This window comes from Paenibacillus lentimorbus NRRL B-30488 (genome assembly GCF_000411595.1).
Classification (GTDB): domain Bacteria; phylum Bacillota; class Bacilli; order Bacillales; family Bacillaceae; genus Bacillus; species Bacillus velezensis.
Genome location: NZ_ANAT01000033.1, coordinates 1 through 57,671 on the forward strand (window position 1 = coordinate 1; position 57,671 = coordinate 57,671).

The window sequence follows — 57,671 nt, forward strand, 5'->3', positions numbered from 1 at the left end:
CCTTCTAACAGTTCTAAGGCGCCATCGTTATAGGTGGAAAGGTTCTCTGTTTCATATAAATCCGGATGAATCATGAGCTTGATATCACTATGTTCCACGATATATTTTATTCTTTCCTCAGGATGTTCCGGATTAACAGGAATATAAGCATGGCCGGCTTTTAAAATAGCTACCATATTTACAATGGTCTCAATTCGTCTCTCTGCCCAAACGCCAATATAAGAATTGAGCGCATAGTTTTGTTCTGCTAAATAGCGAGCGACCTGATTGGATTTTCTCGCCAACTCGCCATAGGTCAGTGTATCCTGTCCTAATTTGACTGCAATAGCATCGGGAGTCTTCTGGCATTGCCGGTCTATTAATCTTTGCAGTAAATCTCCTTCATAATCTCCTTGTGTATGATTGTAATCAAGCAGTAGTTCAGACTGTGTTACAGGCAGCGGCATAGATGAAAGATTATTTTCTATAACTTGCTGTAATCGAAGTTGATACGTTTCAAACATGGCACTGATCATGTCTTCATCAAACAAATCTTTTGCATAATCCCAAGTCATAATTAATTGTCCGTCTCTTTCCGTGACTTGGAAATCTAAAAATACTTGAGGGGTCTGGCTTATTCCGTATTTAATTTTCCCTAATTTCGTCAACGTATCTGCAAATTCCGATTTATCGAATAACATACTAGTAAATACAATTGGCATAATCGCTTTACTAGTCATTTCTCTCTTACTTGCAATATTTCGTATAACATCAACACCACTATAAAAACGATGGTCTACTGCTTCAAATAATATATCTTGAACCATAGATGCTTTCTCCCAAAAAGCACGATGAACAGATAAATCAATATCTAACAATAAAACTGATGTAAAATCTCCAATCAACTTCATTACGTCTGGATGAAAGGACTGTCGATTAAATAATGTTAAATTAAGTGCCATTCTGGATTGATTGCTCCATTTGCACAAAACTTCCGCATAAATTGTACATAAGAATACAGATGGTGTTACACCGTACTGAGTTGCCAGGCCCTTCACAATATTCCATTGATCTGTTGTCAGACTTTTCTCCATTCGCTGAAATATTGGTTTCTCTATGAATTCTGGCTCACAAACTAATGGTAGCTGAGGTGCATAGGGAAAATCCTCTATTTTGGCTTGCCAATAGTCTTGAGCTTTTTGATAGGCGGAAGATTCACGAAAGCTCTCCAATGCCCTTACATAATCTGAGAATTGGAATGTTAAAGGTTTAATCTCCATATTCGGTTTCTCATAATAATCCATTATCTCTTGTATTAAAATTAATAAACTGCCTCCATCAGCAATTAATAAGTCAATATCCAGGAAGAGATAATTTTTCTTCTCACCAAGAATAAATGCAGTCAACTCAAATAATGGCCAATGATCTTGTTGGAAAACAAAATGTGACCTGCTATTTCTTTTTTCCAATATACGTTTTTGTTGATCCTCTAAAGACAAGTCTTGTAAATCTTCAATACAAATCTCATAAGAAGAATTAGAACGCCGAACTTTTTGCATTCCTGTATCATCAAAAATAGTACGCAGCATAAGCTGACGCTCTAAAACATGATTCAATGCATCGTTTAAACGTTTAATATCTAATTCTGTTTCAAACTCATAATAGGCATGTGTGGAGACATTACCCATTTCCATAATATTTTGTCTTCCAACTAAATAGGCTCCTTGTATTTCTGTTACCTGGAACGGCTCATACCACATGTCTTTATTCCCTGTTAATTCGGATGCATTGACATCCTCTGCCTTTAGTTGTTCCTCAACCATCTTAATTATTTGTTCCAGGCTAGACATTTTGAAAAGGCTTACAATAGGGATTTCGACTTGAAATCGTTGATTTATTTCATCCTGGAAACGAATCAACGTTAACGAACTAACTCCCATCCGAGAAATCGTATCGTCTACTTTCAAAGAAGGGATAGAGAATACTTCTTTTGCAATTTCAACGATTTGATTTTCAATCTCCGTTTTGTTCCATGCTGACTTCTTTGCAGATTCCTTGATACTCTGATAAGAATATGGAGCTATTGCGATAACTTCATCAAACTCATGATTCTCAAATCGCTCTATTAAAAGAAAACGTTGCACCTTTCCACTTGTTGTTTTCGGTATCGTTTTTATTGGAATTACATAATCTGCAGCTATTCCAACCCGTTCTAATACCATATCCTGCACTTGATGGGCAAGTGGCAAAAATGCCTTGGCACCTTTTCGATTATGTACAAATACTATAATTTCATCCCTGATCGATGACGGATTGCGAACACCACACACAACGACTTGAGACAACTCTGGGATCGCCAATGTTAACATATTTTCTATATCGCTAGCATAATAATTCTGACCATTTACAAACAGAATATCCTTCTTTCTGCCCATTACAATGAGTTCTCCATTGCGTAAAAGTCCTAAATCTCCTGTACAGAAGAAGCCCTGTTCATTAAAAGGGGAACTATCATGATTCATATATCCCTCAAATACATTTTTCCCCTTGATCACTATATTGCCTATGTAATTTTCCCCTAAGATGTGGTCTTCATCATCTACAATCAATATTTCTAATTCATATAATGGTTCTCCTACTATGGCAAACTCTGCTGCATTTGGCTCCTTCGTTTCTATATACTCCACTTCTTGACCAATACGAGCTTTATGACGGTTAATACATATACTTCTATTATGTCCTTCTTCAGGAATAGTAACAGCCAGACTAGCTTCTGCCATACCATAGACTTGATGGATCGTATTTTCACGCAAGCCAGAAGACGAGAATTTTTCATAAAATCGTCTAATGGTATCCATTGATATTGGTTCTGCACCACACATTATGTTTCGCACACTAGATAAATCAATATTTTCTAAATGTGAATCCTTTACAGTCTTTATCATCCAGTCTAATCCAAAATTCGGACTTACAAGCACCGTTGCTTTTAATTGCGCACATTTTTGAAGATATAGCCAAGATTTCTTTAAAAATGTACCCGAATTTAGAAGGGAATGAGATATACCCGCAAATATCGGAGTTAAATGATAACCGATCAAGCCCATATCATGTGTCAATGGTAACCAACTAGCCATGACATCATTTGTGTCTAGTTTCAAACGATCTACTATCTGTGCCAAATTATAAACTAGATTTTCATGTGTTAATTTTACTCCTTTAGGGTTACCTGTGCTGCCAGACGAATATTGTATATACGCTAAGTCCTGACAATCTACTGTAACGCATTGCCCCTCTTCCATATTACATGCTAAGGTTTCATACTCTAAGTATTTCAAATTATTGGCTTCATAACTTTCTCTAAACGTATTTAAATTTCTTTCATCAGTAATTATCCACGCATTCGGCAACTGCTCACTTACTTTCACTAACTTCTTGAAAGCTTCAGTGTCAGGCGATGCAATTAGCGGTACAGACAGAGGAACGGGGATCATGCCTCCTAAAATACAACCCCAAAACAACCTTATAAAGAATAAATTATTGTTTGTCTGAAAGATAATATAAGAGCCCTTCTGAAATCCCTGCTTTTGTAGTGCCCCTAAGATGGATTTGGCATTAAAATAAAGACTTTCATAAGACTCAAACAATTCAGAGCCATCGGATTGAGTAAAGTAAACTCCCCTTGATTTCTCGTTAGCATAAATTCCAAGTAATTGATCTAGTGTTATATTAACTCCATCCTCTAATACTGATTTTGTATAGGGTTTCATATTGCACCTCTTAAAAAGTTATTGTTTTTATGCTGCGATATTATCTTTGTTACAAACGTCTTGATCTTGCCTCTTTAATATTAAAATTTATGTTGAGAATTATTTATGTATATTGGCTTCTATAATTCTATTATATTATATTTAAGGATTATATCAACAAAATTCTTAAAAATTTTTCCAGCTCAAAGGGCGTGGTTTAAACCCACCGCCCTTAGCCTGGATAGTAATAATCAGAATCACTTAAAAAAACACTCAATAATGCCCCCGTTGTCAAGACACGATTTTTTGAGGAAAAAGTTATGTCCTTCTTATCATGTCATGTAGCATTTCAGGATGCGATCTGTTCTCAATATATCATTTTTTACATTTTCCAATTTAATAGCGTGCAGAAAGGCAAACAGCCTCTGCACGCTTGTGTATAAATCTTAAATCTCAACTTATATCTTATATCATACAGCAGTCATTTTCTTGATCATCCAGACGGTGCCACATCAAATGCTCTCATCGGTTTCCCTTGATAGTCAACGAAAACAAATTCACTATCGATACGAACTTGTCGATTAATGAGATTATAAATATCTTCTGCTGTTTCTTTTGGATGTGTCGGGTCTATCATTCCTCCCATATCCGTCCTTACCCACCCTGGATGGACGGAAAGGACTTGAATGCCTTCATTCTTTAATGCTACATGGAGCTTCTCGGACAACATATTTAAGGCAGCTTTCGACAACCCATAAGGATAATCACCACTATATGCATTTGTTAGACTACCACCTTCTGACGAGATGTTGATAATGGATTGATTCTCACCCTTTTTCAGCAAAGGTAGAAAATGTTTAATCACACGGGCTGGTCCTAACGTGTTGACATCAAATGCTAGTTTGATAGCCTCTATATCAAGATCCTCAATAGACGTACCCCTTCCATTAAGAATGGCAGCATTATTGATAATCACATCAAGACTTTCACCTACATTACGAGCTGCTTCACGAACAGATTCCTCGTCTGTGACATCTAAATGAAGAATTTCTAACTGGTTGCTATTTTTCTCTTTTAATTTGGTTAATTGAGTCCTTTTTTGTTCATTCGCATCTCTGACTCCAGCAACAATCGGTACCCTTTTTCTAATCCATCTTCGACAAATCCAAGCCCTAAGCCCCTATTTGCCCCAGTAATTAATATATCCACCATAATCCTCCCAGATTTTTTTAATAGTTATTTTACGGATGCATGTGATAGCAATAGGTAAGACTTTGATGTAATCGCCATCTTTTCCCCTGCTCCACACCCAACGTGCGACTTTCACCGCATTGGGCGTTCCATCTTATTCTTTTATGCTAAAGGTTTAAATAATTACTTTTTTTAATATTTTTCTTTTTTTATTTCTTCGATCAAATTAAAATTCGGTTTCCCAAAAGGATTAATTGCATATGGTCGATGAGATATACTTATTAGCTGATATGCCAAAAACAAATCATTTTCCTCTAAACAGTCTCTCCCTTGCCTCACTGCATGTACTGTCGCTTCTTCTAATATTTTCTTAACATAAAAAGGAATCCCTTTAGAAGCGTAATATAATTTCTCAGATAAATTAGGATTAGCTAAATATGATTTGCACACAAACGGAAGTTGATGATCCAGGTTATTTAAAAATGCTCTAAATACTATTTGTTCTTCTTTACTTTCATACTCAAATGATTTCAAATCTAATCTTGTGCAAAAGCGCCGATCTAACTGTGCATTATGCTGGAAAATTTTCTGTGACTCTGGCATGCCACAAATTAAAACAGGAACTCCTACATCATCAGTAAAAGCTTAAATTTATTTTAATGGGAGGATTAGAATGGGAGGATTAGAAAAACGTACTATTACTAATAAAGGGATAGTGATTAAAAATGAATACTATACTAGCGCGGATCTTATGAATTATTAAAAAAATGAACAAAACTAATACAATCCTCTTCTACCTTTACATGATCTAACAATTTCAGTTCAAATCCACAGTTACATTTTTTAATGTTTTTCTTATCGGAGATATCTTCTTGTTACATCTTGGGCATTCATTAACCAAATACAAATTATGTATGGGACAAATAACATTAACTGTATAGTTCCAAATTTTCTTCTGATAAAAATTCTCATTAAAACAAGCTGGGCAAATTTTATCAGCATATAATTAATACCTAACTTAAAGCCCGTCCTTATAAATCCAAGATTAGTGGTATCCATAATTTTATCATTTTCATACTCCATAATTCTCTTTCAGTAATACCAGTAATGTTGCTCAGTAACTCTAAACTTATCTTACCCGCATCACCTCTAACAATTTTCTTTTTTTTATCTGAGCCATAGTATATATCCAACTAGAATTTTCATAACCATTATAATCAGTTATTCTTAATATATATCCTGCTAAAGATTCATCTTCTAAAGGTTTTGGAGTTAGCAATAACCTTTCCAATAAGCCATACCTCTCCTTCATTTATTTTTTTATTATTTCAAAATAAAACAGCTAAGAAAATATAATTTTCTTAGCTGTTTTACTTTCTAGCTGATTTTGAAATCTAGTTTAGGAGTTCTTGAAACTATTCCGAATAATTATGAAAAATCACATTATAATGCTGTCATTTCTTCGTGCTCGTGTTCATCCTGCACGAATAAAATACCTAATTCATGATGTTCGCCTTCATAGGACGCGCGCTGATCAAACCGGATCTCACCGTTCAGGCCGATGATCTCCATTTTTACAAATGCGCGGTTTTTTTGAAGTGCTTCATAAAAATCCGATACATGCTTCACGGGGATGCCGTTTACTTTCGTAATAATCTCACCGATCTTCAGCTCAAGATCGTCCGCGGGTGTATTCGGAATGATGCCGAGCACCATTAAGCCCTGATCCCGCTTAGAGAAATAAAACGGAGCCGCGTTATCGTTCAGCCGCTGTCTCAATGATAAAAACAGGCGTCCGAGCACCGCAATACAAGCGGCAGCTCCGGCAAGCGGAGTCCACCAAAGGGCAGCTGCCCCGAATGCGGTCACGATAACCCCGAGAATCATGACACGTTTCGCCGTTATCCTTATGCTGACTTCCGGAAGTGACCCCTGCACACGCTGTCCGAAGCCGGCGATATAAGGAATCCAGATCAAATGGAAAGAGCCGCCCGGCACGGTAAAGACAGGCCACCAAGAAAGGTGGGACTCAAGCCCGCTGCCCGGCACCAATAAGAAAAGCGGAAGCAGCCATGCGCGATTCGCCAATTGTCGGCCGATGGGCAGGCCTCTGCTGCTGACGACAAGCGCCGGAGATGTTTTCAGATGCGCTGAACGGCAGGCAGCCGCTCCCTCCGTGATAATCAAAAGGCCCATAAACACGGCCGCCGACGCCCAATTCACACCGAATGCCTGCGGAAACCGATCCGCAAACGGCACTGTGTGGGTATACTGAAGGATAAACGCAATGAACATGCCGGCGCTGACAATATAAGCTGAGGACAGCCAATTCATACGGAACGTCAGCGAAGCCAAAGCCGTCACGGCCGCGATTATGCCGAGAAGACCGAATGGAATCGAAATTCCCAGTCCAAAAAATAATATGGAGAGAAGAATACCCGGTATAAGTCCTTTTATGTATGTAAAGATAAGCTCGTCATACATATCCGCGATTTTTGTATGAAACGTATGGCGTTCACGTTTGATCCGCAAATATCCGCATGCGAGACTTATGATGATAAAAAACCAGAACATCGGGTGCAAAAAAAACAGACCGATACTTTTCAGAAGTTCAATTCCCCATTGAACAGACACTGCTTTCACCGCCTCAAGCCAAACATTTTAATTCTATTCTACCAAATAATCATTGGCTTGAATATCTCAAACGTCTATCTCTCTTCCGTCATCCACAGCGTTACATTTGAGAGAGAGAAATCTTTCAGATAGTGGTCAACCTCCACCTCGATCACGCCGCTGATCAGAAGCATGGACCGCTTAATATCCGTCAGATTGATTCCTAAACGTTTATGGTTTTTCATTAAGTAAGTGAAATAATGCTTCGCACACTCTTCATTGATTTCGTGAACGCATTCAACATTTGTGTAATTGACCAGGTATCTGCTGAACAGCATAAGAAGACTTAGTGCTTTTGTTGATGAAAATGTGACGTCTTTTGTTCTGTCTTTTAGTTGTTCCACTAATTCATAATATTTTTTTTCACGCACAATACTTGCCCTCTTCAATTGTGAACCCCCATTTTTTTATCCAGATAAGCACGGGTGATTACAGCTGCCGTGCTGAAGCGCCGCAAACACTTCTGCTTTCGATACTGAAATGCAGCTGCCAAACTAAAACTGTTCTCTATTAGAACCTTCTTTTATTGTAAGAACTAAAACTGACTGAGGCAACTTTCAAAAGTTTCATTTTGAATACATATTAACTCGGCATAAAGTCTCTCTTCTCTATAAATATCGGGTAATGTTTGTCCTTTATAAATGTTTAAATGTGAAAATTTTTTTAATATCTTGTCAAAACCGTCATAATTATATGCCTTTTGGTTCATTTTTTACGAATGACAAAAGAAACAGGAGACGCAAAAAAACGCCTCCTTTTCATTTATTTTACAAATAATGATTTTAACGCCATTTGCAGCTGCAAATCATTTTTTTCGTCAGATTTCTTCTCATTCATCAGCTGATTCATTTTTTCCGCTGTCTTTTTATCAATGACTGCTGTTTTATCAAGCTTGTACCGGTCTTGAAACGCCAGAACGGCTTTTTTCATTGTTTTGCTGAAATAGCCGTCCGCTCTGCCCGGGTCGAAGCCTAGGCCTTTCAGCAGGATTTGGGCGTGTTTGACATCCGCGCTGTTCATATCAGGCTGAAGCGGCTGTTTCAGCTGAAGCGGTCCCGCCGCAAAATAATCCGGCTGGCTCACGGCGATTGTCGGAGCAATGCCTTTTTTGTGAATCCAATTGCCTTTCGGTGTCAGCCATTTGTAAAGCGTCAATTTAATGTTGCTCCCGTCTCCCATAGGCACAGCCTGCTGAACCGTTCCTTTACCGAAAGAAGTGTCACCGACAACGTCATAATGTCCCGCTTCTTTTAACGCGCCCGCAAGAATTTCTGAAGCGGAGGCGCTTCCTTTATCCGTGATGATATTGACGGGATACGGCTTCTTATGTTTTAAGGTTGAGAAATATTGTTTTTTATCGCCGTTACGCTCCGCAATTTGGATATACGGCATGTCTTTTGTGATGAAATGCTTTAAAATTTGTTCGACGCTTTGAAGGTAGCCGCCGGGATTCCCCCTTACATCAAGGACGAGACCGTCAATCCCTTGTTTTTCAAGCTTTTTCAGCGCCGCGGCGAAGTCCTCGGCGGTATGCTCGGAAAATGTCGATATGCCGATGTAGCCGACATGATGACCGCCTGATTCTTTGCGGGAAGCAAATACGGTTTCAAGCGGGATTTCCGCTCTTTTAATCCGGAATGACAGCTGTTTTTCAGTACCCGGACGCTGTATTTTAATAGAAACCTTCGATCCTTTTTTTCCTCTGATTTTCAGCACGGCTTCGTTTAAATCTTTCCCGTTCATTGACACGCCGTTTATACTGATGATTTCATCATTCGGCTTGAGGCCCGCTTTTTCTGCCGGAGATTGCTTAAACGGTGATACGATAATGATTTTATTGTCTTTCATACCGACTTCAGCGCCGATCCCTTCGAAAGAAGAATCAAGAGAATCAGAAAACTGCTTAGCGGTCTGCTTGTCCATATAAACGGAATAAGGGTCGTTTAATGTAGACAGCATCCCCTGAATCGCTCCTTCAAGAAGCTTTTCTTTATCTACATTTTCCACGTATTCGTTCGAGATCAGCTCATATGCTTTTTCGATTTTTTCCATTGCCCGGGTTCTTTCTGCGTCTGATGAATTCGGCTGTGCCGCCCCGGCAATATGGGCTCCGCCGCACATCATGCTTAGGGCCGCTATCACTGCGATCATTTTCTGCTTCATCGTTTACCTCCTCTTAGTCCTTTTACGAAAACCTGGAGATAGTATGTGTAAATTGCAAAGAATTCATGTAACGGCAACAAAAAAATGAAAATGCGAGATTGTTTCATATATATGGGTGACGTATAATATTTTGTATGCAATTCATTATATATACAGGAGAATGCGATATGAAAATAAAATTATCGATTTTATCCGCGGCGGTTCTGGCCGCAGGCATTACCGCCTTTGTCTGGCCAAAAACAGAGGCCAATGAGAAAACGCAGACGGACGCCTTGTATGTTTCTCCCGCAGGCAGCGACCAAAATGAAGGAACGAAAGAAAAGCCGTTCCGCACATTAAAACATGCGGCTGAAAAGGCAGAGGCCGGAACAACCGTATTGATTCGGGAAGGGACATATGATGAAACGTTTGAAGTAAAGCACAGCGGCACGGCCGAAAAGCCGATTACATTTCGGAACTATCAGAATGAGCATGTCGCCATCAGCGGCAAATCTGCGCCAAAAAGCGATTCTGAAACTCCGTTAATTCAAATCCGCAATAAACAGTACATTACCATTCACGGCATTACGCTTGAGAATCTCTCCGTATCATCAGAAGATGCGACGGCCATGGGGATCTGCGTCACCGGATCAAGCAGTCATATCAACATTGACGGCAACCATATCCGGAACATTAAAACCACGGCTGATGAAGGAAACGCACACGGCATCGCATTTTACGGCACAGGCGCCATGAAGGATGTCAGCATCACAAATAATACGGTTGAAAAACTGACGCTCGGCGCAAGCGAAGCGGTCGTGCTGAACGGAAATGTTGACGGATTTAAGATTGCCGGCAATACCATCCGGGACAATAACAATATCGGGATTGACGTGATCGGATACGAAGGAACATCCAAGCAAAACGACTATGCGCGAAACGGCATCATTGAAAACAATACGGTGAGCCATAACTCTTCTTACGGAAATCCCGCTTACGGAGATGAATATTCAGCGGGCGGTATTTACGTTGACGGAGCAGAACATGTGGACATTAAGAAAAACACCGTTTACAACAATGACCTTGGGATTGAAGCCACCTCTGAGCATAAAGGGAAATACGCACGAGATATCCGGATTACGGATAACAAGGTGTACGGCAATGCTTACACCGGTATTTCAATCGGAGGCTATGACACGAAACGCGGCGGCACCATCAATTCGGTGATCGCTCACAACATCATGTACCGAAATGACACGAAGGACCTTGACGGCGGCCAGCTGCTCCTGCAGTACGGCACAAAAGGGAACACGATCGAAAAAAACATCATGACGGCAAGCGATTCACGGATTTTTATCGCAAATGATTTTACGAAAAACGAAGAAAATACCGTTAATCATAACGTCTATCACAAAGAAGAGGGAAAAGACGGTATCTGGAATTGGAAGAACAGAGAATATGATTCATTCACAGCGTACCGAAAAGGAACGGCAAACGATTCGGATTCCATTTATGCGGACCCGATGTACCGTGACGAATCGTCTTATGACTTTACATTAAAGCCCGGATCACCGGCCCTGCCCGTCATTCAGTAACGAGACCATTAAAAAAAGCCAGTCTGTATCAGACTGGCTTTTTTATTTATACACGAAGGAATTTCCGGATGGAAGTCAGACTTCCCCATACTCCGATCACCGCGCCGATCAGAATGAGCACAAGTGATACTTGAAACACAAACGGACTGTACGGCAGAAGTGAAACAAATGATCCCTGAACTTTCGGGGCCACCCAAGCGACCATCGACTGGTACGTACTCAGCACGAGAGCGATCGGTATGACAGAACCGAATACCCCCAGCAGCAGCCCTTCCAGGAAGAACGGCCAGCGGATAAACCAGTTTGTCGCGCCGACAAGCTTCATGATTTCAATCTCTTTTCTTCTGGCGAAAATCGTGATTTTAATCGTATTCGAAATTAAGAACATCGCCGTGAACAGAAGGCCGATGATTAACGCAATCCCGATGTTGCGTGACACCCCGACGATCTTAAACAGACGGCTGACTTCTTCTTTCCCGTATGTCACTTTATACACATGATCAAGCTTCTCAATTTTTTTCGCGACTTTCGGCGTATCATGCGGATCTGTCGTTTTGACGATAAACGCGTTGTTCAGCGGGTTTTCCTGATCTTGCATTTTCATGGCCTTTCCGCTGTCGCCGAAGCTTTTGACCAATTGATCAAGCTCTTTATCTTTAGATGAAAACTCTACGCTTTGGATACCCGAGATGTCTTTAATCTCATTCTGCAGCGTATCCTGCGTTTTCTTATTTGACGTCAGATCGATTAATACTTTAATTTCCACTTCTTTTTCAGCATTTTTAGCCATGTTGTTTAAGTTCAGCATAATGACTAAAAACACGCCGACCAAAATCAATGTAACGGTAACGGCACTGATGGATGCAAATGTCATCCACGTGTTTCTTCCGAGAGACTTAAAACTCTCACGCAAATGGCGCCCGAGAATTTTAATCATAAGAACCATACTCCCCTCTTGACTCATCACGCACAATAATTCCGTCTTCGATCGCGATGACCCGTTTCTTCATGGTGTTTACTATTTCTTTATTGTGTGTCGCCATCACGACGGTCGTTCCGCGGTTATTAATCTCTTCCAGTGTCTTCATCACTTCCCATGATGTTACCGGATCAAGGTTGCCCGTCGGTTCGTCAGCTATCACGACGTCAGGATTGTTGACGATGGATCTTGCGATGGAAACACGCTGCTGTTCTCCTCCGGAAAGCTGGTCGGGAAACTGCCGCGCTTTATGCTTCAGCTGCACAAGATCGAGCACTTCGAGCACGCGTTTTTTAATGACTGACTGCTGCTCTCCGATAACCTCAAGCGCAAACGCTACGTTTTCAAATACCGTCAATTTCGGAAGGAGTTTGAAATCTTGGAAAACAACACCTATTTTACGCCGCACGAAAGGAATCTCTTTTTCTTTCACAGCCGCGAGATCTTTATGATTAATCAATATTTGCCCTTTTGTCGGTTTTTCTTCTCTGTAAATCATTTTAATAAAAGTAGATTTACCGGCTCCGCTCGGTCCTACGACATATACAAATTCTCCGGGATGAATCATGACTGACAGCCCGTTAATCGCTTTTACACCGTTCGGATAGGATTTATATACTTCTTTCATCTCTATCATGAAATCACCTAATCTTTTATTTATGTCTTGCAGCCATAGAGTTCGCAAACGTACAGCGGTTTATGGCCGATTCGTCAGGAAACAGATGAAAAATCTGAAAGTTCCTTTTCCTCAGTACACTTCATTATACGTCAAATTTAGACATATTACTATTACAGTTTCTTTTCATTCCCAGACCGAGAAAAAACCTTGCCCCTATAACAGGCAAGGTTTTTCTGTTATTTTTTCTGTGACAGCCATTTTGCGATCTTCGCGGCTTCCTCATCATTTACAAGATGGCTCGGCATATTGCCGCGTCCGTTTTTAATGATGCTTTCAATTTTAGCTTCATCATACTTCCCGCCGACTTCCTGTAAATTCGGACCTCCGCCGCCTTCTAAGTCTTTACCGTGACAGCCGATACAGCTTTGCTGATAAAGTTCTTCACCCGCTGACGCAGATGCTTTTGATCCGCCTGAGCTGTCAGAGCTTTCTTTTTTCGATTCATTGGATCCGCCGCATGCCGCCAGCAGGACGGACATGGTCAGAACCAGCGCCAGCAGCGCCCATTTTGATTTCATATGTAAGATGCACCCCTTCGCTATTATAACCTCGTTTACGCGCGTTTGAAACCCTCGCCGAGCACCTCGCTTGCGTCTGCGACAATGACAAAGGCTGACTCATCAATTTGTTTGACGATTTGTTTCAGTTTTGTGAATTCGGTCTGGCCGACGACACACATTAAGATCGGCCGGTCATGTTCCGTATACCCGCCGACTGCGGAAATTTTCGTCACACCCCTGTCGATTTCTTTAAACACAGCTGATCTGACTGCTTCTTCATGCTGCGTAATGATTAAAGCCATTTTGGAGCGGTTGAACCCGACCTGCACGACATCAATCGTTTTGCTTGAAATAAATACCCCGAGCATCGCATACAGTCCCTGCTCCACTCCGAAAACGAGCATCGCGCTCAGCACAATTAATCCGTCCATGATGGCAAGGCACGTTCCCAGCGACAGCCCCGTGTATTTGTGAATGATCTGCGCCGCCAGAGCCGTTCCCCCCGTGGAGCCTTTGCCGAGATACACGATGCCGATTCCAGTTCCGATCCCGACGCCTCCGAAAATCGCCGCCAGCAGTTCATGGGTCGTCGCGGCAGGCAGATCTCTTGTTAAAAAGACGGCAAGCGGCAGAACGATGGAACCGACCAGTGTCTTCATTCCGAACTTCCCGCCGAGAATGATCACTCCGGCGATAAACAAAGGGATGTTAATAATCCACTGCACATAAGCCGGTTCAAAACCAAACGTTTCTAAAATGGTGCTGATCCCGCTTACTCCCCCCGCTGCTATACGGTTCGGCAGCAAAAATACGTTAAACACGACCCCTGTAATCGCCGCGCCGATCATGATATATATGTAATCTTTGATCAGACGGAGCGGCTTATTGTGATTCACATCCATGCAAAATCCTCCGTTCTCCGATTTTCTCTCGATAGCATTTTAAGTCTTCCCGGCTTAGAAGTAAATAACAGCCAAATACCGTATTAATTTGCTAAAGCGCTGTTGTGAAAAATGGAAAAAGAGAACGGATAAAAAAACACACCTTGCCAAAGGCAGGTGTGTTCCCGGATTACGACAGTTTAGAACGTAAATAGGCGTCAATGAAGATATCGATATCTCCGTCCATAACCGCCTGCACGTTCCCCATTTCCGTATTGGTACGGTGGTCTTTCACCATGGAGTACGGATGGAAGACGTACGAGCGGATTTGGCTGCCCCAGCCGATTTCTTTCTGTTCGCCGCGGATTTCGTCAAGCTCTGCCTGCTGTTCTTCAATTCTGCGCTGATACAGCTTCGCTTTGAGCATTTTCATCGCCCGGTCGCGGTTTTTGATTTGTGAGCGTTCCGTCTGGCACGTGACGACTACATTTGTCGGCAGGTGGGTGATCCGAACGGCTGAATCAGTCGTATTGACGTGCTGTCCGCCGGCACCGCTCGCCCGGTACGTATCAACTTTAATATCTTCGGTACGAATATCAATGTCGATTTCTTCATTGAATTCAGGCATGACTTCACAAGACACGAATGACGTGTGACGGCGGCCTGATGAATCAAATGGAGAAATCCGCACGAGACGGTGTACGCCTTTTTCCGCTTTTAAATAGCCGTATGCATTGTGACCTTTAATAAGCAGTGTGACAGACTTAATTCCTGCTTCATCTCCCGGGAGATAATCAAGCGTTTCAACTTTGAAGCCGCGTCTTTCCGCCCAGCGGGTATACATTCTGAGCAGCATGGAACCCCAGTCCTGAGATTCCGTACCGCCGGCGCCCGGGTGTAGTTCTAAAATCGCATTATTTTTGTCATATGGTTCACTGAGCAGCAGCTGAAGCTCAAATTCATTCAATTCCTTCGTTAATGACTTCAGCTCTTTCTCAAGCTCTTGTTGAAGGTCCTGGTCAGGTTCTTCTTTTAAAAGATCATGTGTCATTTGCAGCTCTTCGTGAGACTCGCTCAGCTGATGGTAGGAGTTCACGTATTCTTTCAGACCGTTCGCTTCGTTGATGACGGTTTGGGCCTTCTGCTGGTCATTCCAGAATTCCGGTTCCGCCATCTTTTCATCTAATTCTGCAATGCGGGCTTCCTTTGATTCGAGGTCAAAGAGACCCCCTGAAGTCCGCTAAACGAGAAGCCATATTTTCGAGCTCTGCCCTGATTTCTGATAATTCCATTCCATTCACCTCATTAAAAGATCCGGGGCGCCATAAGACGCAGACCCGGTCATGTTCGCTTCATACAGTCGAGACTATTCTGTCCGGCCGCAGCAATTTTTATATTTTTTCCGCTTCCGCAATGGCAAGGCGCGTTGCGTCCGATATCTACGACTTTTCGCACCGGCGCTTTTTTCGCTTGTTTGGCCTCATCGCCGTCCTGCGGCTGATGAGCCGTCGTTTGGCCCTGAACAACTTCTTCGCGTTCCAGATTGCTTTCAATCTCGGCCTTCATGACGAATTTCGCAACTTCGTCCTCAATGGACTCAATCATGTGCTCAAACATTGCGAAGCCTTCCATTTGATATTCACGCAGCGGATTTGTCTGCGCATAAGCGCGAAGGTGAATTCCTTGACGCAGCTGATCCATCGCATCAATATGATCCATCCATTTTGAATCAACGGCACGCAATACGATGACTTTTTCAAATTCACGCATCTGCTCCGTACCGAAATTCTCTTCTTTTTCATTATATTTCGTCATGATGCGGTCCATGATCATCTCATGCATTTCGTCCGGTTCTTTTCCGAAGATATCGCTCTTTTCAAGCGCGCCTTCATCAAGATACGTTGTATTCACCAGCTCCACGAGGCCGTCAAGATTCCATTCTTCCGGAAGCTCCTCTTTCGGCGTATAAGCGGCAATCGCACGCTCCAGAGAAGACTTGATCATGCCTTCCACAATGTCACGCAGGTTTTCAGAGTCAATGACTTCAAAACGCTGCTTGTAAATGACTTCGCGCTGCTGACGGAGCACGTCGTCATATTGAAGAAGCTGCTTACGTGAATCGAAGTTGTTTCCTTCGACACGTTTTTGAGATGATTCCACGGCGCGTGACACCATTTTGCTCTGAATCGGCGTGGAGTCATCCATACCGAACCGGTCAAGCATCGCCATCGTCCGTTCAGCTCCGAAACGGCGCATCAATTCATCTTCCATTGAAAGATAAAATTGTGTGATGCCCGGGTCTCCCTGACGTCCTGAACGTCCGCGGAGCTGATTGTCAATCCGGCGGGATTCGTGGCGTTCCGTACCGACGACTGCAAGGCCGCCAAGCTCTTTTACGCCTTCCCCGAGTTTAATGTCGGTTCCGCGTCCCGCCATGTTGGTCGCAATCGTGACAGCGCCTTTTTGTCCCGCTTCTTCAATAATCTGAGCTTCACGCTCATGGTTTTTGGCATTCAGCACCTGATGCGGAATCCCTTTGTTTTTCAGAAGTTTAGAAATCAATTCAGACGTTTCAACGGCAACCGTACCGACAAGAACCGGCTGTCCGGTCATGTAGCGCTGGGCGACATCCTCCGCCACCGCCTTGAATTTCCCTTCCATTGAGCGGTAGATCAAGTCCGGACGGTCGTCACGGATGACCGGCTGGTTGGTCGGGATGGATACAACCTGCATGTTATAAATATTGCGGAATTCTTCCTCTTCCGTTTTTGCGGTACCGGTCATACCGGCCAGCTTTTCGTACATACGGAAATAGTTTTGGAACGTAATCGTCGCCAATGTCATGCTTTCATTTTGAATTTCCAGGCCCTCTTTCGCCTCAATCGCCTGGTGAAGACCTTCGCTGTAGCGGCGTCCTTTCATCAGACGGCCGGTGAAGGAATCAACGATGACGACCTGGCCGTCCTCAACAACATAATCCACGTCTTTCTGCATCGCCGCATGGGCTTTTAAAGCCTGGTTGATATGGTGGTTCAAGGCCACGTTTTTGACATCAAACAGGTTGTCGATGCCGAACGTTTTTTCAGCCTTCGTCATTCCTTCTTCCGTCAGCTGAACGCCCTTCGTTTTGACGTCATACGTATAATCCTGATCTTTCTTGAGCGTGCGGACAAACGCATTTGCCTGCACGTACAGTTTTGTGGACTTCTGAGCTTGTCCGGAAATAATCAATGGCGTTCTCGCTTCATCGACTAAAATTGAATCGACTTCATCAATAACGGCAAAATGAAGCGGGCGCTGCACCATTTGTTCTTTATAGAGCACCATGTTGTCACGCAAATAATCAAAGCCGAGTTCATTGTTCGTTGAATACGTGATATCGGCTGCGTAAGCTTCGCGTTTTTCGTCTTTTGACATCGAATTCAGGTTCAGGCCGACTGTAAGCCCGAGAAACGCAAAGATTTCTCCCATTTGCTGGGCATCACGGCTCGCCAGATATTCGTTGACCGTTACGACGTGAACGCCTTTTCCCGTCAAGGCATTTAAATACACGGGAAGCGTAGACGTCAGCGTTTTCCCTTCCCCTGTTTTCATTTCGGAAATGTTCCCCTCATGAAGGGCGATGCCCCCCATGAGCTGCACTTTAAACGGGAACATGCCGGTTACGCGGCGGGAAGCTTCACGAACGACGGCAAACGCTTCGACAAGAAGGTCATCCGTCGTTTCTCCTTTTTCAAGCCGCTCTTTAAATTCTGCTGTTTTATTTTTAAGCGCCTCGTCAGAGAGATTTTCATAATCTCCTCTTACGGCATCAATGTCATTTGCTATTTTTTCGTATTTGTTCAGCGCACGTTTGGTCGGATCAAACATTTTATTTAAAATCCCAAGCATCTATAACGCTCCTCTATGTTCACATGCAGATTTTGCATGGAATAAATGATAATTTTCTGTCCATGTATACCTCTCATTATCATAACATACCTTTTGCTATTTCCAAAGAATTTGCAGATAAAGATAGAGAAAAACCTTCCGCGCGTTCACGGAAGGCTGGATGGGTTTATTCAGTCGGTTCAATTAATCCGTATTTGCCGTCATTTCTGCGGTAAACGACATTTGTGAGATTCGTCTCCGCGTTGGTGAATACGAAGAAATTATGTCCGAGCATATTCATTTGGAGAATCGCTTCTTCATTATCCATCGGTTTTAAATTAAAACGCTTTTGACGGACAATTTCCGGGCTGTCATCTTCAATTTCGTCCTGAACCGCTACGCCCGTATCAGCAGCGCTGCCGTTCTCGAAATAATGTTTCGGAAGACCCTGCTCGCGGAATTTTCGGTTGACTTTTGTTTTATGCTTTCGGATTTGACGTTCCAGCTTGTTTGTTGCGAGATCAATTGCATTGTACATATCCTCGTTATGCACTTCAGAACGAAGCGCCAGATCAGTCATCGGAATGGTGACTTCAACTTTGGATTCCTTATCGTTATAGAATTTTAAGTTGACGTTCACATCGGCATTGACGCTCTGCTCGAAATATCGTTCCAGCTTGCCGATTTTTCTCTCCACATGATCCTTTAACGCAGGTGTAACCTCAATGTTTTCTCCTCTGATATTGTAGTTCATCAAAGAACGCCTCCCTTTATCTAAGGATATGTAACTATTTCTCTTTTACCCCTTCTGATCCCTGCTGAAACGTTAAAATAATGTGTAAATTCGGTGAACGATGACGAATGGTGTCGGTTTTATCCGGCAGCGTCCGGCAGGATTATAAGTATATGCAAAGGACGCAGGCAAAAGACCTGCCGCTTGCAGCAGGTCTAGTGAAGAACATACGGTTTGATACAGTCGTGCGTCTGCTCCATCCATAGCTTATAATGCGGCAGAAAGATGGTTTTTAAAAACTCCTGAAAAGGGGCGGACGGGAAATCATAATCATTTAACATGCTGAAATCCTGAAAGATCTCGTCAAATGAGCGGATCGCCGTCTCCACGCATCGGCACTCAATGATAGACAGCAGAAGCGCATGAGAGGAATCGAGATGAAAAAAAGCCTGAATCAAATCGTTGTAAATCCGCTCGCCCTCCGTCTTAAAAAAATCATCCTGCGTGTCCAACAGGTAGCAAAGCCCCTCATCAATCGTAAAAAGAAGCTGGTAATAGGCTGACACCAAATGGTAATCGTTCAAACTTCTCAAAACACTCACCTATTTGCGTTTGTCGTAATAACGGCCGTCACTTGTCGTTTGCTGATACGGATTGAAATACGTATTATGGTAGATTCGTTTTTTCTTAAGCGTTTTTATTTCATTTCGGATGCCATCCTGAATCCGTTTCACTTCGCCGGTAATCAGACGGTCCATCGCGGCCACCTGCTGAAGCAGCGTTTTTTCTTCTTCGGAAAAAGGCGGCTTTATGCCCGCAAGCATCTCCTCCCTTTTCTCCGTAAATGCCGTAACGCTGCTGATGAGACCGTCGCTTTCCGGGGCGTCCTTCAGTGCGGCGTACATGTTCTTCGTTTCGTTATACAAAGCAAAGACATTGCTGTTCATCAGGCAAGGCCGCCCGCGCCATGGCTGTTTTTCCGTTCACTCTGCATGGCCTGCTTCCACGTGTCGCGAAATTCAGTAACGAGCTTTTCCGCTTCATCTAAAAACTCTCCGTTATTCTGCACGTTCGCATCGATCAGCCGGCGGCGGATGTAATCATAGATTGATGACATCTGCTCAGAAATCTCAATCTCCCGGTTTAACGTGATGCTGAGCTCTTGAATGATGTTTTGCGCCTTTACGATATTTTCATTTTTGGCTTCAAGGTTGTTTTGCTTCATCGCCTGCCTTGCCAGCTTAATGAATCGCAGGCAACCGTTATAAAGCATAAGGGTCAGCTCTTCCGGAGCGGCTGTAAAGACGGATGTCTGCTGATAAGCAGCAAAAGGATTATTTATTGCCATTTTTATAAAACCTCCAAGGTTATGATGTTGAAGATCCTAACATTGACGTGAGATATGAAGATTGGCTGTTCAATTTCTCCAATGCCGTATCCAGTGCGCTGAATTTTTTATAATATCTCGTCTCGATGTCATCCAGCTTCGTTTTCATACTGGAAATATTTGTTTCTATTTCATCCAGGCTTTTTCCAATGGCAAAGCTGGTTGATACCGAGCTTTCCGTACCCGCCTGTTTTGAAATTTGAATCTGCATTTTATTTAATGTGTCTTTTAATCTCCGGGCAATCCCCTGTTCCTCCGGGTTTTTGGTTTTCGCTGTATCAGGGCTGTCTGCATTAAACAGTTTAGCCACAAGAGCAGGATTCTCGGTAATTTTCTGTTTCAGTTTCGCTTCGTCTTTAATGACAAGCTTTCCTTGATCCGTATAACTATCAGACGTCTCAATTCCGAAATCGGCAAGCTGATATTTTTTCCCGTCAATCGTAACGGTTGAGTACAGATCAAGCCGCATCTCCGCCAAACCGTTCTGCAGCGTGCTGTCACTCCGTAATAAACCGCTTTTAGCTTTTGCCTCCCACTGCTCAATCTGCTTATCGGTCATCGCTTCTCTTTGTTCATCGGTTAGCGGCTTATAATCACGGTATTTTGATTCTGTCACCTTCTCGTTTGCGCTTTTAATTAACGTATTGTATTTATCAACGAAATCTTTAATGTTGTTAAAAATGCCGTCCGTATCCGTCGTGCTGTTAATCGTAACCGTTTTATTGCTGTCCGTCACGCTGTTCAGCGTGTATTTGATGCCGTTGATCGTAAAGTTATTGGACGTTTTTGTCATTTCAAGCCCGTTGAACGTAAACTTCGCGTTTTTCCCTTCGGCATTGGCCGTCAGTTCATTTGTTGCATCATCAACGGCAAAACCGAGCTGATCTTTCAGAAAGCTTTTGGTCGCGTCATCACCTGCTGAAAGGGTAAACCCTTCCCCCGTTTTATTGGAAGTGAACGCAATCGTGTCCACATAATCCGAGCCGTTAGAGATTTTCTCTTTTAAAGCCGTCACTCCGAGACCCGAGCTGTTCAGTTTGGTGACCACATCATCAATCGTATCGGTTGCGGCGATCGTGACGTTTACCTCAGTCGGCTTCGTTTCACCCGGATTTGTGACATTGAATTTCAATGTTTGGCTTTGACCCGAAGTGAAATTGATGGCCCCTGAGGATTTATAAGTCGTCGGCGTAGCCAGCTGCTGTACAGACATGCTCGTTGAAATATTCTGCTCAGCACTGACGGCCACCGCGCTGACACTGGAATCCGAACTTGTTACTGTTTTTTATTCCAGTTTGTGGACATCAGCATATTATTAAATGTAGTAGAATACATGTCGGCAATCTGGGTATTCATTTCCCGATAAGCATCTCGCTTCCATTCAAGCGTCTGCTTTTGCTGGTTTAATTTATTAAGCGGCTGCTTTTCGGCATCCATCATTTTTTTCACCAGAGAATCTACATCAAGACCGGAATTAAGGCCTGTGATTCTTGTGACCATATGTACCCTCTCCTTTTCGGCGTTTAGTCGTAGACGGCTCTATGACAACAGTGAGTTTCCGACTGTTTATCATATCACAGCTCCATAAATGTATGATCTTATTCTTATATCGGTCATATTAAAAGGTTTTCAATAATTTAACTGCAAAATATAATGTTTCATTTTGTCAATAGGGTTCTTTGGCTTGCTGAAGGAGGAGTTAGCTGAAGAAATAAAAAAGACCCTGGAGAACCAGGATCTTTCCGTCATTAACCTTTAAGCAATTGAAGAACTTGCTGAGGCTGTTGGTTAGCTTGCGCAAGCATAGCTTGAGAAGCCTGAGTAAGGATGTTGTTTTTCGTGTACTCCATCATCTCAGAAGCCATGTCTACGTCACGGATACGTGATTCAGCAGAAGTCAGGTTCTCAGAAGAAGTACCAAGGTTGTTGATTGTGTGCTCTAAACGGTTTTGAACCGCACCAAGTTTAGCGCGCTCGCTAGATACTGTGTCGATAGCTGTTTTGATTGTTGTAAGAGCTGAAGACGCAGCTTTAGCTGAAGAAGAGATGTCGATACCTTTTGTTACTTTAGAATCTGCAGCTAATTTTTCAGATGCAATAACTTTACCGCCAGCATCGTAATAACCAGCCGGTTTGTTTGTAGCATCGTCTGCATCCGCCCAAGTAGCAGTGCTTCCGTCAGTTGCTGTAAGTGTATTTTGATCTCCAGATACAGTATAAGTCGTACCAACTTTCAGGCTTTCAGAGTCCATTTTATTGATAGACAGGCTCATTGTTTGGCCTTCGTTAGCTCCGATTTGGAACGTCAGGTTTTGCGCAGTTCCGTCAAGAAGTTTCTTCGTGTTGAACTCAGTGTCAGTAGAGATTCTTGTTACTTCAGACGCTAATTGGTCCATCTCTTTTTGAAGCTCAGAACGGTCAGAATCTGTGTTTGTATCGTTCGCCGCTTGTGTAGCAAGCTCGCTCATACGCTGAAGAATGCTGTGAGTTTCGTTCAATGCACCCTCAGATGTTTGGATAAGAGAGATTCCGTCTTGAGCGTTTTTAGACGCCATGTCTAAACCGCGGATTTGAGAACGCATTTTTTCAGAGATCGCAAGGCCCGCAGCGTCATCACCAGCGCGGTTGATGCGAAGACCTGAAGATAATTTTTCCATGTTTTTTGCAGCAGAGTTTGAACCTGCATTCAGCTGACGGCTAGTGTTAAGAGCCGCGATATTGTGGTTGATTCTCATTTTGTATTTCCTCCCTGAATTGTTTTTCGCACGTCCTTGTGCATTTGCGCAGCGTCATTTCCGAAGAAAATTTTTCCTCTCATTGGCTACAATATATATATCGGATGGCCGCTTCTATTGTTTATATTGAAAATAAAAAAATCCTCACTTTTTTTGTGAGGATAAGTTAAGTAATAAATCAGTATTAAAAGATACGGCTCTGTTGTTCTCTTCCAGGATCGACAAGTAGATTTCTTTCCGGTGAATATCTACGTGCTGAGGCGCTTCAATTCCCAGCTTCACTTGTTCTCCTTCGATAGCGATCACCTTTATTTCAATATCCGGCCCGATCTGAATGGACTCATTCACTTTTCTTGAGAGAACTAGCATGATCCTCCTCCTATCAGATGTTTTGTTTCATAGGAAGCATCATGTAAAATGATTTGTTTCGCCTTCATTTCCTTTTTATTGACGATAATCGGCGCTTTTAAATTGGCGGTCGTGTTTTCAAAAGGCTCTTCCAGCGTTAAAATCGCCATCACTTCGACGTCCTCTATATCTTCAATGTGCAAAAGCTCAAGCGTCGCTTGGTCAATGTCAAATTCGTACCCTTTAAAGAAAATAAACGGACTGGCAACAATAAAGGCGATGTGCTCCTGTTTCACAGACTGCAGCGCCAAAAACGGTGAATCTTCCGACAAAGGAAGAACAACAAATTGAGTCTCTTCATTAAATCCCGGCAGGCCGTTTTCAAATGAGATAATCTGCCCTTCATCTATTCTGATTTCTCCGTGATATTTTGTTTTAATTATCATGCTTCACAATCCTTTACCACTTTCATCTTTTATTCTGCGTTGCCATCATCAACCGAAATCGTCACCTTAGGGTCTTGCATCATATCAATCTGAACTTTCCCCGGCGTATAATTCCATACAGGTTTATTGACGGCTGCTTCAATTGAAGGTTTGCGGGCTTCAATATCAATCGTAAGCTTTGAAGGAATGCAGTCAATGTCGACGAGAAACTGCGCAGGCAGAAAGTCGCTGAATTCGCCGAATGGATCGGGCGGCCTGACATCTGCTGCCTGCCGGGCCATCACATTGCCCGTTTTCTTTTCGATAGCCGCCATTTCCTTCCCTTCCCTGACTGTTTTTGCGATAAACTCGCTGCAGGCTTCAGCACCTTTTTGAGCGGCTTCAGCGTTCAGCTTTTCAAATGATTTGAGATTCAAGTTCTCCCACGCCCTCGTCTGATCAATCGTCAGTTTGGCCGGCGTGCTTTCAATGTTCAGCTCTGCCGGCGGCTGCTCGATTTCCAGGTCAGCGGGCGGCTGTTCCATCTCGATTTCTTCCTTTTGAAAGGTTATACCGATTTTAGCAGGCACACTGTCAATAATCAATCTCGGCATCTGCACAGAGATCCCTCCTGTTTATAGTATTTTAGTAAAAAAGCGATCTCCCTGTTGTGAGTCGCTTTTTTTATATATTGAAGACGATAGTTATATTATTTCAGGAAGTCGATCAGTGACGGCTGAATGATATTCGCATTCACTGACAGCGCTGCTCTATGAACCGTCTGTTGAGATAAATAATCAACAATTACATCTTCCATTTCTACATCCTCATTATCCGACAATACTTTTTCAGCGGTTGCCGCTTGTGATTCCAATCTTGTCTGAATGAGTTCCAACCGGTTTGTGCGTGCCCCGATATTGGATTTTTCAGCATTCATTTTGTCAGTAAAACCGTCGATATCTGACAGAATTTGATTTGAATCTGCTTCGGACAGCGTGCCTTTGCTTAAAGAAGCTTCTAAGGAGTTGAGAAATTCAAATACATTATCTCCATTTTGTGCGACGCCACCGAAAGCTGAGTTTGGATCAGAATTCACTTTCAGCACTGCTCCGTTTGAGATGTTGATGTTAACATCCGAAGCACCGGTATAATTCTCATAGTTGTACGTATATGTGCCGTCGGCATTTTCAGTGATCGGCGGGACGTCTGAATTTGTTCCGTTAAACAGATAACGTCCGTTTACCTGAGTATTCGCGACAGAAACGAGCTGCTTTTTCAGCTGGCCGATTTCTGTACCGATTGCTTTCAATTCTGTTTCACCGTTCGAATCACTTTTCGCCTGAACCATCAAATCCCGGATTTTCCCCATAATATCCGTTTCCGAGTTTACGCTTGATTCCGAGTTTTCCAGCCATGTAAAACCTTGCGAAACATTCCGCTGATACTGGTTTACCTGCGCAAGCTGAGTACGGTACTGCATTCCCTTCATTGCGACGACCGGATCATCAGAAGCTTTCGTGATTTTTTTCCCCGTAGACACTTGCTGCTGAAGCCGATCGAGCTTGTCATAACTTGAGCCGATAAATCGAAGAGAATTTTTTGCGATCATCCCTTGAGTTACTCTCATTTACTTATCTCCTATCTTCCTCCGGTGCCCATACCGTTAATAATTTTATCGAATATTTCATCCTGCATCGTTATGATCCGCGCAGCCGCATTATAAGCGTGCTGAAACTGAATCATATTTGTCATTTCTTCATCTAAAGACACTGCACTGACTGATTGTCTCCGTTCATCGGCTGAAAGGGTGTTGCTTTCAGAGTTGTTCATAAGATTGGCCGCTTTTTGTGAATTAACGCCCAGCTTTCCGATAAGGGATTCATAAAAATCATTAATTGTAGTGGTTTCACCGTTAATAGTCAGCTTGCTGTTCTGTACGGCTGCTAGATTTGTCGCGTTTGTGCCGTCACTTTTTTCTCCGTTTAACGACGCTGCGATATTATCAGTAGACGCAAGGATTTTGTCACTGACTTTTATTTTCGCTGCCGCACCTTTTGCCGGCACCGCTTCACCGCCGCTGAAATCAAAAAATGCTGCACCCTGTTCGCCTGTGTAGGTCTTCCCTTTTTCATGAACTGCATTAAACGCGTCAGCAAAGGATAGCGCCATATTGTCAAGAGCCGTCAGCATTTCAGGATAAAGACCTTTTTCTTCTCCGTTTGACATATAGCCGTATGATTCAATAAGACCTAAAAGTGAGCCTTTTCCGGTAAATGCATCCGCATTGACCGTACTGCTGCCGACTGACACACTCGACACGAGTCCGCTGTCCTTGTCGTAGTTGATTTTCATTTCTGAAACTGTTTTTGTGTTACCGTCGAGCAGCGTACCGAGAGAATTGTTGTTTCCATTCAGCAATTCGACGTTAACCGTGCCCTCAGCAGTCGCCAAGGCATGTCCGCCCGACTTATTATATGAAACTTTTATATTTGCCATAGAAGATAATTGATCAATCAATCTGTCTCTTTGGTCATACAAATCATTAGGGAGCATACCGCTCGGCTCAACTGCCGCTATTTGATTGTTAAGGTCATTCAGCTGATTGAGAATGGAATTGACCTGATCCGCTGTGTTATCCAGGTTCTTTTTAATATCACCCTGAATGTTAGTCAAAGAGGTAGATATATAGTTAAAACTTTCGGCAAGAGATTTCCCCTGCTCCTGCAAAACTGAGCGCGCTCCCGTATTTTCCGGATTCGTCGCCAGATCCTGAAGGGCATTCCAAAACGAACTGAGCGATCCGTTTAATCCGTTATTGTCAAGCTCTTTCATGACGCCTTCCATTTGCGACAATGAATTGGAACGGGCTGTATAGTACCCTAATTTTGTATTTTCAGTTCTGTACTGATAGTCTAAAAAACTGTCTCTGACGCGCTCAACTGAACCGGCTTTTACTCCTGTTCCGATTTGGCCGGCCGTCAGATCACTGTTTTTTGATACTGCGGGATAAGGACTCGTCGATTGTAATGTGACGCGCTGCCTCGTATATCCTTCTGTATTTGCATTTGCAACGTTATTTGAAACTGTGCTCAATGCAGTCTGCTGCGCACTCAATGCACGCCTTGCTGTTTCGAGCCCCATAAAAGTCGATGGCATTGAAAATCCTCCGTTCTAAGCTTTTGAATCGAATAATGTCAAACGGCTGACAGGTTTGCGCGCCGCTTGCGGCTCTTTATAATTCATATTCTCTTTTTCACCCGGCATGATCATATCGAATGCCCCGGAGATGAATTGTAAAGCCTGAATCGTGAGCTGTTTGTTCATCTCATTCACTTCTTTCAGACGGTCAAGAAGCGCAGACAAAGAGTGAAATAACCCTTCAAGCTCCTGTTTTTCACTGCCTGAAGTTCTGGAGATGCATGCAGCAATTGTATTGTCCTCACCGCGGCTGAGAAACTGAGAAGTTAACCTGATTCGTTCTTCCTCAGTCTGCCCGATTGCCTGAATATACTTTTGCTCTTTAGTCAATATGTTGGAGAGCTCTTTTGTTTTACCTGCTTTCAGCGCTTCCGTTTTCTCCTCAGACAGCGTGAGCAGATGTTCATGCAGTGCGCAAAGTCGCTTCAGTTGATCAATAATTGGCTTTGCTGACATTGGCTTTCTCCTTTTTATTGCTTTTTATAAAAATTCACTATGTTTTCAGCGATGCTGTTTGAATCTATTTTATATGTTCCGCTCTCTATATCCGCTTTAAGCTGAGCGATTTTTTCCTGACGAGTTTTAGTGACCGCATCTGACGCATTTTGAAGCTCTTTTGCATGAGAAGAAATTTCCACTTTGTCCTTCGGCTTTACAGCCTCTTTTTGTACGGCTTGCTTTTCGTAATTTTTTGGTATGGATTAACGGATTGTGTTCCGTACTGATTGATTTTCATAGGATTCCTCTCGCTTTCTGTTCGCAGTCTAATTCTTTTATCGACTGCGTTATCAGTTAGTTTAGGGAATCAGGTGTTTTTGGTATTATAGGCATAGTATGTGTCTTTTGTACTGTTTTTTCTTTGAATTCAGCGGCTGTTTTTTGGTTCATATGGTCTAATTGTGACTCAATATCTGTCTGACAGGACTTGCAGAATTTCCCCGTCCTGATCGGATTTCCGCACCTTTCGCAAGGATATGCCAAATTTGGAAGCTGGCTGATCTGAATCCTTTTTTGTTTGATAAACTTGAGGATCAGCTCTTCATCCACACCTGTTTCCTCAGTGATCTGCTGCATCGTCGACTGTCTGTTGATCTGCTTTCTCAAAAATTTATAGACGGTTTCAAATGCTTTTTCTTCTTCTTTAATACATGCCTGGCACACGGTCTGCAGGTTCGTTTTAAAAAATAAAGCATTGCATTTTGGACAATTCGCCAATTCACCCATCGTATTAACTCCTATTCCTTCTTTAATCTGCCTTATATTTCTATCAATTATATCGGCAGAAAAAAAGAATGATTTAGCTCCTGATTAAAGTAAAAGAGGAGACCGATGACGCTTTACCCGCTGTCAGCAGGACTTCGGCGGCTTGGTGAAGTGTGGCGCCCGTCGTATAAATATCATCTATTAAGATGACGTTCATACCTTCGGCGGAGTTTTCGGCTGCTGAAAACTTTTTTTCTGCGGACAGCCTTTCTGTTTTGCTCTTTTTGGATTGTTTTTCATTGTTCAGTCGGATGAGGGGGAAAATGACGGGCATTCCGAGCAGAGAGGCCAGCAGCTCGGATTGATTGAATCCGCGTTCCGCCAGCCGTTCGCCGCTCAGCGGAATAGGGATGAGAGTATGTGTATTTGATGGATATGCCGCTTTAAAGCCGGCAGCAAAGTCACGTTCAAATGCTTGAATGATTTTCGCATCACCCCTGAATTTAAACCGGGCCAATGAGTCCTTCATCGCATCATTATACAAATATACCGAACGGTTTTGCCGCAGCAAAAAGCGCTTTTCCGTTTTTGATTTCCGGGCCGCACAATCAGCGCATTTTTCATTTGACTCCTGAGGCCTCCCGCATATACTGCATACGGGGCCTTCAATTTTTTCGAATCGGCTGCTGCATATGGTGCATACCTCTTGCTCGGGCGCCAGAGAAAACAAAGATCTCCAAGTCAATGAACTTGAAATTGGTGAGTCACACAATAAACAATTCAGAGATATTACGCTCCTTCCCGAGTTTCACAGAACTCGCTTGGATTAACCGAAACAATCGCGGCTGATTCAGCCAGAATGACAAGCAGCGCCGTATTTTTCTGTTTATCAACTATCTCCGCTTTTGCATAAGCAACTTTCTTTTTATCTGTAACATATGCCGGCTCAGCCCGGTTTAATGAAAGTGCCAGTACATCATTTTTGCATACCCGGCATGTGCATTTCATATGAAGCTGAGGCATATGGCGGTCGAGAAGTTCCTTTAATATGATTTCTTTAGAATTGACAAGCATGCTGACAGCTCCTCATAGGAAAGTATGAGTATACTGTATCACGTTTTCTGAAATTAACTAGTCCAACAATTTACTTTTTTGTGCCAATTTGTTCATATGTTCTATATGTTTTTTTGCTTTTTTCATTCCGTTTGTCATTCCGAAATGAAACATGACGACATCACCGCTGAAATGTTTATAATGCCTTCCCGTTCTGCCCGCGATCTGTACGAGCGCGCTCTCAGTAAAGATAGGTGCTTCTGCGCCGAGGACACATGTCTGAACTTTGGGCACGGTAACCCCTCTTTCTAAAATCGTAGTCGTTACCAGCAGGTCAAGCAGGCCGTCTCTGAACCGTTTCACTTTATCCTTTCTGAATGTGTCTTCCGCATGCACGCCCTCTGCCCTTACGTTTAATTTCTGAAAATAATCCGTTGTCTTTTTCAATACGTGTACAGACGGAACGAATAAGAAAACCGGCAGCTGTGATTGAAGTTTTTGGCGGACCCAATCCGTTACAGAGCGCGGCAGTTTTCCTTTCTGAAGCTTCTTCTTCCAATTGCCGCACCACAAAAAACGCGGCTCCGGGAGAGGTTTCCGATGATATCTGGCCGGTATGCGAACGCTTTTCAGCAAACCGGCTTCAGCATTCTTTTTTAATGTGTCTGAAGGAGTTGCCGTTACATAAACAAGGGCGCTGTTTTTCTTCCTCGCTTTATCAACAGCGAACCTTAATGTCTCATCGGCTGAAAAAGGAAACGCATCTACTTCATCTATTATCATGACATCAAAAATGTCTCGGTAGCGCATCAGCTGATGAGCGGTTGAAATCATCAGCGGAGTCAAGCGGCCTTTGTCCTCGCTGCTGCCGTACAAAGCAGAAACGTCGACTTTCTCAAATGCTTTTTTCAGTCTCGGCAGCAGTTCAAGTACGACATCTGTACGCGGAGTCGCGACACAGACGCGCAAACCGTGATTCAGGGCAAACTCGATACCAGGAAACAGCATCTCTGTTTTCCCCGATCCGCAAACCGCCCATACTAACAGCTCTTGTCTCTCTTTTATCGCATCTGTAAGCGCGGCGGCGGCCTGCTTCTGTCCGTCTGTCAGTGTTCCTTCCCAAGAAAGCTTTACAGGCTCCCAGCTGTTTTCAGGGGCTTGATTCCAAAAATATAATGATGTCAGTTCATCAGCCCTTCCCATCATGACACAGGCACGGCAATAGGTAATCTGCCTCTTGGCAGAGGGCGCCCAAAATGCCGCAAAGCAGGCTTGATCAGACTGACCGCATCGTTGGCAGACGTAACGGTTTTTCCGGCGGATGATTGACGGCTCGGCCGTTATATACTCTTTTTCTATAAAACGATTGATGCGCTGATCTGAAAACGGTATCTCAGATCTCAATAAATGCCGGCCGTAAAAGAAATCCCGCACCTCTGAAAATTCTGAAGCACCTTCGGACATCTCCCTGCCTCCTTTCTGCTCAAAGTATGCCTGCCGGAAATTTTTTTGTCGAATCACGAAAATTTAATAATAAAAAATCTCCGCCCTTGAAAACGGAGATTTTCACTTAGTTTTTAAAACACCAGCCGATTCCGATGGCGCCTTCGCCCAGATGGGTTCCGATCACGGCACCGAAATAGCTGTTATAGAATTCGACATGAGGATATTTACCGCTTAACTCCTGTATAATATCCGCCGCTTCTTCTTCCCTGTTTGCATGGATGACAGCGGCCCGCATCGGGATTCCTTTACTTGCATCCTCCCCAAACAGCTCAAAAATTCTCGAAATCGCTTTTTTGCGTGTCCGAATCTTCTCAAAAGGAACAATTACCTTATTGTCAAAATGAAGAATAGGCTTTACCTTTAACAGACCGCCGATAAAAGCCTGAGCACTGCTTAGACGCCCGCCCCGCTGGAGGTGTGATAAATCGTCCACCATAAAATACGCACGGACTGTTTTTTTCATTTCTTCCAGCTCTTTTATAATCTCTTCCGGTGAGTCAACACCGTCTTTAATGAGCTGTGCTGCCTTTAATGCATAAAAACCTTGCGCCAAACAGCTGATCTCTGAATCAAAGGGATAAACTTTAATATGATCAACCATAGTGTTTGCCGAGGCGGCGCTGTTATAAGTTCCGCTGATTCCGCTGGACAAATGTATGCTTATGACTGCGTCATATGTTTTGCCCAGTTCTTCGTACAATGCGATTAATTCACCGAAAGAAGGCTGGGACGTAGTCGGCAGCTCATCATGATTTTTTACTTCTTTATAAAAACTTCTCCAGTCGAGTTCTGTTTCTTCGCGAAATGTTTTTTCACCGAAAACCACTTGAAGAGGGATCATATGAATATGATGTTCTTCTCTCATCTCTTTCGGAATATATGCTGTACTGTCTGTTACAACTGCAATCTTCATCACTTTACCTGCCTTATTAAGTACTTAATAAGTATTTTAATAGATATGAAGCTGTAAAAAAAGACTTGCCTATTATGGCAAGTCTTCTCATACATGACTAACGCATCTCTACCCAGCCGTTTTTAATGGCTACGACAACGGCTTGTGTCCGGTCATTAACGTTCATTTTCTGCAAAATATTACTCACGTGATTTTTCACTGTTTTCTCACTGATAAACAATGATTCACCAATTCCGCGGTTGCTTTTTCCGTCTGCAAGCATTTGCAGCACTTCACATTCCCGTCTCGTTAATATATGTAATGGTCTCCGGATTTCCGGGTAAACCTCATGCTGAGGATGAGCAGAAACTCCGCTTGTCGCAAGACGGCGGAATTCGTTGACAAGATTGTGGGTTACTTTCGGGTGAAGGTAAGAACCGCCCTCGGCTACCACTTTCACTGCTTCGATTAAAGTATCTGCGTCCATCTCTTTCAGGAGATAGCCTCTTGCACCTGTTTTTAAAGCATGAGTCACATAGTTTTCATCATCATGGATGGAGAGGATAATCACCTTAGATTCAGGGTACAGCTCAACAAGCTGTTTAGTAGCCTCTACTCCATTTACATTCGGCATATTGATGTCCATTATGACAACATCGGGATGATAATGCTCGACGATTCGAGCCGCCTCATCTCCATCGTCACCTTCTGCTACCACTTCAAAGGTAGGTTCAAAATCCAATATTCTTTTTACACCCTCACGGAATAGTTGATGGTCGTCGATAATAACAATATTTACTTTAGTCACACGCTACGCCTCCTTATCCTATTGTTCTATATACGCCGCTGTTCGGTCAATATGTCTTTTGGCTCTATTTAACAAATTATAGGCCGAGAGATAACGGAACCTTAATCATGATAAATGTCCCAAGACCTATTTTAGAGTCTATCGTTATCGTTCCTTCAAGCAGATCTACTCTTTCTTTCATTCCCAGCAAGCCGAATGACTTGTTTTTCTTTTGTTTAGCATCCTTAATATCAAAGCCTTTTCCGTTGTCCTTAATGATAAGAACGACAAAATCAGCGGTTACTTCCACTTTTACTGTTATTTCCTCTGATTCTGAATGCTTGAGTGCATTTGTGACGGCTTCCTGAGCGAGACGGAAAAGCGCCACTTCAAATTGCGGGGCAAGCCTTTTGTTCTCCGTGTCTCCGATACACTGAAAATGTATTTTCACCTTTCCGTTGTATTCTTCAGTTGTATAAAGATATTTTCTCAGTGTCGGAATCAGCCCGAGATCGTCCAATGCCATCGGTCTTAAATCATATATAATCCTTCTGACTTCGTAAAGGGCATTCCGCACATTCTGCCGAAGATTTCTGATTTCCTGAAATCCGTCCTCCGTGCCGCGGTCGCGGAAGATCCGTTCAATTAATTCCGATCTCATCATGACATTTGCCAGCATCTGCGCGGGACCGTCATGAATTTCTCTGGAAACTCTTTTTCTTTCTTCCTCTTGGGCTTCGATGATTCTTAAGCCGAAATCTTGTTTAGCCTGCGCATCGGCAAGAAGAAGCCCTACTTGGCGAAGGTCTTGATTCAGGTAATTCAGAACGACGGTTATTTGGCTGACCAATGATTCTGACCGTTCAATGATTTCCTGAAGCCCCAAAAGCCGGCGTTCTAAATCATCTCTGCGCTCCCGCAGCTGCTTTTCACGCTGCTGGATCATCGTCAGTTCCACTTGAAGTTTGTGCGCCTTTTCATAGGCGTTGCGAATTTCTTCTTCGCTGAACTTATGGAAATTTCTGCTTACTTCAGACAAGCGGTTTCGTGCGTGCCGCGTATGAACTTCAAGTTTGTCGCCCAGCTCAATGACTTCGTACACCTGCTGTTTGATCTGTTTGAGTTCTTCAACCAGCTGCTCATATTGCTGGCGCGACTGCTCTCCGATTTGAAAAACCTCGTCCTTGCTCCCGTCCACGGTTTTCAGCATTTTCATAAGTATAGAATCCAAAACTTTGGAGTCCATCTTCGATTTGTTCATCTGTCTCCCTCCGTAACGGTGTTGTTATGTATTTTTATTATAAATGTAATTGAACTGCAATTTATGTCGAATTATAATGAAAGAATGCGTATATTCTAGAAAAAACATTTTTATATAGTATCTTACTCTTTCATGATACCAAAATATGCGCAAAAATTCTAAAGTCTGTTCGAATTTGTAGAAACAAGTCTTTTAATGCTTGTCAGGAGGGTCCAGCAATCATGCTGCACAGCTATTTAACTGTTAAAGAAGCGGGTGAACATGAGATTGTGATTGAAAAATCACGTTTTATCTGTCACCTGAGCCGTGCTGCTTCTGAAGAGGAAGCGCAGGAATTTATACAAAAGATAAAAAAACAGCACTGGAATGCGACTCATAACTGCTCAGCTTATCTGATCGGCGAAACCGACCATATACAAAAGGCCAATGATGACGGAGAACCAAGCGGCACAGCCGGCGTCCCCATGCTGGAAGTGCTGAAAAAACGCGGTCTGAAAGATACCTGCGCGGTGGTTACCCGGTATTTCGGCGGAATAAAGCTCGGTGCAGGCGGATTGATTCGTGCATATGGGAAGTCAGTGTCTGAAGGCTTAAATCATATAGGAGTTACGGAGCGGAAGCTGATGCGGATTATGCATACATCAGCGGATTATACGTGGCTCGGCAAGATAGAGAACGAACTGAGAGAATCAGTTTTTTACTGAAAGATATCCATTATGCGGATCATGTCGAATTTGAAACGTACGTTGAAGAAAAAGACAAAGAAGCGTTTCTAAAATGGATGACAGAACTGACGAACGGCAAGAGTAAGAATACAGAGGGAGAACTGACGTATTTAGAAACAGACGTCAGCCCTAAAGGAGACTAATGTAATGGCTGAACGTGTAAGAGTGCGTGTTCGAAAGAAAAAGAAAAGCAAACGAAAGATCATATTCAAACGGATTTTGCTGCTGCTTACCCTCGTTTTGTTAGTCGCTGCCGGATTTGGCGGATACAAAGTATACAAAACGATTAATGCGGCAGATAATGCATATGATGCCCTTTCCCGCGGAGACAAATCAAAATTGCGGGATAAAGTCATCAATATGAAGAAAAAACCGTTCTCCATTTTGTTTATGGGGATCGAAAATTATGCCACCAGCGGAAAAGGCGGACGATCAGATTCTCTTATTGTCGTTACCCTTGATCCGAGAAATAAAACAATGAAAATGCTGAGTATTCCGCGTGATACGCGGGTGACGCTTGCCGGTGACACAACCGGTAACAAAACAAAAATCAATGCGGCTTTTGCTAAGGGCGGAGCGGATGAAACCGTCTCAACCGTCGAAGACTTATTAGGCATACCGATTGATAAGTATGTCACTGTCGACTTCAATGGCTTTAAGGATGTTATTGATGAGGTAGGCGGGGTCGATGTAAAAGTGCCGTTTGACTTCGACGAGATGAGTGACGTCAGTAAAAAGAAACGGATCTATTTCAAGAAAGGAAACATGCATTTGAACGGTGAGCAGGCTTTGGCTTACGCGCGGATGAGAAAGCAGGATAAGCGCGGAGACTTCGGCCGGAATGACCGCCAAAAGCAAATCTTAAACGCACTGATCGACCAAATGTCAAGAGCTGGAAATATTGCTAAAATCGATAAAATCGCTGAAACAGCGAGCAATAACGTCCAAACGAATATCCGAATCACTGAAGGACTCGCTCTTCAGCAGATTTACAGCGGCTTTACCAGCAAAAAGATTGATACACTGACCATAACAGGATCAGATTTATATTTAGGCGGAACCGCAACTACGCGCGGAACATATTATTTCCAGCCGGATCCAGCCAATCTCGAAAAAGTACGGCAGGAATTGCAGAAGCACCTGGATTACCCGTCCGGAAGCAGCACGGCGTCCGATCCCGCTTCTGACAGCACCGGAACGGACAGTACGACTGATTCGACTTCCGGCAGCACAGGAACAAGCGGCACAACCGATTCAACCAACGGTACTGCAGGTGCAAACGGTACAGACAGCACACAGTCCGGCGGCACAACAGGCTATTAAGAGTAAACCCGATCCTTTGAGCAGGATCGGGTTTTTCTATATAATAAGAGAATAGCAAAAAAGCAGACCATTCGCATGATCTGCTCTTTTTAATTTTCTTTACCAATCTTTTGTAAAACTTGGTAAATGGTTTAAATTGTTCATTTACTAACCCTGTGACCTCTGCTATGATTTGCATAAATACAATCAATACAAAAATAATAAACAGCGAAAGCCATATGGTCGCACTTTTCAGCAGGATGGCACTGACGCTGAAAATAAAGCCGATTAAATAAATGATAATGACAGCCGTGCGGTGTGACAGCCCGAAGGCCATCAGCCGGTGGTGTATATGTGACTTATCAGGCGCTGAGATCGGCTGTTTGTTTAAAATCCGCCTGATGACGGCGAATGTCGTATCAAAAATCGGCACGCCCAAAATGATGATCGGAATGATGATACTGAATAAAGTAACACTTTTATAAAGACCTAATAATGAGAGTACTGAGATGACGTATCCGAGAAAGAGCGATCCGGTATCTCCCATAAATATCTTTGCCGGGTGAAAATTATAAAATAAAAATCCGAGTGTGCTTCCTATCACGACAAGTGAAAGTGACAGAATAAGGATTTTCCCTCCGGACAACGCCATAACGGCGATAGTGGAGAGTCCGATGACCGACAGGCCGGCAGCGAGTCCGTCCAAACCGTCAATCAGGTTCATCGCATTCGTAATACCGACGATCCATAACACTGTCAGCGGGTAAGCGACCCATCCCAATTCTAAACGTTCCGTTAAAAACGGTACGGAGAAAAAGTCCATTTTCAGTCCCGTGCTCACAATCATAATGGCCACGGCCAGCTGGACGAAAAACTTTACCTTTGCGCTTAATTGGTATTTATCATCAAGAATTCCTAAAATAACAATAATAAACGCACCCACCGTAATGGCGGTCATTTTCGTTTCATTATATATGCCGGCCGCGAGCACACCCGCCGCTACGCCGATAAAGATGGCCAAGCCGCCCATACGGGGCATTATTTTATCATGTACTTTTCGGTTGCTGGGCTGGTCAACTGCACCTATTTTGATCGCAATTTTTTTTACGATAGGAGTTAGGATTAAAACCGTTAGCAGAGAGACAAAAAACGCAACAACTATGCGAAACATGCGTTCGTCAAGCATAAAGAAGTCTCCTTTGGAATTATATGAAGTCTTTTCTGATATTGAACCGTTCCTTCCATTATAATTCTTACTAGTTATTATAACAAGCATCATCAAAAAGAAACACGCAAATCAAAAAATGCGCTTTCCCTTTTAATGGGATTGCGCATTTTTCAATATACCCGTGCATTCAAGCATTCGGCCGAATAAAACATTCCAATCCCGTCCCCGGGCCAATTCACGGCGCAAAGCCTCATATGATCCGCTGCGGTCCGCTGCCAGAAGCGCGTCGCAGGCCGCGATGAAATCTGCGGGGTCGCTCCCTTCAACATATTCATAAACGTGAGGCCTTTTGATTTTTGACGTAGAAGAAAGGTTGCAGCCGACAACCGGTTTCCCGGCGGCTAAAAATTCAAAAAGCTTAAGCGGAAATACCGCGTCATTATAAGGTGAATTTTTATACGGCATGATGCCGATGTCGACAAGCTGCATATAGGACGGCACTTCAATCGGCGCGGCAGGTCCCGTCCAGATGACATTCGGGCGTTCCAGAAGCGACTCGAAATCCGGATCGTCCTGAGCCGTGTTCGGGCCTACCAATAAAATCGTCCAGTCAGGCCGCACATCTGCCGTTTCCGCCATAAGCGCGAAATCGAGCTTCGGTTTGATTCCGCCGATAAAACCGAGAACCGTTCCGTTTCTTCCCCGTAAAATGTCTTCATCCGGCTGTTTATTTTCTCGTGAAAACAGGTCATATTCCACTCCGTTTTCAATGGTGAACACTTTCTGGTGCGGGTTCTCCAGCTTTTTTCCGACCTCCCGGTGCAGACAGTCAGATGTGCAGGTGATGGAATCGGCACGCTGAATGATTCTCATTTCAGCCTGTTTAATGATGTTTCTTCTTACATTTGACAGCACACTAGCACGGCCGCTGATCGGAGCGGCCCACAGATCACTGCAATCGTAAATCACTTCATCCCAAGGAAACAGATCTGCCAGAAGCGGAAAACCGGGGAAGGTGTACCATAAGCAGCAGCGGGCCCCTTCTCCTTCTTCCTTCAGCATGTGCAACAATGGTGAAAGTTTATGCCTGTAACACATGTCTGTATACCTGCCGAAACGGAATGCTTTTTGCTGCATGAGATCCTTTACAGTGAACTGCCGGATTCCCTCGGCGATCCCGGCCATCTGACCATCATTGGCTCGCGGGGACGGGCATACCCAAATGACGCTTTTCGTTTCTTTTTGCCGGGCGAGAAATTCAGCCAGCCGGTGCCGTCTGTATCTCAGCCGGTCATGCTCCCATTCCGCCGCTCCGACGATTACGTGAATAATCGGTTCCACCTTCATCACCCAGCTCCTCTGACGCCTACAGTCTTTTCAAGACCGCGTTTTTCGCATATTGCATAAAACACCACGAAGCCTTGATAAAATGCAGGCGCTCAATTTCTCTATAAACAAACCACGTTTTTTTTGCGGCTTTCCACTTGTTGCTTGAAATCGAATTCTGCACAAGCCTGTATTCTGAAAGGCACTCATTCAGGCCGTAAGCCGTAAATCCCCTTTTCAGCAGGGAAAGCCATGTCGCTAAATCCTGCCGTGTTCTGATATCAGGCATTTGAATCTGCCCCGTCTGCTCTCTGTCAATCATAACCGTTAAACATCCGATAATCGTGTTTTTTAAAGCTTCATCATATGACAGGCTTTCAGGGGCTTGAATCGTTTTGTCCGTCGGCGTTCCGTCCTGCTCCATGACGCTGTAGCCCGTAAATGAAAAAGCGCAGGACCGCTCTGCCATAAACGCAAGCTGTTTTTGAAGCTTTTCCTTTTTCCATCTGTCATCGCTGTCCAGAAATGCGACATAACGGCCCTTGGCATGTTTAAGGGCTGTATTTCTGGCAGCCGCGGCTCCCCCGTTTTTATCTAAATAAACGACGCGGATCCGCTCATCTTTTTGTTCATATTGCCGTAAAATATCTCTCGTTCCGTCCGTTGAACAATCATCCGCGATAATCATTTCCCAATGCCGGTGGCTTTGATGTAAAACGGACTGAATCGTGTCTTCGATATATTCACTTGCGTTATAAGACGGTGTAATGACAGATACGAAAGGTTTCCAGTTTGTCATGGTCACATCTCCATCGCAGATTTTTACAAGGACTCTCTAAAAAACTCCGGAATGACAATGAACATAAAGGCAACTGCAATGCCGATTAAAACGCCCAGAACCGCTTTCTTTTTCGGCGGCATGCCTTGTCCCGCCGTTTCATTCATCGGCTCTGAATTGATGACGCCGGCCGCTTTCAGGTTCAGCTGCGTATTTTTCAATTCGTATAAAAATCGTTCCTTATCCACTTTGGCGTCCGCGCTGACGGTTTCTCCTTCAAGCGCAGCAATACTCTGCCGCACTACTTTTGCCCGTTTTTCAAACAGGTCCTGATCATTCTTCAGAAAAGTTGTTATGACGGCTTGAAACACCGATTCGGTCTCCTGTTTGTTTTGGCCGCTGTAGCTGACCGTGATCAATGAATCTGATTGTGTTTCGACAGTCAGTTTACTTTTCACGGCCGCTCTTTCTTCGTCTGTTTTATCAGGCAGAGCCTGCTTTAAAAAGGCATCGCTCGTCAAAAGGAGCGGGATTTCTTTTGTATTGTTATAAAGCGGATGATCATAATTTCCCGCGGCGATCGCGGCTTCTGATGTAAAACTGCTGTTTCCGCTTATTTTTGACGGCAATACATATCCCGCCGTTCCTAACACAACGGGCAGCGCAATGATCCAAATGATATTTTTTTTGATACGCCGGGTTATTCTTGTCAACATATCCTTCATCTCGCATCTCCCTGTTTTTCATAGTACGCCGTGACGGCAGACTCCTTTTGTAAACGCCTCAATATATTGACCGCCGCGATCACGAGCGAGAGAAATACCCAGTGGAAAAATAAATTTGATACGGAGCTTGGGCTGATGCTGCTTACCAAAAAACCGGCCATTGCCGTGATAAGTCCTTCTGTGATCAGTCTTGACTGATTTTCCGATTTTCTTTCATGACATTTATAAAGTGTCCAAAAAAGGAACAAATAGACTGTCAGGTAACCGAGCATCGTAAGCACGCCGAAGTTCGCCATAATCTCGACGAGCCAGTTGTGCACCTCAACTACGCCGCCCGTATCATAAACGGGCTCCGCTTTTAAATAGTAAGAGACATTTCCGGCACCCACTCCGAACCCCCAGGAATCAATCACATAGTGAAAGGCGTTCTTTAAAAGATTCGCCCTGGCGAGGTTGGAAGGAAGCGGCTGCTGTCCCGGCATCGCCTGCGGAGCTGAAAACAGATTCAAGACGGCATTGGTGATACGGCCCGCAAATAAAACCGCAAACAGCGCAGCACCCGCTCCCGCAGCGTACAGCGCGAATTTTTTCAACACGGAAGGCAGCAGGATGAAGACGTATACAGCCGCCCCCGCGCATATGCCCAGCAGACTCGCGCGCGAACCGGTCAAAATGATTAAATACAAAGCGCAGATCGCAAAGAGCAGGCTGACGGCCTTCACATAGCCGTTTTTCATATTTTTCACCGCCGCCGCATACAGAAAGAAACTGATGCACAAAAACGTCGCGAAATCATTTTGATTAAAGAAAACGGACGTCGGATAATGCTGTTTGTACTGCGGGCCGTTATAAAGCGTGGAGCTCGGCAGATGGTTGTGTGTAAAATGGTTGTAAAAGCCGATCGCCATCACAAAAATGGTCATCCCAAGCCATATGCCGTAAAAAACCATCAGCTGATCAAAGCGCTGAATGAACATGACAATAAGATAAATCAAAAACATGCCCATTCCCATTAAAGCTAAATATTTAATCCCGTACGTCACGGATTTTGCCCACAATAACGATAGGAGACCGTATGTAAACCATAAGGCGAAAAACATCAGAACCCCTTTTACATTCACCCGATTCCATCTGTCAATATGATGACGGTTTGTCAGGGTGCCGGCGATGTGAAGGGCGCCCGCTCCGATTAATAACAGCCGGTATATAAATAAGCTGAAAAATCCGAGATGAACCGCAAAGAAGGCCTGGTTTAAAAATGTACACGCGATCAGTATATAAATGAGCCCCATAAACATCTGACCGTTTGTTGTAAAGGCGGATAGCAAAGCAAGTCCGGCAATGCCGATCATGGCGGCAAGCAGCAGCACGGTGATTTTTCCGAAGCCGGCATCCGCCCTGACCGCCCCCAGCATGATGCATCCTCCTGTAATGACAGCGGCAAGCAGCACAAGAACATGTGCCGCTGAACGTTTGATACTCACATGGCAAACCCCTTTCCAAAACCGGCAGCCGAGCCGGACTGCCGAGAGCCTGAAAACAAATCTTTTTCTATCTTGCCAGTTCTTTTATTTGCCGATCGGCATGAACCGCCGGACGTCCGACGGAATGATAAGTGAATCCTGAAACCCTCATATACTCCAACGGAAACATATTTCTGCCGTCAATGATGACCGGCTGTTTGAGCAGCTGCTTCACTCTCTGAAGATCCATCTCCTTGACTTCCGGCCAATCTGTTGTAATCAGGCATGCGTCCGCGTTTTTGATGGCACTGTACATCTCTGTGTGATATTCAATGCCGCCTTCTCCTAATATCGCTGACGCTTCGGGAATCGCGATCGGATCATACGCTTTCACGTGAGCGCCCTGCTCTTTAAGACTTGTGATGATATCAAGAGCCGGGGCGGAGCGGACGTCATTTGTATGCGGTTTAAAGGCCAGCCCCAGTACGGCCACGGTTTTCCCTTTTAAGGGACCGATGGCGCGGTTCAATTTTTCCGTAATACGGACCCGCTGCTTCTGATTGGTTTCAATGACGGCTTCCATCATTTCAAACGGATAGCCGGCGGCGTTTGCGATATGCAATAAAGCCGTTGTATCCTTCGGAAAGCAGGATCCGCCGAATCCGATGCCCGCCTGCAGAAATTTATTCCCGATCCGGCTGTCAAGGCCGACGCCTTCTGACACGTGAGAAATGTCCGCCCCGACACGTTCGCAAATATTGGCGATATCGTTAATAAAAGATATTTTGGCGGCTAAAAAAGCATTTGCGGCATACTTAATCATTTCCGCGCTTTCAAGATTGGTCTTTACGATCTTCGTACGGAACGGCTTATGAAGCTCTTCAATGACCGAAGCGGCATGTTCGCTTGTGGCGCCGATAACCGTCCGCTCCATCTGCATCGTATCCCGCACCGCCGAACCTTCGCGGAGGAATTCAGGATTTGACGCGACATCAAACGGATATGTTCCCTTTGACGCTTCGCTGACGATTTGGTAAACGAGCTTTCCCGTCCCGACCGGAACAGTGCTTTTGGTGACAATGATTTTGTATCCGTTCAGCTGTTCTCCGATTGTTTGCGCCGCTGCCTTAATGTAGGTCAGATCGGCTTCACCCGTCTTTGACATCGGCGTACCGACGGCGATATAGATGATATCAGCGGCTTTCACAGCCGGCTCAATATCGGCCGTAAAGGATAACCGCCCGGCACTGACATTTTTTTCGGCTAATTCCTCAAGCCCCGGTTCATATATCGGGATGACTCCGTTTTGCAAGCTTCTGATTTTCGCTTCATTGATGTCACAGCAAGTCACATGATGGCCGATTTCCGCAAAACAAGTTCCAGATACAAGACCTACATACCCTGTTCCTAATACAGCGATTTTTTTCACAGCTTCATCCCTCTTTCGAAAGGTTCTCCTCTTGCCCGGCCCGGTTCATGACGGACCGGTATTTCTCTTTCAGCGTTTTCGCGTTTTGGCTTGCGTCAAAATACGTGCGGACGGTTTGATAAAGTTCCTCGGCTGTTTGCGGCGTCCAAGCCTCTCCTTCGTCATATTGCAGAATGGATTCTGCCAGCGTGTCAGGCGAACCCGGCTTGATCAGCAAACCTCTATATTTCCCAAATAAAGAAGCCAATCCTCCGACATCGGTACAGATCACCGGCACCTTCAGAGCGAGCGCCTCAATGACCACAGTCGGCATGCCTTCGCTGTAGGACGGCAGCGCCATTATATCCGAGGCCAGCAGATAGTCCTGTACCTTGTCGTTCGGCACTTGCCCCGTGACGATATGAGCGGCTTCACGCAATGAAGATGCGGCTGGACCGTCACCGACAAAGACAGCTTCATATCTTTCATCCAATGACTGAACGGCTTTTGATAAGTCGAAAACACCTTTCTCTTTGACAAGCCTGCCGATGAACACGATCAGTTTTCTATCCGGAGGAAGGCCGAGCCGTTTTCTGACGGCTTCTTTCGTCTCGTTCCTTTTTCGGAAGGCGTCAAGCGTGATGCCGATCGGAAGCACGCTGCACTCCGCTTCGATGAGCTTTTTCATTTGTCCCCGCAGACTGCCGCTCACAGCGTAAATATCGGCTGCTTCCCGCACCGCAAATGTAAATGCGCGATGAGCGCTTTTGCTGTAATGCGGATAGACATTGACATCACTGCCATGCAAGGTCAGCACATACGGGATGCCTAAAGCCTTTGACACAATGGCCGCCGCTCCGCCTGACGGCATGGCGAAATGCGCGTGAATCAGATCGGGCTTCAGGCCATGATTTTTAATTTCGGAAAGAACCGATGACGCCATTCTTTTATGCGGCTGCGCCCATTTCAGCTGTCCGGGAACCGCCTGATAAAACGGCCGGTGGACGGACACGCCTCTCCGCCATTCATGCGCCGGCCTTATATCCTTTTGCCGATACGTCTTTTTCAGCACCCGGAATGGCGCGGCGAGTTTTGGCTGCGGACAAATGACAGTCATCTCCGCGCCAAGCTTTCTCAGTTCTTGAGCCTGCGTCTCATGAAAAACACCTTCTCCCGGCTTCTCACTGCTCGGATATACACTTGTCATCCACAATACCTTCATAGCAAACGTCCTTTTCTTAATTTACTTTTCATATGCGGATAAGCTTTTCCTAACAGGAATAAATAACACAACGCGCCGCAGGCTACGGAGATCGCCAGCCGCAGCTTGACATCAAGGCTGATCCGCTCCGTTCCGAAGCTGGCTGTAAAGGCGATGACACCCATTGCCGCCGTAAGCAGAAATGGTTTGGCCACGGCTTTGAAGTAAGCCGACAGCCGCAGCTTAATGACATATGCCAGCAGCCAGCGCCCGATCAGGAAATTCAGGATGCTGATGAAAGCGTACGTCCAGGCTACCGTCAAGAGATTTCCGGACAGCACGGCGGCGTACAAAGATGCACCGTACAGCAGCATCACCCCGGCGTCCCAATAAAATGCCAGATCGGCCCGCCCTTTTGCCAGCAGCACTGATCCGTTCGGATTCATCAGAACCCTTAAAATCCCGACGATGGCGAGAACGTTTAAAACCGGGACAGCCGCCAGCCATTTTTCTCCGAAAACCGAAGCCACGAATGCATCCGATACTGAAACCAAACCGAGCAAGAGCGGAAAGGATATCAGCGCGAGTATTTTGGTCATATTGAGAAACCCTTCTCTGATCACGCTGTTTTCATGCTTGTTTTTCGCAAAGACGGGAAACGCGACTCTCGTAATGATCGGATTAATTTTTAATACCGGAAGCGTGACAATCTGGTAAGCCAGATTGTAAATGCCGAGCGCCTCGGCGCCGATAAAACTGCCGATCAGAATCATATCAATATTCGCCCCGAGCCGGTTCACAAGCCGGGAAGACAGCTGAAAGGCTCCGAAAGAAAAGAAGCCTTTCATTCCCTTCAGATCAAAAACGAACGCCGGTCTCCATGTTTTTCTGCAGGACACCCAGTACAGAATGCCTTTTGACGATTGCAGCAGCACCTGGGAAATCACATACGCGAGAATCGGGTCCGTATAAAAAACCGCAGCCGCCAAGTAAACGAAGGACAGCACATTTGAAAAGATTTCAATCTTGCTTAGCGTGTTAAATGCCAGCGCTTTTTGCAGCATATACTGATATTGCTGACCGATCGGCGCGATTAAAAACATGACGGCCAGCACGCGGATTAAATAGACAAGCTCCTCCCGCCGATAAAAATCGGCAATGAGCGGACTGCTGAAAAACAGCAGCGCAAACAGCGCAAGCCCCGTTATGATATTCAGCCAGTACAAGGAAGACATCTGTTTTTCAGTCACATGATCTTTTTGAATGAGCGCGGCGCCAAAACCCATATCAAGCGCAATTTGGGCAAACACCACTACCGTTGTGATCATGCCGACAAGGCCGAATTCAGCCAGTGACATGACCCGCCCGAGCAGGGCGAATTGGACGATTTGAATGACCGTAATACACGCTGTCGAAATACTTGTCCATTTGGCGCCGCTCAAAATTTGATTTGTAATACTAGGCATCGTTTTCCCTACTTTTTTGTCTGCTGACCAGAATTTTTATCGCGCCCCGTCACCGGTCCAGATCACTTTGCACGTTTTGAGCATAATCTTCAGTTCCAATGAAAAGGTCAGGTTGCGGATATAATATAAGTCAAACATCAGTTTTTCCCTCGGTGTCATGTCATATCCCCCGTTGACCTGCGCCCAGCCGCTTAATCCCGGCTTAACGGCCAGCCGCTCCGTAAACCCCGGAATCTCAGCCTGAAACTGTTCCGTAAACACGGGACGCTCGGGACGCGGGCCGATCAGGCTCATTTCTCCCCGAAGCACATTTACCAGCTGCGGCAGCTCATCAATACGGGTCCTTCTGATAAAAGCGCCGACCTTTGTCACGCGGGGATCCTTTTTCAGCGCCCAGACCGCCCCCGATTTTTCAGCATCTATTTTCATAGAGCGGAGCTTATACAAATAAAACGGCTTCCCGTCTTTGCCTACCCGCTCCTGCTTGTAAAAAGCCGGGCCGGGCGACTCCAAACGAATCAGTATGAAGAACAGGCCCATCACCGGGAGCGCCGCCAAAAGCCCCGCAAGCGCAAACACAATGTCCATGAATCGCTTAAAAGCCAAATAACGGGCCGCTCTTTCCGTAACGGCAGCGGAAGTCCCCTGCCGCACTGCATAGTTATTATTTACATTCATGCTTTTCTCTGCTCCCACTGACACACACCTCACGATTTGTTGGGATGTTTGATGACCTATGCCGTGAGTTTAGCAGATGGATGTTAATTGGAAGTAAAGGAAACGTTAATGTTTATTAGAATGTTTCGATTATTGTTTTTTTATTGTAAATCTATTCATATCCATATTTGAGACAAAGCATAATGAAAAATAAAAAACAGACCGGTATGAACCGGTCTGTTTCCATGAAAAAGATTATCGGAAATAGGAGGAAACGCCTTGGGTGATCCCCGCCGCGAGTCTGTCCTTTTTCGTTGATTGTTTTAAAATATTGGCATCAATCGGGCTTGTGACAAAACCGGTTTCTAACAAGACACTCGGCATTTTAGAATACTTAATGACGTAAAATCCGGCGGTTTTCACACCGCGGTCACGCGTGCCGAGAGCAGAAACCATTCTCGGCTGAATATTTTGGGCAAGCCTCAGACTGTTTGCGGATTGGTAGGTTTTATCATAATACGTCTCCGTACCGTTTGCACTGCTGTTATCATTCGCATTTGCATGGACGCTGATGAAAATATCGGCGTTCGCCTTCGCCCCTTTGTTCACTCTCTCCTCAAGCGAATCAAAGGTGTCGCCCTTTCTTGACATTACAGTAAGCGCGCCCGCGCCGTATAATTGATTGTTAAGACGCGTAGCGATATCAAGGTTTACATTTTTCTCAAGCAAGCCGTTTCCGGTTGCACCTGAATCCTGATAGCCGTGCCCCGGATCAATAAAGACCGTTTTGCCGACAACGGGATTTTTAAGCTGCGACGCGGCATTGTTGCTTAAAGATGAAGCACTTCCTATGACGGTGAAGCTGGTGATGTTTTTACTTCCGATATACGTCCGGACGTCTTTTGACAGACTGTCTCCATTCGTCAGCAGGTGAACTCTTCCCTGTTTGGCGCTCAGCACGCCTCCGACGATGGTATCCGCCTCTTTAAAGCCATTGGTAACAAACGTATAGCCTGTGCTTAAGCCTGTCTTTTTTGCAAGATTCACAGACAGGTTATAGCGGTTTTTGCCGCTGATTCTTGATGGGTTCGGCAGCTTATTATAAAGTGAGCTGCTGATGCTGCTTGTCCCGCCGATGACAATCGTGTTTTTAATCCCTAAGCTTTTGATCGCATTGGACGTAGAACCATTTAACGTTGAATCATTAGTGAATAAAATCGGATATTTTTTAGCGGACGCATAAGAAATCGCAGCCATTCCATCTGCATCAACAAACCCGTTGACCACAAGGGCTGTAGAAGATCTTGTCATTTCACCCGCCACTTTTGCGGCTGTGGCATATCTCGTACTCCCTGATAACCGTTTGACACTGATGCCTAATTTAGCAATTTGATTTGCGGTATTTTTCGAAACGGCAGGTGTGCCGCCTACGATAATCACATTTTTCGTTTTTAAATCAATTAATCCCTTTTTTGTGCCGGCAGACAGCTGATCTTTATTTGTAAACAGCAGCGGCGCATTTTTTTGATATGCAAGCGGCGCAGCGGCAATTGCATCGGCATATGAAGTTCCGCCGGTGATAATTACCGTTTTCGCTTCACCCCATGATTGTTTTGCCGCCAGTACAGCCGTATCATACCGGGTGCTTCCGCCGATCCTTTTAACCGTGTTGTCAGCCAAAGCGGAAGGGACAAATAGAATGACCCCGAGAATAAAGACGGGGAGACATTTTATGATGAATTTCAATCCGATCTCCTCCACAGAAGTTTAGTAGTTTGTAAGTGCTGTATTAGGATAATAGAACGCAAGAATAGAAGTATACGGCTCTCCGGCCTCCGCTCTTTCTTTTGCTCCGTATTGACTCATTCCTACGCCGTGACCGTATCCCTTTCCTGATATCGTGATTTGCGAAGAATTACCGGACGCACTGGCGTATGTGCTTTTAAAAGATGAAGCTCCGATCATCGTCCTGAGTTCAGACGCTTTCACCTCAACAGATGCAGTCTTGTTCATGACATAGCCCTTCGACTTGTCATTCACATGGTACGTGACCTTCACCGCGGCGTCTTCCGCGCGCTGGCCTTTTGTTTTTCCGGTGAGCGAGAGATCAGAGATGCTTGCAATTTTTATGGAACTTGCATTGGTTTCTTTATTTTTCATCAGCCAATTTTTTATTCCGTTGAGCTGCGCAGCATTTGCTTCGTTTGTTTTAGACCACCAGGATGCGGGATTTTTCATATCCAGACCCGCTGGCAGCTGCTGCTTCTGCAATGTTAAAGACCAGCTGATTTCCGGATCTTTTGTGTCCTTTTTGGCTACTAAATACGGCACTTTCGATCCCCACACTTCATCGCCGGCTTCCATGTAACCGCCATTGCTTGATGAGTAAGTGGCATCTATCAATCTGCCGGAATAAGTGAGCACTTTCCCTTTTGTTCCGTTAACGGCTGCGGTGGCGTTTGGATACCAGCTGTATCCCCCGTAAACCTGAAAGGCCGTTGTATCCGCGACTGTTTGTCCCATCTTGCCGATAGAGTAGGTGCGGGCGGCAACAGCCTGGGCTTTCAGCGCTTCTGTCGGCCAGCTTCCCGGCATTTCATTCGGCAGGACACCTTTCAGATAATCCTCAAAAGGAATGTTTTCATTAACAGGTCTTACATATTTGCCGGATTCCGCAGTGAAACTCATATTCCCCAGATATGGCTTCCCGTCAATGCTGATTGTGTTTGCTGTTGAATATTTTTCAGGAACCGCCTTGAAAGACGTTTTTCCGCTGTTAATGCCTGCAACGCCTAATTTGCCGCCGGACGTTTCAATACGGTACGTCTTTCCGTTTACGAGATAAAACTCTTTTGCGTAAGCAGCCTTAACTGAATCGGCAATTGAATTCGCGCTGCCTATTAATGTATAAGAATAGGTGCCTTTCGTTTTAAAAAGGCTGGCCTCGTCGGCGGGTGTTTCGCTTTTTTTGATGTATACAAGCGGCATGTGATTTGCGGCGGCAATATTTGATCCGACAACGATGTCCGCTAATTTAGTCCCGTTGGCAGCCACCGTTTTGCTTGCATCCATGCCAAGCGAAGTGACTGCGTTTGCTGATATTTGATATCTGTTTGATCCGGTAATTCGTTTGGTGACCGAGGCCTTCTTTTTAATTTGATTCTCCACATCTTTGCTGACGCTTGAAGTGCCTCCCATGATGATCACTTTTTTAGGCAGATTGTAGCTCGGAAGGGAGTCTTTTTTCGTCAGAAGAATCGGATAGCCGTTTTGCGCGGCATATGGCGCGATTGCCAGCGCATCCGTATATACATCTCCCGTTACTACGACCGCCTGGTCATAGCTGCCCATTTCGGCCGCAATATTTTTGGACAGATCATATCTGTTTTTTCCGCTGATCCGTTTCGTGCGGCCGTATTTCTTCAATGTCTTTTCCGCGGCTGACGAAATACTGTTTGTCCCGCCGATGATTAAAATATTATCCGGATTGAATTTCTTGATTTGCGCTTCTGTGCTGCTGCTCAGTTTTTTCGCTTCAGTCAGCAGAACAGGCGCTTTCAGTTTATTCGCTAAAGGAATGACGGAAAGCGTGTCCGCAAAATAAGCGTCCGTATTCACGACGACCACGTTGGACGGGTTTTTCCAATACTTAGATGTCGCGGCGTTAGCCGTATCATATTTGGACGCGCCTCCCAATCTGACAACGGAGGAGACATCGCTTCCCGTCAGTTTATAAGTTCCTGAAGGTTCGATATTCAGAGTCGATTTATTACCAATATAATTCGTCAGTTTTACTGAGATATCAGAACTGGCCGCAAAAGTGCTTTCCGGTAATAAAGCCAGGCTGAATATCACAGAAAAACAGACAGCCCATATTATTTTCTTCAATTTTTATCCCGCCTTTTGCTGATCATGGTGTATTATTTTGCTTTCTCGATTTCCTTGATCTCTTTTTGGCCTTTATCATTTGTGAAATAAGTAATGCTGACTTTGTCATTTTCGCTGAATTTATTCAGAACATCAGAGAAGTCATCAGAAAATTCAAAGCTGACGGGCTGATCATCCACTTTTACTTCAATTGTGTGCGTATCCGCCATACCGACATAATATGCCGTTTCTTTTTGAGCCTGGTTCTCCGAAGAACCGCTTCCCTTCTTTGATTGTTCCGCCGTTCCGCACGCTGCCAATACAACAGAAAAAAGCAGTATTAAGAACGAAGCTGCAATAGTTTTTTTCATTTTTTTCACCTCATCTTTATTTATCGTCTTATACTAACTTTTTTTAAGGTAATTTTAAGGTCTTTTTGTAACCTTTTTTTAAGAATTTCGTCTATTACATGGTTATAAGTAAAAATATGACTGGGTTTATAAAGATTAGTAAATTGCATCATGAAAGTTAATAGAAAAGGTGATGACAAATGAGAGCTGAACGAAAAAGAAAGAAGAAAAAGGTTCTTCTGACAATCGTAACAATCATCGGGCTGTTAGTTTTATCATCAGGAGGCTACGTCTACTACTTGTGGCACAAAGCGGCTTCAACGGTGGCAAGCATTCAGGAAGACTTAAAAAAATCGGACAAACGTGACACGGATATAGATCTCGGAAAGAAGGATCCGATTTCTGTTTTAATCATGGGCGTCGATGAGCGGAAAAATGACAAAGGACGCGCGGATACGATGATTTATATGACCGTCAATCCTAAAACGAATACAACGGAAATGGTCAGCATCCCGCGCGATACGTATACGAAAATCTCCGGAAAAGGTACGATGGATAAAATCAACCACTCCTATGCCTTCGGCGGGACACAGATGGCCGCGGATACCGTCGAGGATCTGCTTGATGTGCCGGTAGATTACTTTGTGAAGGTAAACATGGAGAGCTTTAAAGATACCGTGGATACACTCGGCGGAATTACGGTGAACAGCACGTTCGCCTTCAGCTACGACGGGCATTCTTTCGGAAAGGGAAACATCAGCCTGAACGGCGAAGAAGCACTTGCCTACACCCGTATGAGAAAAGAAGACCCCCGGGGGGATTTCGGCAGACAGCAGCGGCAGCGCCAAGTGATTGAAGGGATTATTTCTAAGGGGGCAAACATCTCGTCTGTCACGAAATTCGGAGATATGTTTAAGGTCATTGAAAACAATATGAAAACAAACATGTCATTCGATGATATGTGGACGGTTATGACTGACTATAAAAACGCCCGCAGCAAAGTCACTCAGCATGAACTGAAGGGAACGGGAACGAGAATCAACAATATCTATTATTACAAATTAGATGAAGCAAGCCTCGCTTCAGTCAAAAAAGAATTAAAAGAAAGCCTGAAATAAATAAAAAAACTCTGCATATGATGCAGAGTTTTTTTATTCTGTAAAAGGCTGCGGACGGGTTTTTCTATAGCCGTACCGATAAAGCAGTTCTTCCGCAATCCGTTTTGAGGCCGATCCGTCACCATAAGGGTTTGACGCCTTTGACATCCGTTCATACTCGGCCTGATCGGTTAAGAGCTGTTTTGTCAGCTGATACACCGTTTCTTCATCTGTACCCGCCAGCTTCAATGTCCCGGCTTTCACTCCTTCGGGGCGCTCGGTTGTGTCCCGAAGCACCAAGACCGGCTTTCCGAGAGAAGGCGCTTCCTCCTGAACCCCGCCTGAGTCGGTCAAAATGAAATTTGCTTTCGCAGCGAAGTTATGGAAATCCACGACCTCCAGAGGTTCTATTAAATGCACCCTGTCCGAATCAGCAAAATGGGCTTCTGCGGCCTCACGAACTGCGGGATTCAAATGAACGGGATAAACGACTTGTACGTCCTCAAACTCTTCAACGATTCTTCTGACGGCCTTAAACATCTGTTCCATCGGCCTGCCTAAATTTTCACGTCTGTGCGCTGTCAAAAGAATCATCCTGCTTCCTTCCAGCTTGTCAAAAATCGGATGAGAATAGTCTTCCCGCACTGTCGTTTGAAGCGCGTCTATCGCCGTATTTCCCGTGATAAATATAGAATCCGGCTTTTTATTTTCAGCAAGCAGATTCTGTTCTGCCTGGCTTGTCGGCGCAAAATTCACATCAGCGATCACGCCCGTCATCTGCCGGTTGATTTCTTCAGGGAAAGGAGAGTATTTATTTTTCGTACGCAGACCGGCTTCCACATGGCCGACGGCGATTTGATGATAAAAGGCGGCAAGGCTTCCGGCGAACGTTGTCGTCGTATCTCCGTGGACCAAAACGATATCTGGTTTTACTTCTTGAAACAGCTTGTCCAGTTTCAGCAAAGCATGAGATGTAATTTCTGAAAGCGTTTGACGCTCTTTCATAATATTCAAATCATAATCAGGCGTAATGCTGAATGCTTCAAGCACTTGATCCAGCATCTGTCTGTGCTGTGCGGTTACAGTCACCAGCGAATCAATTTCCTGATATTTTTCAAGCTCTAATACGAGCGGAGCCATTTTAATTGCTTCAGGTCTTGTACCGAATACGGTCATTACTTTTAGTTTTTCAACGGTTTGTCTGCACCTCGTTTTATATGTCGGATATCCCTTCATGTTAACATATTTATGCCGTTTCTTAGATATTGTAAAGCTTAATGGCAGACAAAGCAAAAACCTTTATAAGACTCTTTGAAAGCGGATTAAAAGGTGTGAATTTTAATCAATTGTGGTAAAGTGGAAAAAGACTAGGTTATAGTTCTGAAAAAAAGATTTTGCAGAAACAAGGATGGTGTTATTCAGTGAAGAAAGTACGCAAAGCCATTATTCCGGCAGCAGGTTTAGGCACTCGTTTTTTGCCGGCCACAAAAGCAATGCCTAAAGAAATGCTTCCAATCGTTGATAAGCCGACAATTCAGTATATTATCGAAGAAGCTGTCGAATCCGGAATCGAAGATATTATTATCGTAACCGGAAAAGGAAAAAGAGCAATAGAAGACCATTTCGACAATGCCCCTGAACTGGAACGCAATTTAGAAGAAAAAGGGAAAATCGAACTGCTTCAAAAAGTGAAAAAATCGTCAAATATTGCGGATATCCACTATATTCGCCAAAAAGAGCCAAAAGGACTCGGTCATGCCGTTTGGTGCGCACGCAACTTCATCGGCGATGAACCTTTCGCCGTTCTTCTCGGCGATGATATTGTCCAGGCTGAAAAACCGGGACTTCGTCAGCTGATGGATGAATACGAAAAAACATTGTCTTCAATCATCGGTGTTCAGCAAGTTCCTGAAAGCGACACACACCGCTACGGAATTATCGATCCGTTAACAAATGAAGGCCGCCGTTACCAGGTCAAAAATTTTGTAGAGAAGCCTGAACCGGGCACAGCTCCTTCCAACTTGGCTATTTTAGGAAGATACGTTTTCACTCCTGAAATTTTCATGTACCTTGAACAGCAGGAAGTCGGTGCAGGAGGAGAAATTCAATTAACGGACGCCATCCAAAAGCTCAATGACATTCAGCGTGTCTTCGCTTATGATTTCGAAGGAAAACGTTACGATGTCGGTGAAAAACTCGGATTTATCGAGACTACGCTAGAATTTGCCTTACAAGATCAGGATATCCGCCATAAATTAATTCCGTTCATGAAGGATCTTCTTGAAAAAGAAGAAGCTGGCGAATAGAAAAAGCTGCCGAATCCGGCAGCTTTTTTATGTGATCTTTACTTTTCAGACGTTACCGTCAGTGTTTTATCAGCATTGTTCACAGAAAAAGTATATTCCTGATTTTTAAGCATGAGCAAATTCTGATTGATTTTGCTGCCGCCTTTTTCACTTAAAGCTGAGATGTCTGCAGGACGCGATAAATGAAAAACCACTTCGGAGACTGTATCATTGTCAATCACTACATCCGTTTTTGCATCGGATGCTTTTAATACGTTCCGTCCGTCAGCCGTTTGTCCCGCAGCTGGATTTTTCAATTTACGCTGCACATCGTCCCGGCTTTTATTGAGATATGAGAGAAACTCTTCTGCTGTTTGGCTTGATAAACTGCCGCTGAAATCGCTGAGCTGAACATCCGTCTTTTTTAAAGCGTTCACTTTATGCAAATCAGTCTTTTTCATAAAGTACTCTTTATCGTCTAATCTCACTTTGGCCGCTTGGTTATTCTCGGCTTCTATCTGCACCTTCGTGCCGAAACTTACACTTGCGGAGGCTTTTCCTTTTATATCTTTTTCAGTGTAAAGGTCCGCCTTTTCAGCTTTTACCAAAGCAGGTTTATTCACAGACTCATAAAGGCCGGCATCGCTCTGTTTGACATCACCGAAAGATGTGATCGCACGCAGAGGCTTGTCTGAAAACATCGAAGCGCCTGCGCCGACAGCCAGCAATGCAAGCAGCGTAATCTGTATCGTATTGGCAATGAATTTAGGCTTCGCTTTCTTTTGCTGCGCCTGAGTGATTTTCTGTTCCTCGGCTGCACGCGTTCTGCCTTCAATCTGCTCGTTTTGATATTTCTTTTTTCTTTCTTTGAAAGCTTGTTGAACCAATCCACAAAAGCTTTATATTCTTTTACAACGGCTTTCGTTTCGTCGAACATACGCATTTCGCCGTAATGCATCCAAGCCACCCGGTCACACATTTTCTCAATCTGTCCGATGGAATGACTGACGAAAAAGATCGTTTTGCCGCGTTCTTTAAATTCCGTAATGCGGTCCACACATTTCTGATAGAAAGTCTGGTCCCCTACTGAGAGCGCCTCATCAATAATAAGGATGTCAGGGTCCATATGCGCCGATATGGCAAAACCGAGACGGGATTTCATACCGCTCGAATAGCTTTTAACAGGCTGATCTATAAAGTCGCCGATATCCGCGAATTCAACGATTTTTTCATAAAGCTCGTCTATCTGCCGATTGTTGAGACCCATCATCAAGCATTTTAAACGAATGTTGTCCTTGCCGCTTAATTGATTGTTTAATCCGGCAGAAATCGCGATTAAAGACGGCTGCCCGTTCATATCAATCTCACCGCTTGTCGGCGGAATGATCTTTGCAAGCAGATTGGACATCGTTGATTTTCCCGAGCCGTTGATACCTACGAATCCGATCGTTTCCCCTTCATAGACGTCAAAAGATACATTTCGGACAGCGAAAAAACCTTTTTGATTTCTGTTTGGGAAAAACAGTCCTTTAATTTTGTCAGACTGTTTTTTATATAGAAAATACTGTTTTGAAACATTTCTGAACGAAACTTTTAGTTTCATCGTATAATCTCCTTACTATATTAAAGAAAGTCAACAAACTTATCTCTGAATTTCATATGAAGAAGTGAACCGACTGTTAACAGCAGCAGTGTGACGAACCAGAAATACAGCGTGTATTTCACATCATGGAAAAACCACTGCCCTTCCATAAAGCTGTCTCTGAAGCCCTCGATAATATAGAAAAGAGGGTTTAACTTCAAGATGGTCAAAACTTCAGGTCTGTTTCCAAATTTCTCCGCAATGTCCCAGAAAATCGGCAGAAGAAAAAAGAGAAGCCTTGTGACGGCTTGAAGCAAAAACTGATAGTCCCTGATTAATACGCTGATGGTTGAATTAAACAGGCCGAAAGCAAACATAAAACTGATCATGCAAAACAAGTAATAAATATATTGCAGCCAGTGAAGCGTCGGAAACAGTCCGTTGCTCAGCAGCACAATAATATAAATCGCCATCATCACAAAATAACTGAATAAATTCGATGCTATCACTACAGAAGGCAGTGAACTGATCGGAAAGTTCATTTTCGACACTAAATTTATCCGTTTAAAAACGCTGTTAGATGCATCCAGTATCGTCGGACTGATAAAGAACCAAGGAATTAAGCCGGCCAGCATCCAGACGATGAACGGTACGCTGTCTCCATTTCCAAGCACCATATCATGTCCGCCGCGAATCCCGAGACCAAATACGAACCAGTAAGCCAGCATTTGAATCATAGGGTTGAGAAACTGCCACAATATACCCAAATAGTTCACTTGATACTTTGATTTCGTTTCGTACACTGCAAGCCGCATAATCAGCGGAAATGAGTTGAATTGCTCTTTCAGAATTTTTACCAATGCATTCATTCTAATCTTCCTTAGTCGTAAGTTTTAGGTAATAGCTTTGACTTACAAAAGCACCGCTCATAATTGTAACAGATTACGATGTATTTTTCACTTCATAACAAGCCCGAGTCCCATGAGCGCAACATGCCGTCACTTAAGCAAAAAAGCATAATTAACGTGGTTAAATTATGCTTTTTTGCACTTATTTACTTGTCCCCGAAAATCACTTTTACGGCTTTTTCAGACGATTCTCCGGTTTCTAAATAACAGAACTTCTCGTAAAAAGGCCCGAACGAATCCGGAAGCTTATAATCATCTGATTCCGTTTCATTGACCCATTTGATAACGTCGCCTGTTTCTTTGACAAGCGGGCCGGGCGCTTCTTTTTCAAAGTCAAAGTAAAACCCTCTGAGTTTATCCCGGTACGTTTCGATATCAGGCACATAAAACAGCATCGGTCTTTTCAGATTCGCATAGTCAAAAAAGACAGAGGAATAGTCCGTTATGAGTAAATCAGAGACCATATACAGCTCACGGATATCTTCGTAGCTGGAGAAATCATACGCGAATCCTTCATACGGTCCGAGATCAAAGTTTTCCGCCACGAGATAATGCATCCGTAAAATAATGACATAACGGTCGCCGATCGCTTCTCTCAATTGGTGAAGGTCTAAATCAAGGTCAAACTTGTATTTTCCCTTCTTATAAAATTGGTCATCCCGCCATGTCGGTGCGTAGATAATCACTTTTTTATCTTGCGGAAGATTCATTTTTTCTTTCAGCGCTTTGATGACAGAAGGGCTGTTATCCGTTTGAAGGAAGTCATTCCGCGGATATCCCGATTCAATCATGGTTTTATTAAACTGAAACGCCCGGGCGAATATTTCGGTTGAATATGCGTTCGGTGAAATCAGGTAATCCCACTTTGAAGCCTCTGTCGTAAAGTTGCGCTTATATTTTTCAGTGTTTGTTCCGGGCATATGCACTTCATCCATATCTACGGCAAGGCGCTTTAAAGGCGTGCCGTGCCATGTCTGGACATATGTCGTATGCTCAGGTTTCGGAATCCACAGCGGCATACGGCTGTTGACAACCCAGTACTCGGCTCTTGCCATGGCAAACAGCCATTTGAACGTAAAGCGTTCGATATAAGGAATTCCTTTATCTTTAAATGTCTGTGAGTAAGCGGGGTTTACACTCCAGCAGAGACGGTATTCCGGCATCTCTTTGCTCATGTATTCATAAATCGCCCGCGGGTTGCAGCTGTACTGTTTTCCGGCAAAGCTTTCAAACATGACAAGTTTCTGTTTGACAGGCAGTTTTCCTGCAAATCTGAATCCTGCTTTATAAGTGTTTTGTATTCTTTTCTCAATGAACTTTTTCAGCTTATTCTTTCTCTTGCGTACAAAGGAAGCGCCCCGTTTCAGCTTTCCTTTCACAAAATACTCCACGCGGGTGCTGAAGCTGTAATCGTTCATTCTCAGGTGGAGATTTTTCGTTTTCTTTTTCGTGAAAACGTGAAATCTGGCAGGCCCTTTTTCCGTTTTAAGAATCGTGAATTGGTTAGGGTTTACATGTTCAGATTTCAGAACCTTTAACGGTTTGCTGTTGGTGATAATCTCTTCACCTGTCCCGGCATCTTCAAAAATGAATTGAATAT

47 protein-coding genes and 7 pseudogenes (1 of these 54 running past the window's edge) are annotated in these 57,671 nt (G+C 44.1%); 5 read left to right on the forward strand and 49 right to left on the reverse strand.

What is annotated here, in order from left to right:
* The 7 genes from D368_RS16540 to ctpB form a co-directional block, all read right to left on the reverse strand.
* Positions 1–3,746 (reverse strand): AMP-binding protein (locus D368_RS16540; protein ID WP_486129280.1); only part of this gene is annotated, 3,746 nt, incomplete at its 3' end.
* Positions 3,747–4,218: 472 nt separating this feature from the next.
* Positions 4,219–4,857, reverse strand: a complete 639-nt coding sequence (locus D368_RS16545) for an SDR family oxidoreductase (RefSeq protein ID WP_128574990.1) — start codon at positions 4,855–4,857, stop codon at positions 4,219–4,221.
* Positions 4,809–4,934 carry a hypothetical protein gene (locus D368_RS20300; RefSeq protein ID WP_265737370.1) on the reverse strand — a complete coding sequence of 42 codons (126 nt, stop codon included), beginning with the start codon at positions 4,932–4,934 and terminating at the stop codon, positions 4,809–4,811. Before D368_RS20300 ends, D368_RS16545 begins: the two co-directional genes overlap by 49 nt.
* Positions 4,935–5,108: 174 nt before the next feature.
* Positions 5,109–5,450: a hypothetical protein gene (locus tag D368_RS16550; RefSeq protein ID WP_161596039.1), complete on the reverse strand. Its 342-nt coding sequence runs from the start codon at positions 5,448–5,450 to the stop codon at positions 5,109–5,111.
* Positions 5,451–6,359: 909 nt separating this feature from the next.
* Positions 6,360–7,550, reverse strand: a complete 1,191-nt coding sequence (gene minJ, locus D368_RS16555) for a cell division topological determinant MinJ (protein ID WP_039063710.1) — start codon at positions 7,548–7,550, stop codon at positions 6,360–6,362.
* Positions 7,551–7,624: 74 nt separating this feature from the next.
* Complete coding sequence (gene swrA, locus D368_RS16560; protein ID WP_014305920.1) at positions 7,625–7,978, reverse strand: swarming motility protein SwrAA; 354 nt, start codon at positions 7,976–7,978, stop codon at positions 7,625–7,627.
* Between the two features lie 373 nt (positions 7,979–8,351).
* Positions 8,352–9,713 (reverse strand): carboxy-terminal processing protease CtpB, encoded by a 1,362-nt coding sequence (gene ctpB / locus D368_RS16565; protein ID WP_369719121.1) that lies wholly within the window; start codon positions 9,711–9,713, stop codon positions 8,352–8,354.
* Between the two features lie 206 nt (positions 9,714–9,919).
* Here ctpB and D368_RS16570 point away from each other — a divergent pair, with 206 nt between their 5' ends.
* Positions 9,920–11,326, forward strand: coding sequence for a right-handed parallel beta-helix repeat-containing protein (locus tag D368_RS16570; protein WP_071392356.1), 1,407 nt, complete (start codon positions 9,920–9,922; stop codon positions 11,324–11,326).
* Between the two features lie 46 nt (positions 11,327–11,372).
* Here the strand turns inward: D368_RS16570 and ftsX are convergent, their stop codons facing one another.
* The 26 genes and pseudogenes from ftsX to degS all read right to left on the reverse strand — a co-directional run bounded on the left by ftsX (position 11,373) and on the right by degS (position 33,763).
* A complete protein-coding gene (gene ftsX / locus D368_RS16575) occupies positions 11,373–12,263 on the reverse strand; it encodes a permease-like cell division protein FtsX (protein ID WP_013353766.1) in 891 nt (296 codons plus the stop codon).
* Positions 12,256–12,942, reverse strand: coding sequence for a cell division ATP-binding protein FtsE (gene ftsE, locus D368_RS16580; RefSeq protein WP_003151418.1), 687 nt, complete (start codon positions 12,940–12,942; stop codon positions 12,256–12,258). The genes ftsX and ftsE overlap by 8 nt, the downstream gene beginning before the upstream one ends.
* 218 nt (positions 12,943–13,160) lie before the next feature.
* Positions 13,161–13,502, reverse strand: coding sequence for a cytochrome c551 (gene cccB / locus D368_RS16585; RefSeq protein WP_003151417.1), 342 nt, complete (start codon positions 13,500–13,502; stop codon positions 13,161–13,163).
* A gap of 35 nt (positions 13,503–13,537) precedes the next feature.
* On the reverse strand, positions 13,538–14,386 hold the full coding sequence (locus tag D368_RS16590) for a YitT family protein (protein WP_058906389.1): 849 nt from the start codon (positions 14,384–14,386) through the stop codon (positions 13,538–13,540).
* A 169-nt stretch (positions 14,387–14,555) separates the two neighbouring features.
* Positions 14,556–15,657 (reverse strand): peptide chain release factor 2 gene (gene prfB / locus D368_RS16595; RefSeq protein WP_096034905.1). Its coding sequence is split into 2 segments (ribosomal slippage): positions 14,556–15,584 and positions 15,586–15,657, totalling 1,101 coding nucleotides; the frame shifts between segments, so codons are not numbered across the junction.
* A gap of 74 nt (positions 15,658–15,731) precedes the next feature.
* A pseudogene (gene secA, locus D368_RS16600) lies at positions 15,732–18,256 on the reverse strand (preprotein translocase subunit SecA).
* A gap of 166 nt (positions 18,257–18,422) precedes the next feature.
* Positions 18,423–18,989: a ribosome hibernation-promoting factor, HPF/YfiA family gene (gene hpf, locus D368_RS16605; protein ID WP_003151413.1), complete on the reverse strand. Its 567-nt coding sequence runs from the start codon at positions 18,987–18,989 to the stop codon at positions 18,423–18,425.
* 194 nt (positions 18,990–19,183) lie between these two features.
* Complete coding sequence (locus D368_RS16610) at positions 19,184–19,561, reverse strand: DUF8042 domain-containing protein (RefSeq protein ID WP_003151412.1); 378 nt, start codon at positions 19,559–19,561, stop codon at positions 19,184–19,186.
* A gap of 9 nt (positions 19,562–19,570) precedes the next feature.
* The gene (gene fliT, locus D368_RS16615) at positions 19,571–19,915 is read right to left on the reverse strand and encodes a flagella biosynthesis regulatory protein FliT (protein WP_071392359.1); all 345 of its coding nucleotides are present in this window, start codon (positions 19,913–19,915) and stop codon (positions 19,571–19,573) included.
* Complete coding sequence (gene fliS / locus D368_RS16620) at positions 19,915–20,316, reverse strand: flagellar export chaperone FliS (protein ID WP_003151407.1); 402 nt, start codon at positions 20,314–20,316, stop codon at positions 19,915–19,917. The genes fliT and fliS overlap by 1 nt, the downstream gene beginning before the upstream one ends.
* Positions 20,317–20,335: 19 nt before the next feature.
* Positions 20,336–21,855 (reverse strand): annotated as a pseudogene (locus tag D368_RS16625) (flagellar hook-associated protein 2).
* A gap of 248 nt (positions 21,856–22,103) precedes the next feature.
* Positions 22,104–23,090: a flagellin N-terminal helical domain-containing protein gene (locus D368_RS16630; protein WP_007407474.1), complete on the reverse strand. Its 987-nt coding sequence runs from the start codon at positions 23,088–23,090 to the stop codon at positions 22,104–22,106.
* A gap of 144 nt (positions 23,091–23,234) precedes the next feature.
* Positions 23,235–23,459: a carbon storage regulator CsrA gene (gene csrA, locus D368_RS16635; protein ID WP_003151402.1), complete on the reverse strand. Its 225-nt coding sequence runs from the start codon at positions 23,457–23,459 to the stop codon at positions 23,235–23,237.
* Positions 23,453–23,884: a flagellar assembly protein FliW gene (gene fliW, locus D368_RS16640; RefSeq protein WP_060657507.1), complete on the reverse strand. Its 432-nt coding sequence runs from the start codon at positions 23,882–23,884 to the stop codon at positions 23,453–23,455. The genes csrA and fliW overlap by 7 nt, the downstream gene beginning before the upstream one ends.
* A 29-nt stretch (positions 23,885–23,913) precedes the next feature.
* Complete coding sequence (locus D368_RS16645) at positions 23,914–24,483, reverse strand: DUF6470 family protein (RefSeq protein WP_007407476.1); 570 nt, start codon at positions 24,481–24,483, stop codon at positions 23,914–23,916.
* Positions 24,484–24,572: 89 nt separating this feature from the next.
* On the reverse strand, positions 24,573–25,490 hold the full coding sequence (gene flgL, locus D368_RS16650) for a flagellar hook-associated protein FlgL (protein WP_003151396.1): 918 nt from the start codon (positions 25,488–25,490) through the stop codon (positions 24,573–24,575).
* Between the two features lie 11 nt (positions 25,491–25,501).
* A complete protein-coding gene (gene flgK / locus D368_RS16655; RefSeq protein ID WP_015387629.1) occupies positions 25,502–27,019 on the reverse strand; it encodes a flagellar hook-associated protein FlgK in 1,518 nt (505 codons plus the stop codon).
* A gap of 15 nt (positions 27,020–27,034) precedes the next feature.
* The gene (locus D368_RS16660; protein ID WP_003151394.1) at positions 27,035–27,517 is read right to left on the reverse strand and encodes a flagellar protein FlgN; all 483 of its coding nucleotides are present in this window, start codon (positions 27,515–27,517) and stop codon (positions 27,035–27,037) included.
* A gap of 14 nt (positions 27,518–27,531) precedes the next feature.
* Positions 27,532–27,797 (reverse strand): annotated as a pseudogene (gene flgM / locus D368_RS16665) (flagellar biosynthesis anti-sigma factor FlgM).
* Between the two features lie 69 nt (positions 27,798–27,866).
* Positions 27,867–28,285 (reverse strand): annotated as a pseudogene (locus tag D368_RS16670) (TIGR03826 family flagellar region protein).
* 73 nt (positions 28,286–28,358) lie between these two features.
* The gene (locus D368_RS16675; RefSeq protein ID WP_198863951.1) at positions 28,359–29,048 is read right to left on the reverse strand and encodes a phosphoribosyltransferase family protein; all 690 of its coding nucleotides are present in this window, start codon (positions 29,046–29,048) and stop codon (positions 28,359–28,361) included.
* Between the two features lie 5 nt (positions 29,049–29,053).
* Positions 29,054–29,338, reverse strand: a complete 285-nt coding sequence (gene comFB / locus D368_RS16680) for a late competence protein ComFB (protein ID WP_017418816.1) — start codon at positions 29,336–29,338, stop codon at positions 29,054–29,056.
* Between the two features lie 57 nt (positions 29,339–29,395).
* Positions 29,396–30,781: an ATP-dependent helicase ComFA gene (locus D368_RS16685; protein ID WP_128574993.1), complete on the reverse strand. Its 1,386-nt coding sequence runs from the start codon at positions 30,779–30,781 to the stop codon at positions 29,396–29,398.
* A gap of 106 nt (positions 30,782–30,887) precedes the next feature.
* The gene (locus D368_RS16690) at positions 30,888–31,736 is read right to left on the reverse strand and encodes a DegV family protein (protein ID WP_003151387.1); all 849 of its coding nucleotides are present in this window, start codon (positions 31,734–31,736) and stop codon (positions 30,888–30,890) included.
* Between the two features lie 97 nt (positions 31,737–31,833).
* Entirely contained in the window at positions 31,834–32,523 is a 690-nt protein-coding gene (degU, locus tag D368_RS16695; RefSeq protein ID WP_003219701.1) for a two-component system response regulator DegU, read from the reverse strand.
* Positions 32,524–32,599: 76 nt separating this feature from the next.
* Positions 32,600–33,763: a two-component sensor histidine kinase DegS gene (gene degS, locus D368_RS16700; RefSeq protein WP_003151385.1), complete on the reverse strand. Its 1,164-nt coding sequence runs from the start codon at positions 33,761–33,763 to the stop codon at positions 32,600–32,602.
* A 221-nt stretch (positions 33,764–33,984) separates the two neighbouring features.
* On the opposite strand from degS, the pseudogene D368_RS16705 reads away from it, so the two are divergent.
* Positions 33,985–34,631, forward strand: a pseudogene (locus D368_RS16705) (YigZ family protein).
* Between the two features lie 4 nt (positions 34,632–34,635).
* Positions 34,636–35,811 carry an LCP family protein gene (locus D368_RS16710; protein ID WP_071392366.1) on the forward strand — a complete coding sequence of 392 codons (1,176 nt, stop codon included), beginning with the start codon at positions 34,636–34,638 and terminating at the stop codon, positions 35,809–35,811.
* A gap of 94 nt (positions 35,812–35,905) precedes the next feature.
* On the opposite strand, the pseudogene D368_RS16715 reads toward D368_RS16710, so the two are convergent.
* The 12 genes and pseudogenes from D368_RS16715 to D368_RS16770 form a co-directional block, all read right to left on the reverse strand.
* Positions 35,906–36,976 (reverse strand): annotated as a pseudogene (locus D368_RS16715) (glycosyltransferase family 4 protein); the annotation flags it as partial.
* Positions 36,977–37,108: 132 nt separating this feature from the next.
* On the reverse strand, positions 37,109–38,305 hold the full coding sequence (gene tuaH / locus D368_RS16720; protein WP_128574994.1) for a teichuronic acid biosynthesis protein TuaH: 1,197 nt from the start codon (positions 38,303–38,305) through the stop codon (positions 37,109–37,111).
* 19 nt (positions 38,306–38,324) lie between these two features.
* Positions 38,325–39,083, reverse strand: coding sequence for a teichuronic acid biosynthesis protein TuaG (tuaG, locus tag D368_RS16725; RefSeq protein ID WP_031379258.1), 759 nt, complete (start codon positions 39,081–39,083; stop codon positions 38,325–38,327).
* Between the two features lie 23 nt (positions 39,084–39,106).
* The gene (gene tuaF / locus D368_RS16730; RefSeq protein WP_101562491.1) at positions 39,107–39,787 is read right to left on the reverse strand and encodes a teichuronic acid biosynthesis protein TuaF; all 681 of its coding nucleotides are present in this window, start codon (positions 39,785–39,787) and stop codon (positions 39,107–39,109) included.
* Entirely contained in the window at positions 39,784–41,271 is a 1,488-nt protein-coding gene (tuaE, locus tag D368_RS16735) for a teichuronic acid biosynthesis protein TuaE (protein ID WP_128574995.1), read from the reverse strand. The genes tuaF and tuaE overlap by 4 nt, the downstream gene beginning before the upstream one ends.
* A 67-nt stretch (positions 41,272–41,338) precedes the next feature.
* Positions 41,339–42,679 (reverse strand): UDP-glucose 6-dehydrogenase TuaD, encoded by a 1,341-nt coding sequence (gene tuaD / locus D368_RS16740; protein WP_128574996.1) that lies wholly within the window; start codon positions 42,677–42,679, stop codon positions 41,339–41,341.
* A 4-nt stretch (positions 42,680–42,683) separates the two neighbouring features.
* Positions 42,684–43,880, reverse strand: coding sequence for a teichuronic acid biosynthesis protein TuaC (tuaC, locus tag D368_RS16745; RefSeq protein ID WP_071392370.1), 1,197 nt, complete (start codon positions 43,878–43,880; stop codon positions 42,684–42,686).
* On the reverse strand, positions 43,877–45,325 hold the full coding sequence (gene tuaB / locus D368_RS16750) for a teichuronic acid biosynthesis protein TuaB (RefSeq protein WP_071392371.1): 1,449 nt from the start codon (positions 45,323–45,325) through the stop codon (positions 43,877–43,879). Before tuaB ends, tuaC begins: the two co-directional genes overlap by 4 nt.
* Before the next feature lie 36 nt (positions 45,326–45,361).
* Positions 45,362–46,021, reverse strand: coding sequence for an exopolysaccharide biosynthesis polyprenyl glycosylphosphotransferase (locus tag D368_RS16755; protein WP_071392372.1), 660 nt, complete (start codon positions 46,019–46,021; stop codon positions 45,362–45,364).
* 216 nt (positions 46,022–46,237) lie between these two features.
* Positions 46,238–47,728 carry an N-acetylmuramoyl-L-alanine amidase gene (locus D368_RS16760; RefSeq protein ID WP_070082466.1) on the reverse strand — a complete coding sequence of 497 codons (1,491 nt, stop codon included), beginning with the start codon at positions 47,726–47,728 and terminating at the stop codon, positions 46,238–46,240.
* Between the two features lie 21 nt (positions 47,729–47,749).
* Complete coding sequence (locus tag D368_RS16765) at positions 47,750–49,870, reverse strand: SpoIID/LytB domain-containing protein (RefSeq protein ID WP_115941111.1); 2,121 nt, start codon at positions 49,868–49,870, stop codon at positions 47,750–47,752.
* A gap of 32 nt (positions 49,871–49,902) precedes the next feature.
* A complete protein-coding gene (locus D368_RS16770; protein WP_003151370.1) occupies positions 49,903–50,220 on the reverse strand; it encodes a hypothetical protein in 318 nt (105 codons plus the stop codon).
* Between the two features lie 179 nt (positions 50,221–50,399).
* Between D368_RS16770 and tagU the strand changes: the two genes are divergently transcribed.
* Positions 50,400–51,317: a polyisoprenyl-teichoic acid--peptidoglycan teichoic acid transferase TagU gene (tagU, locus tag D368_RS16775; protein WP_071392375.1), complete on the forward strand. Its 918-nt coding sequence runs from the start codon at positions 50,400–50,402 to the stop codon at positions 51,315–51,317.
* A 33-nt stretch (positions 51,318–51,350) separates the two neighbouring features.
* Here tagU and wecB read toward each other — a convergent pair whose 3' ends face one another.
* Positions 51,351–52,532, reverse strand: coding sequence for a non-hydrolyzing UDP-N-acetylglucosamine 2-epimerase (gene wecB / locus D368_RS16780; protein WP_128574997.1), 1,182 nt, complete (start codon positions 52,530–52,532; stop codon positions 51,351–51,353).
* A 185-nt stretch (positions 52,533–52,717) separates the two neighbouring features.
* On the opposite strand from wecB, the gene galU reads away from it, so the two are divergent.
* Positions 52,718–53,602 carry a UTP--glucose-1-phosphate uridylyltransferase GalU gene (gene galU, locus D368_RS16785; RefSeq protein ID WP_025853545.1) on the forward strand — a complete coding sequence of 295 codons (885 nt, stop codon included), beginning with the start codon at positions 52,718–52,720 and terminating at the stop codon, positions 53,600–53,602.
* A 38-nt stretch (positions 53,603–53,640) separates the two neighbouring features.
* Here galU and tagH read toward each other — a convergent pair.
* The 3 genes and pseudogenes from tagH to D368_RS16800 form a co-directional block, all read right to left on the reverse strand.
* Positions 53,641–55,184 (reverse strand): annotated as a pseudogene (gene tagH, locus D368_RS16790) (teichoic acids export ABC transporter ATP-binding subunit TagH).
* A gap of 20 nt (positions 55,185–55,204) precedes the next feature.
* Positions 55,205–56,032: an ABC transporter permease gene (locus D368_RS16795; RefSeq protein WP_003151365.1), complete on the reverse strand. Its 828-nt coding sequence runs from the start codon at positions 56,030–56,032 to the stop codon at positions 55,205–55,207.
* 185 nt (positions 56,033–56,217) lie between these two features.
* A protein-coding gene (locus D368_RS16800; protein WP_486129281.1) for a CDP-glycerol glycerophosphotransferase family protein crosses the window boundary here: on the reverse strand, positions 56,218–57,671 show its 3' portion. Its footprint extends 181 nt past the window's final position; only the last 1,454 of its 1,635 coding nucleotides appear in the window; its start codon lies beyond the right edge, outside the window; it ends in the stop codon at positions 56,218–56,220.

Excerpts from the sequence above, each read along its gene's own strand:
- tuaF (WP_101562491.1), bottom strand. The coding sequence starts at position 39,787 with ATGAAGGATATGTTGACAAGAATAACCCGGCGTATCAAAAAAAATATC.
- D368_RS16570 (WP_071392356.1), top strand. The coding sequence starts at position 9,920 with ATGAAAATAAAATTATCGATTTTATCCGCGGCGGTTCTGGCCGCAGGC.
- D368_RS16690 (WP_003151387.1), bottom strand. The coding sequence starts at position 31,736 with ATGAAGATTGCAGTTGTAACAGACAGTACAGCATATATTCCGAAAGAG.
- cccB (WP_003151417.1), bottom strand. The coding sequence starts at position 13,502 with ATGAAATCAAAATGGGCGCTGCTGGCGCTGGTTCTGACCATGTCCGTC.
- D368_RS16685 (WP_128574993.1), bottom strand. The coding sequence starts at position 30,781 with ATGTCCGAAGGTGCTTCAGAATTTTCAGAGGTGCGGGATTTCTTTTAC.
- comFB (WP_017418816.1), bottom strand. The coding sequence starts at position 29,338 with ATGCTTGTCAATTCTAAAGAAATCATATTAAAGGAACTTCTCGACCGC.
- tagU (WP_071392375.1), top strand. The coding sequence starts at position 50,400 with ATGAGAGCTGAACGAAAAAGAAAGAAGAAAAAGGTTCTTCTGACAATC.
- flgK (WP_015387629.1), bottom strand. The coding sequence starts at position 27,019 with ATGCCATCGACTTTTATGGGGCTCGAAACAGCAAGGCGTGCATTGAGT.
- fliT (WP_071392359.1), bottom strand. The coding sequence starts at position 19,915 with ATGAACAGCAATGTCTTTGCTTTGTATAACGAAACGAAGAACATGTAC.
- ftsX (WP_013353766.1), bottom strand. The coding sequence starts at position 12,263 with ATGATTAAAATTCTCGGGCGCCATTTGCGTGAGAGTTTTAAGTCTCTC.
- D368_RS16795 (WP_003151365.1), bottom strand. The coding sequence starts at position 56,032 with ATGAATGCATTGGTAAAAATTCTGAAAGAGCAATTCAACTCATTTCCG.
- wecB (WP_128574997.1), bottom strand. The coding sequence starts at position 52,532 with ATGAAGGGATATCCGACATATAAAACGAGGTGCAGACAAACCGTTGAA.
- D368_RS16710 (WP_071392366.1), top strand. The coding sequence starts at position 34,636 with ATGGCTGAACGTGTAAGAGTGCGTGTTCGAAAGAAAAAGAAAAGCAAA.
- tuaB (WP_071392371.1), bottom strand. The coding sequence starts at position 45,325 with ATGCCTAGTATTACAAATCAAATTTTGAGCGGCGCCAAATGGACAAGT.
- hpf (WP_003151413.1), bottom strand. The coding sequence starts at position 18,989 with ATGAACTACAATATCAGAGGAGAAAACATTGAGGTTACACCTGCGTTA.
- fliS (WP_003151407.1), bottom strand. The coding sequence starts at position 20,316 with ATGGCAATAAATAATCCTTTTGCTGCTTATCAGCAGACATCCGTCTTT.
- D368_RS16660 (WP_003151394.1), bottom strand. The coding sequence starts at position 27,517 with ATGTCAGCAAAGCCAATTATTGATCAACTGAAGCGACTTTGCGCACTG.
- tuaH (WP_128574994.1), bottom strand. The coding sequence starts at position 38,305 with ATGAAGGTGGAACCGATTATTCACGTAATCGTCGGAGCGGCGGAATGG.
- ctpB (WP_369719121.1), bottom strand. The coding sequence starts at position 9,713 with ATGATGTGCGGCGGAGCCCATATTGCCGGGGCGGCACAGCCGAATTCA.
- degS (WP_003151385.1), bottom strand. The coding sequence starts at position 33,763 with ATGAACAAATCGAAGATGGACTCCAAAGTTTTGGATTCTATACTTATG.
- ftsE (WP_003151418.1), bottom strand. The coding sequence starts at position 12,942 with ATGATAGAGATGAAAGAAGTATATAAATCCTATCCGAACGGTGTAAAA.
- flgL (WP_003151396.1), bottom strand. The coding sequence starts at position 25,490 with ATGAGAGTAACTCAAGGGATGATCGCAAAAAATTCTCTTCGATTTATC.
- csrA (WP_003151402.1), bottom strand. The coding sequence starts at position 23,459 with ATGCTAGTTCTCTCAAGAAAAGTGAATGAGTCCATTCAGATCGGGCCG.
- fliW (WP_060657507.1), bottom strand. The coding sequence starts at position 23,884 with ATGATAATTAAAACAAAATATCACGGAGAAATCAGAATAGATGAAGGG.
- tuaG (WP_031379258.1), bottom strand. The coding sequence starts at position 39,083 with ATGACAAACTGGAAACCTTTCGTATCTGTCATTACACCGTCTTATAAC.
- D368_RS16770 (WP_003151370.1), bottom strand. The coding sequence starts at position 50,220 with ATGAAAAAAACTATTGCAGCTTCGTTCTTAATACTGCTTTTTTCTGTT.
- D368_RS16630 (WP_007407474.1), bottom strand. The coding sequence starts at position 23,090 with ATGAGAATCAACCACAATATCGCGGCTCTTAACACTAGCCGTCAGCTG.
- tuaC (WP_071392370.1), bottom strand. The coding sequence starts at position 43,880 with ATGAAGGTATTGTGGATGACAAGTGTATATCCGAGCAGTGAGAAGCCG.
- D368_RS16590 (WP_058906389.1), bottom strand. The coding sequence starts at position 14,386 with ATGGATGTGAATCACAATAAGCCGCTCCGTCTGATCAAAGATTACATA.